Genomic DNA, 53,915 nt, shown 5'->3' on the forward strand with positions numbered 1-53,915 from the left:
CGCTCGTCACCTTGATCGCCGCCATGCCCATCGCGGCGGCGGGTTTGCAGTTGATGCCGAGGTCGTCGAGGTACACGCACGCCTCCGGCGCCACGCCCAGCGCGTCGCACATCATCTGGTAGATGCGCGGATCGGGCTTGCGCACGCCAACCTTCGCGCTTTCGATCACATGCTCGAACCGCGCCAAAATCGCTTCGACGGCGCGCGCCTTTTCGGGATCGGCCACCATGCCCGCCCCGCGCCCGACCTTGGCATTGTTGGTGATGCAGCCGATGCGAATACCCGCCGCCGTCAGCGTATCGAGCGCTGCCACCATCGCCGGGCGGATATCCCCCGCAAGCAGGCTCAGCACGTCGCGCCCCGCGATCCGATACCCCTGCGCCGCGGCCTCCTCGGCGAACAGCGCATCGAAGGCGTCTGCGTCAATCTCGCTGCGTTCGAGCCGCGCCCAGGCGTTTCGGTCGGGGTCCGCCGCGTTGATCCGCCGGATACTGTCCCGCGGCAAACCCCGAGACGCCTCGTATCGGTTGAATGCCTCGAACGGCGATGACGTGATCACCCCGCCGAAATCCCAGAGCACCGCCCTCACTTCAGGCCGCACGATACCAGTCCACCCCGTCCGTCCGTGCGCGCACGGCACGGCCCCGCCGCTCCAGATAATGCAGGTGCGCCAGCGTCTCGCCCGTCGCCATCATGATCTCGTCGTCGCCGACCGGACGGCGGAACAGCACCTCGAAGCAATCATGCGCGCGCTTCGGCACCGCGATGAACGCCTCCAGCGCATCGAGCTTTTGATGGTGATCGGCCTCAAGCTGGTTGAGCCTTGCGTGCAGCCCCCGGAACGGTTCGTTGTGCGCGGGCAGCACGTAAAGCTCCTGATCGAGGCCGCGCAGCTTCTCGATGCTCGCAAGCCAGTCGCCGAGCGGGTCGGCCTCGGGCTCGGTCGAATACACTGACACGTTCGATGTGATGCGCGGCAGCACCTGATCGCCGGCGATCATCAGTCCATCGTCATCAGCGACAAGGCAGGCGTGCTCGGGCGTATGCCCGCGCCCGACGACCACCCGCCAAGCCCGCTCCCCGATGCGCAGCACGTCGCCATCGGCGATCCGGATAAAGCTCGAGGGCAGGCGCGAAACGGCGCGGGCAAAGCGGCCCCACCCGCGTCCGCGGAACGTGTCCAGCGCCTCATCAGGCCACCCGGCGGCACGGTAGAAGTCGACAGCCTGTTCCGGCGGTGCATCGGCGATATCGAGCGTCAGCATCCGCGCCATCAGATACTCGGTGCGCGCCATCAGCAGCGGCGCCCCGCTCTTGTAGGTCAGCCAGCCCGCAAGCCCGAGATGGTCGGGGTGATAGTGCGTGACGATGACCCGCGTGATCGGCCGCCCCGCCAGCGGCCCAGCGAGCAGTTCGCGCCACACGCTCTTGCAGCCTTCGGTATTGAGCCCCGTGTCGACGATCGCCCAGCCCTCGCCGTCATCCAGCACCCAGAGGTTGATGTGGTCGAGGCTCATCGGCAGCGGCATACGCAGCCAGAACACGCCGGTCGCGACCTCGTGCAGCTTGCCCGAAGCCGGCACCCAGCGGCCGAGCGGATAGAAGAGGCCGCGCCGCTCCTCACCCTCGTCGGGCGGAAGCGCGTGGTCCGCGAGCGATGCGTCGCCGATGGAAGAGTCGGCCTTCATGTCGTCTTCGGCTTAGGCCGCACGGCACGCCGCATCGACCTCACGGAAACGTCAGCCCTGATCGGCGTCGTCCAGCGCTTCCTGCGCGGCGCGGGCCGCTTCGGCGCGCTCCTTGCGCAGCTCTTCCAGAAGTTCGTCGCGGTCGTGATCGAACGTCATGTCGACGCGCTCGATACCCGCCTTCTTCGCCGCCACCGCGACGAGCGCATCGAGTTCGCGCTGTGAGCAGAGGCCGAGCGTCACCGGGTCTTTCGGCGTGATGTTCTGGATGTTCCAGTGCGTCTTGTCGCGGATCGCGGAGATCGTCGTCTTCGTCGTGCCGATGATGCGCGAGATCTGCGCGTCGGTGATCTCGGGGTGGTTGCGCACGATCCAGGCGATGCCGTCCGGCTTGTCCTGCCGCTTCGATACCGGTGTGTAGCGCGGCCCCTTAGTGCGGCGCTGCTGCTCCGGCCCCTTCTGCAGCACGAGGCTGTGCGCAGGATTCGCCTGACCCTTGTCGAGCTCGGCCTGCGTCAGGTCGCCGGCCCGGATCGGATCGCGCGGGATATGCTTCGCGGACGCCGTCTCATCGGCGATCGCCTGCACTTCGAGCACATGCAACCCGCAGAAATCGGCGATCTGTGAGAAGGTGAGCGCCGTGTTGTCGACCAGCCATGCAGCGGTCGCGTGCGGCATCAGCGGGTAGTTCTGGGCCATGGCAGCTACGCCTTTTCTCGAAAGAGCGAAATAAAAGGGCCGCCCTTTGGGGGGCGGCCGGTACGCTTAAACTATAGGCACGGCTCAAGCCGCGATCAAGGGATTTAGCGGCACGAGCGCGCCGCAGAACTCCGCCGCGGCGCGTTCCCAGCTGAAACTGCGGCCATAAGCAGCGCACGCAGCGCGATCCTTGCCGAGCGCGCCGGTGATGGCGGCGTCGAGGTCTTCATCGAGACAGCCCGTCTCCGGCGTCACGATGTCGATCGGCCCCTGCACGGGATAGGCCGCCACGGGAACACCGGAGGCCAATGCCTCGATCAGCACCATACCGAACGTGTCAGTGCGGCTTGGGAACACGAACACATCAGCGCCTGCATAAGCCGAAGCGAGCGCCGCACCGCGAAGCGCGCCGAGGAAGATCGCATCGGGAAACTGCCGTTCGAGTGCCTTTCGCGCCGGGCCGTCACCCACCACAACGCGCGTGCCCGGATGACGCGTGGCGAGGAACGCCCCGATGTTCTTTTCCACCGCAACGCGCCCCACATAAAGCTGGATGGGCCGGGGCAGCGCCGCATAGGCCGCGTGCGGCGCGCTATCCGCCGAGAAGTTCGCAAGGTCGACACCGCGTCCGAACGGCGCCGTGGGGCCGATGCCCTGCGCGGCGAGCTGACGGCGCAGGCTCGGCGTCGCGGCGAGAACGCTCGCGGCGGGGCCGTGGAACCAGCGCTCGTACCGCCAGAACCATGCCGCCGGAAGCCCCGTGCGCGCCGATACATAGTCCGGGAAGTGCGTGTGATAGGCCGTCGTGAACGGAAAACCTGCGCGCAGACACCAGCGCCGCACAGCGAGCCCAAGCGGGCCTTCGGTGGCGATATGGATGGCGTCGGCGCCGAAGGTACGCAAACGCCGCCCGACCTGGCCGGTGGTGGCAAGCGCCAGCCGGATTTCGCCGTAGCCGGGGCAGGGCAGCGACGGCCACGCATTGGGCGAAAGCACCAGCACGTCGTGCCCGGCGCGCTCCAGCTCCCCACGTACCATCTGCAGCGTGCGCACCACGCCGTTCACCTGCGGCTCCCACGCATCCGTGACGATCGCGATGCGCATGGAAACGGGCTCAGGCCGCGTTTGCTTGCTGCATGGGAAGCACGCGCCCGTTCACCTCGTCGGCCCAGTGCAGAATCTCCATCTCGCCGTTGAAGTGCTCAACGAGCGCAGTGCATCCCTCCACCCAGTCGCCGTCGTTGTAGTAGACGACGTCGCCGAACATCCGCTCCTCGGCGGTGTGGATATGGCCGCAGACGACACCGTCGAGGCCGCGGTCCCCTGCCGCCTTGGCCACCGCCTCCTCGAAGCGGCTGATGAACTCCACAGCGTTCTTAACCTTGTGCTTGGCGTGCTTGGAAAGCGACCAGTAGGGCTTGCCAAGGCGCGCTCGCACCTTATTGACCAGCATGTTCAGCCGCATGAGCATCTCGTAGGCGGCGTCTCCGAGGAAGGCGAGCCAGCGCGCGTAGAGCACCACGGCGTCGAACTCGTCGCCGTGCAGCACCAGCAGGCGGCGGCCGTCGGCAGTCTCGTGGATCGCCTTCGACCGTATCTCAACGCCGCCGAAGCTGAGCCCGGTGAACTGGCGGAACACTTCATCGTGATTGCCGGGAATGTAGATGACGCGCGTGCCGCGCTTGGCGCGCTTCAGCAGGCGCCACACGATATCGTTGTGCTTCGCTGGCCAATACCAGCTCTTCTTCAGCCGCCAGCCGTCGATGATATCGCCCACGAGATAGAGCGTGTCGGAATCGACACTGTCGAGGAAATCGATGAGCAGTTCGGCGTTGCAGCCGCGCGTGCCGAGATGCACATCCGAAATCCAGATCGTGCGGTAACGGCGGCGATCGCTCTTGCGGACTTCTGGCTCACTCGGCCGAAGCGTCGCGACACGTTCGACGAATTCGCCGGGCGCAAACATATTCAAGTCGACCTCCACTGGCGGACGGCTGTTTGCGCGCCAGCGTATCGCGTCATTGCGTTACGGTTTGCAGGCCGAATTATGAAGGTTTTGCGCGAGTCGCGGCAAAGATGAGGGTCGGAATCGTATCAGGAATCGATGCGGATATGCCCCGGTAGACCGGCCACGCGCGCGAGCCATCCCTGCACGCGCGGATAGCCCGTAAGATCGAATCCGCCGCCTTCCTCGCATACGTGCGTGTAGGCGTAGAGCGCAATATCGGCGAGGCTGATGCTGCTCCCGACAAACCACTGGCGATGCGTCAGATGCTCATCCATCAGTTTAAGTGCGGCCTCGCCGGCTGCGCGCTTGCCGTCGATCTGTGCACGCTGTGCGTCCGAGAGGGCATCGCGCCCGACATATGCGAGCCAGAAGCGTAGCGTCGCGATGTTGGGCTCGTGGTTGTATTGCTCCCAGAACATCCAGCGCAGCATGTCCGCCTCGTCCCAGCGGTCCGCCGGGATCAGTGCCGAGCCTTTTGCGAGATAGAAGATTGCCGCGTTCGATTCCGGCAAATATCGGTCGCCGACCTGCAGCACGGGCACCCGGCCGTTCGCGTTCACCGTGGAAAGATAGGCGGGCGTTCGCGTCTCGCCCTTGCGGATGTCGTAGAGCCTGCGCTCCAGCGGGAAGCCAAGATGTGCGGCCGTCAGCCGGATCTTGTAGCAATTGCCCGAAACCGGGTCTTCATGCAGCGTCAGCCTGTCCATGCGCGATCTCCAGTACGACCTTGCCCACGTGTTCGCCGGATTCGAGATAACGGTGCGCGTCCGCTGCTGCCTCCAGCGGGAAGACACGGTCGACGACAGCCTTCAGCCCGCCGCTCGCGAACAGCGGCCACACATCGGCGGCGAGGCTGTCGGCAAGCAGCGATTTATATTCAACGCTGCGGGGGCGCAGCATCGATCCGGTAAGGATCAGCCCCTTGCGCATCACTGCGCCGAGATCGAGTTCGCCCGTGATCCCACGCTGGAATGCGATCGAGACGTGCCGTCCACTCTCGCCGAGGCATTTGACGTTGCGCGCGAGATAGTCACCGCCCACCATGTCGAGTACGAGATTGACGCCGCGCCCACCCGTGATCGCGGCGACCTCGGCAACGAAATCCTGCGCCTTGTAATCGATCGCGTGATCGGCGCCGAGCGCCAGCGCGGCCGCACATTTCTCCGCGCTGCCGCAGGTGACGATCGACGTGAGCCCGAACGCCTTGCAGAGCAGGATCGCGGTGACGCCGATGCCGCTGGTGCCGCCGTGGATGAGCGCGGTTTCGCCCGGCGCGCCGTAGCCGCGTTCGAAGAGGTTGGACCACACCGTGAAATAGGTCTCGGGCAGGCTCGCCGCTTCGACAAGCGACAGGCCATCGGGCACCGGCAGGCATTGGCCTTCGGGCACGATGCAATACTCCGCATAGCCGCCGCCCGCGACGAGCGCGCACACCTGCTGGCCGATCTGCAAACGGCCAGTGCCAGTGCCCACCGCGACGATTTCGCCCGCGATCTCCAGCCCCGGAATCGAGGGCGCGCCGGGCGGCATCGGATAGAGGCCGAGGCGCTGCAGCACGTCCGGCCGGTTCACCCCCGCGGCGGCGACCTTCACCAGCACCTCGCCGTCCTTCGGCAAGGGCACGGGGCGGCGGACGGGAACGAGCACTTCCGGGCCGCCGGGGCCTTCGGGATCGATCGCGATCATGTCCTTTGGAACCCCGGCCATGACGTCACCCTCCCCCTTGTTCGCGGCGCCCCTCTAGCGCAGATTGCGCGGCCATTCCAGACACGGGTTAACCCTATGGACGACGATTTTCTGCCGAAAACGAAAGACGATCCGCTGACCCTGCTCACGCGGCAGGATCTCGGGCCGCTGTCACAGGACGAACTCAGGGAACGCATCACCGCGCTCGAGGCGGAGATCGGGCGGACGCGCGCCAAGCTTACCGAAGCGGGAAGTGTGAAATCCGCCGCGGACGCGCTTTTCTCTCGGAAATAGCCGCCTCTCACAAGTCACGGGATGCGCACGCAGCCTCCGCGGCACATGCTTCGGGCAATAACCGTGGGAGGGTTTCTTGAATTTCGATTTCTCGGACGACGCGCGCGCGCTCAGCGAGTCCGCCCGGCGCATGTTGACGGAGCACGCAGGACCAGACGCGGCGCGGCGCATCATGGATTCGGATGCGCCCTACGACACGGCTCTGTGGCGGCGGGTCATCGACCTCGGCCTCACCGCCGCGCGCGTGCCGGAGGCGCACGGTGGTGTGGGTCTGTCGCCCGAGGAAAGCTGCGTGCTCGCCGAGGAATTCGGCCGCAGCCTCGCGCCCGTGCCATTCATCTCCACATTGCTTGCCACCGAGGCGCTCCTGCTCGCGGGCACCGAAGCGCAGCAGGCAAAATACCTGCCCGGCATCGCGGACGGCCGCACGATCGCCTGCTACGCGTGGGGCGAAGGCGCGAGTTCGCCAGCAGCGATCCCCGCGACCCGCGCCGAAGGCGGCAGGCTCACGGGCACCAAGTCGCCCGTCGCCGACGCGCTCGCCGCGAACCTCGCCGTGGTCACCGCCGCAGGCGAGGACGGCCCGGCGCTCTGGCTCGTCGACCTGAAAGACGCGAACATCGCCCCCGCTGCGACGCTCGATCTCGTCCGCAAGCACGGCACGGTCACGCTCGACGGCACGCCTGCCGAACCGCTCGGCACATCCGCCGACTACCAGCGCTTTATCGACCGGGCCGCTGTGATACTCGCCTTCGAGGCGATCGGCACCGCCGGGGCAGCGATGGAGATGGCGGTCGGCTATGCGAAGGATCGCGTCGCCTTCGGCCAGCGCATCGGGCGCTATCAGGGCGTGAAGCACAAGTGCGCGGATATGTACATCAAGCTGGAGCTTGCCCGCGCGCACGCGCTTTACGGCGCCTGGGCGTTCGCGGCAGACGCGGACGAGCTTCGTCACGCCGCCGCCGCCGCGCGCGCGGCGAGCCTCGACGCGGTGCGCTTCGCCGCCGAGGAGAACGTGCAGCTTCACGGCGGTATCGGCTTCACGTGGGAATCGAACTGCCAGTTCTATTACCGCCGCGCCCGGCAAATCAGCGCCGCGCTCGGCAGCCGCGCGTTCTGGGCGGACCGGCTGGTGCGCGCGCTCGAACAGCGCAACCGCGCCGCGGCCTGAAGGGAGAGAGACCATGGACTTCAACGACACCCCGCAGGAAGCCGAATATCGCGCCAAGGTCCGTGCGTGGATCGCGGAGGCCGCGCAGGAATACGAAGGCCTCCCCGAGCCGAAATCGCAGGACGAATACGTCGCGCGCCAGAAAAGCTGGCAGAGGAAGAAATACGAGGCAGGCTACGCGGGGCTCACCTGGCCGAAGGCGTTCGGCGGGCAGGGCCTGGGGCCGATGAACGCGATCATCTTCGGGCAGGAGGAGGCGAAATCCGCCGCGCCAACCGGCCTCTATTCGATCGGCCTCGGCATGTGCATCCCCACCGTGTTCACGCACGGCGCGAAAGAGGTGATCGAACGCTTCGTGCCGAAGGCGCTCGAAGGCAGCGAAATCTGGTGCCAGCTCTTTTCCGAGCCGATCGCGGGGTCGGACCTCGCGAGCATCCGAACCAAGGCGGTGCGTGACGGGGACGACTGGGTGATCACCGGCCAGAAGGTGTGGACGACGTTCGCCCATCTTTCCGATTACGGCATCATCGTCACCCGCACCGATCCGGCCGCGCCAAAGCACAAGGGCCTCACCATGTTCATCGTGGACATGCACGCGCCTGGCGTGGAGGCGCGGCCCTTGAAGCAGATGTCGGGCGGCGCGGACTTCAACGAAGTGTTCTTCGACGGCGTGCGCGTGCCCGACGCATGGCGCATCGGCGCGGTGGGGGACGGCTGGAAGGCCGGGCTCACCACGCTGATGAACGAGCGCCTCGCGGTGGGCGGCAAGCCGCGCAACTCGCCGGGCTGGCGCACGCTGATGGACCTCGCCCGGGGCATCGACACCGAGCAGGGCCCGGCGATCGAACGCATGGACGTGCGCGCCCGCATCGCAGACACCTACATCAACGACGAGGGCGTGAAGCTGACGCAGATGCGCGCGCTTTCCGCGCTGTCGCAGGGCAAGACGCCGGGCGCAGAGCAATCGATCTCCAAGGTCGTCGTCGCCAAGACGATGCAGGACATGGCGGCGTTCGCGCTCGAACTTTCCGAAAACGCAGGCTTCGCGGCGGGCGAAAAGGACAGCGAGCTCCAGCGCCTGCAGGGCGCCTACATGTGGTCGGCAGGCCTCCGCATCGCGGGCGGCACCGACGAGATTCTGCGCAACATCATCGCCGAACGCGTGCTCGGCCTGCCCGGCGACCTGCGCCCCGACAAGGACACACCGTTCAACGAGATCGTGCCCTTGTAGCACGCCTGCCCTTGGCAGCGGCCACCGCCGCTGCCACATGGGGTTCGATGGACATCAAGGCCGCCATTGCCGCAGCGCCCTATGGCGCAAGTGAGCGCGTCTCGCCGCTCGTCCGCCGCGTGCTGGCGCGGAACCCGAGCCCGTTCACCTTTCTCGGCACCGGCACCTATATCGTGGGGAACGACAAGGTCGCCGTGATCGACCCCGGTCCCGACGAAGACGACCATCTGGAAGCGATCCTCGCCGCGACAGCAGGCGAGACGATCAGCCACATCTTCGTGACGCACACGCACCGCGATCACAGCCCGCTCGCCGTGCGGCTGAAGGAAAAGACCGGCGCGCCCGTGCTCGGCTGCGCGCCGCTGGTGCTGGAAGACGACGGCCCCCGCACCGATGCCGCCTTCGATACGACCTATGCGCCCGACACGGTGCTGACGCACGGCGCGGTGGTGCCCGGCGGTACGTGGGCGGACGGCGGCTGGACCGTCGAGGCCGTGCACACGCCCGGCCACACATCGAACCACCTCTGTTTCGCGCTCCACGAGGAAAAGGCGCTGTTCACCGGCGATCACGTGATGGGCTGGTCGACAAGCGTGGTGACGCCGCCGGACGGCGATATGCGGGATTATATGGCGAGCCTGAAGCTGCTGCAGACGCGCGACGACCGCATCTATTACCCGACACACGGCGATCCCGTGACCGAGCCCCAGCGGCTGGTGCGCGGCTACATCGCGCATCGCCGCCAACGCGAAGGCCAGATCCTGCGTCTGCTGGACGGCGGACCGAAAACGATCCCGGCGCTTGTCGCCGCCATGTATGCAGCCGTTGATCCCCGGCTGCACCCGGCGGCGGGTCGATCGGTGCTCGCCCATCTCATCGACCTTCAGGCACGCGGCGTGGTAAGCGCGGACGGAGACGTGTGGGAGAAGGCCGCGTGAAGACTGTTCTGACGCTCCTCGCCGGGCTGCTGCTCGGCGCACTCGCCATGTGGTTCGTTGCCCGCGACGACGACAAGCCGGTGGACGCGCAGTCCATCGCCGCCGCCAGCCTCGACGCGGTCCGCGCGCAGAACAAGCTCACTGTGTTTGCCGGGCGCTTCACGGTCGCGGTTTCGACGCGCGTCGAGAAGCTCGGCCTCTCCGCGGAAAAGACGCTGATCGTGCCCGCCACCGTCCGCTACGACATCGATTATTCGAAGCTGCGCCGCGACGACATGGTCTGGGATGAAGGCGCGCGCGTGATGACCGTGCGCCTGCCCGACATCCAGCTCGACGAGCCGCAGGTCGACATGGCGAACATCCGCGAATACGGCGGCGGCACGATCCTGATGGCGCTCGGCAACGCCGAGGAGGTCATCGACGCCGCCAACCGCACCAAGATCAGGGCTGCCGTTCTCAAGGAAGCCGATACCGGCCTTCTGAGAGAACTCGCGCGAAGTTCGGCGCGCACAGCCGTGGAACGCGGATTTGCGCTCCCGCTTGCCGCCGCAGGGATAGACGCCCGCGTCATCGTCCGGTTCCCGGACGAGAGCGGCTACGGACTTTAGGAGTATCGACCACATGGATGCACGCCGCGCGGAGCTGCCGAAGGGCAAGGATTTGCTGAGCGAGATCGACCGGCTTAAGCGGGAACGCAACGCCGTGATCCTCGCGCATTATTACCAGGAGGCCGCGATCCAGGACATCGCGGACTTCGTGGGGGACAGCCTCGATCTCTCGCGCAAGGCTGCCGAAACGGATGCGGACGTCATCGCCTTCTGCGGCGTGCGCTTCATGGCGGAAACCGCGAAGATCCTCTCCCCGCAGAAGACCGTGATCCTGCCGGACATGGACGCGGGCTGCAGCCTTGAGGATTCCTGCCCGCCCGAGCAGTTCAGGCGCTTCCGCGAAGCGAACCCGGATCACATCGCGCTCACCTACATCAACTGCTCGGCGGCGGTGAAAGCGCTTTCAGACATCATCGTCACCTCGTCTTCGGCCGAAAAGATCATCAGCCAGTTGCCCAAGGACCAGAAGATCATCTTCGGGCCGGACCGGCACCTCGGCGGCTACCTTTCCCGCAAGTTCGGCCGCGAGATGCTGCTGTGGCCGGGCGCGTGCATCGTGCACGAGGCGTTCAGCGAGAAGGAACTGCTGAAACTGAAGGCGCAGCACCCCGATGCGCCCGTCGCCGCGCATCCGGAATGCCCCGGCAATATCCTCGACCATGCCGATCTCGTCGGCTCGACGAGCGCGATCCTGAAGTTTGCGCTCGAAAGCCCGGCGGAGACGATCATCGTCGTCACCGAGCCGCACATCATCCACCAGATGGAAAAGGCCGCGCCGCACAAGACCTTCATCGGCGCGCCGGGCGCGGACGGGAACTGCAGCTGCAACAACTGCCCCTTCATGGCGCTGAACACGATGGAAAAGCTCTACCTCGCGCTGCGCGACCTTTCGCCCGTCATCGAGATGGACGAGGAGATTCGCGTGAAGGCGCTGAAGCCGCTGGAACGGATGCTGGCGATGGCCTCCTCCACCGTCGGACAGGGCGACATTTCGAGCGTGCGCGTTACGGGGGACTAACAGCGTCTCTCGGTCGCCAACCGATTGACCCCGCAACGAATCCGTTTCACTTGATGGGTCCGGCAACAAACGTCTTGGGGACGAACCGAAGCCATGCGTTTTTCCACCCTGTTGATGGCGGCTTTCACTCTGGCGACTGCACCCGCCGCGCACGCGGCCGAAGACGACCCCAACCTGTGGCTGGAAGAGGTGGACGGCGCCCGCGCGCTGGATCAGGTGCGCGCATGGAATGCCGAGAGCGAAAAACGTCTGCAGACGGCGAGCCCGGCGTTCAAGGCGCTGCAGGCCGAAATGCAGGCGATCCTGGAGGACGACAGCCGCATTGCCGTGCCTGAGGCAATCCTCGGCGACAAGGTGACGAACCTTTGGACCGACGCGAAGAACCCGCAGGGCCTATGGCGCATCGCCGACCTCGATGCTTTCGCCGCCGGGAAGCCGGTGTGGCGCACGCTGATCGACCTCGACGCCATGTCGAAGGCGGACGGCAGGAAATGGGTGTGGAAGGGCGCGGCGTGCCTTGCGCCCGCTTATGCGCGGTGCATGGTCGGCCTTTCGAACGGCGGCTCCGACGCGCTCGTCTACCGCGAGTTCGACATGGAGGCCGGCGCGTTCGTGAGCGGCGGCTTCGAGACGCCGGAGGCGAAGGGCGATGTCGCGTGGGTCGATCTCGACCGGCTGATGATCGCCACGGCGCATGGCGGCGACGTGACCGAATCCGGCTATCCCCGGCAGGTGCGGCTGTGGACGCGCGGCACGCCCATGGCGGAAGCTGCGCTCCTCGCCGAGGGCAAGGCCACCGACATGGGCATGGACGCGAGCGCCAGCGCGGGCGCGGGCCGCATGTGGCCGCGCATCACGCGCCATCCCGATTTCTGGACTGCCGAGACCTTCCACCTGAACCCGGACGGCACGCTGATCCGATCACCGCTTCCTGATACGGCCACGATCGAGGACATGCTGGGCAGCCGCGTCGTCGCGCTGCTGCACAAGGACTGGGCCTACGGCGGCAAGGCGTACGCAGCGGGCTCGCTTGTCGCCTATGACGTGGCGACGCTCGTGGTGGGGCGACCAGCGGCGGTCGAACAGGTCTATGCGCCATCGGGCAAACAGGCGATCGAGGCGTTCGTCACAGGCAGCGGGCGTCTTTACGTTTCGCTGCTGGAGGATGTCGCGGGGCGGCTCATCGCGCTGGTGCCGACCGGAAAAGGCTGGCGCGCCGAAACCGTGCCCGTGCCGCCGAGCAGCGCCGTGACGCTCGCGGCGGCAGGGGGGAGCACGGACACGGCCTTCTATACGGTCGAGACGTTTGCCAGCCCCGAGACGCTGATGGCGGTGCGTGGGGACAGCGCGCCCACAGAGGTCGCCGCGCTTCGGGCGTTTTTCGATACCGCATCGATTTCCGTCGAGCAGCGTTTCGCGAAATCGAAGGATGGTACGCGCATCCCCTATTTCGTCGTGCGGCCGACGGGCGCGAAAGGCCCGCTGCCGACGATCATGCACGCCTACGGCGGCTTCCGGAGCGCGCAGAAGCCGACCTATCTCACCAAGAACCCGTACCAGATCGGGCCGGGCGGGCTGTTCTGGCTGAAAGATGGCGGCAGCTTCGTGATCGCGAATATCCGCGGCGGCGGCGAATACGGTCCTGCGTGGCACGAGGCGGCGCTGCGCGAGAAGCGGCAGAACAGCTTTGACGATCTCTATGCCGTCGCGGAGGATCTGAAGCGTGCGGGGCTTACATCGAAGCTTGCCGTTTCGGGGCGTTCGCAGGGCGGGATGCTCGTCGGCGTCGCGATGACGCAGCGGCCGGACCTGTTCGACGCTGTCATCATGGGCGTGCCGCTCGCGGACATGCTGCGTTACAACAAGCTGCTCGCGGGCGCATCATGGATGGGCGAGTACGGCAATCCCGATGTGGCGGAGGACCGTGCGTTCATCGCGAAGTATTCGCCTTACCAGAACCTGCGCGCGGACGCGAAGTATCCGCCCGTCATCATTTACACCTCGACGAAGGACGACCGCGTTCACCCCGGTCATGCGCGCAAGTTCGCGGCACGGCTCGCGCAGCAGGGCCACGCGTTCGGCTATTATGAAAACATCGAAGGTGGGCACGCCGGCACCGCCAACGCCGCCGAGCACGCCTACCGCGCCGCGCTGATGCTGGGCTTCGCGCGCCGGGAACTGATGGGGAAATGAGCATGGGGATCGCAGGGTTCGACGTGGATGCGTTCGTGCGCGGCACGCTCGCCGAGGATCTGGGCGCGACGGGGGACATCACCTCCGCGGCGGTGATTCCGGCGGATGCGCGTTTCCACGGCGTGATGGACAGCCGCGACGCCATCGTCGTTGCGGGGCTGGACATCGCCGCCGCCTTTTTCCGTACGCTCGATCCAGAGGTGGAGATCGAGGTGTTCGTAAAGGACGGGGACCGGGTGGCGGGGGGCACCGACCTGATGCACCTTTCCGGCCTTGCGCGTGCGATGCTGACCGCAGAGCGTTCGGCGCTCAACACGGTGCAGCATCTTTCGGGCATCGCGACGCTCACGCGCCGCTATGTCGACGCCATCGCGGGCACGGGGGCCATCCTGCTCGATACGCGCAAGACCATCCCGGGGCTCCGGCGCCTCGAAAAATACGCGACGCGCATGGGCGGGGCGCAGAACCACCGCATGGGGCTGTGGGACGCGGCGATGATCAAGGACAACCATGTCGCGGTGGCGGGCGGCGTCGGCGAGGCCGTGCGCCGCGCGAAGGACGCGGGCATCGCCAGCATCATCCTGGAGGTCGACCGGGTTGACCAGATCGAGGCGGGGCTTGCGGCGGGCGCGACACACCTGCTGCTCGACAACATGAGCGTGGCGGAGCTCCGCGCGGCGGTGAGCCTCGTTGCGGGGCGCGTGCCTACGGAGGCCTCGGGCGGGGTCAATCTCGACACGATCCGGGGCATCGCGGAAACCGGCGTCACCTATGTTTCGGTCGGGCGGATCACGCAGTCCGCCCCCGCTGCCGATATCGGACTCGACCTTGCGAGCGCCTGAGCGGCTGCTGCTGGCGCTGTGCCTCGCCGCCTGCGGATCGGCGGACGATTCCGGCGGGACGACGGCCGCGGAATGCAACATTCCCGCGAAGCTCAATCTGCCGCGCACGGCGAGCCTGCCGGACAGGACGCCCGACGCACCGGCGGCGGCCTATGTGCTCGCGATGTCGTGGTCGCCGGAATTCTGCCGATTCCGCAAGGATGCGGACGCCCATGAAGGCCAGTGTGCGGACAACGATTTCGATTTCATCCTGCACGGCCTGTGGGTGGACAGCGCCGCGGGCGCTGCGCCGCGCGCCTGCACGGTGGCGCCGCCGGTGGGCGAGGCGCTCGTGCGCCAGCATTATTGCATGATGCCCTCGGCGCAGCTGATGCAGCACCAGTGGGCCGCGCACGGCACCTGCGCCTTTTCAAGCGCGGAGGCCTATTTCGGCGCGGCGAAGTCGCTGTGGGACGGCGTGAAGCGCCCCGATCTCCGCCAGCTTCGCGGCGAAACGCTGACGGCGGGGATGGTGCGTGAAGCGTTCGTGAAGGCCAACATCGGCCTTCCCGCCGAAGCGATCGCGGTGACGCTGAACAACCGCGGCTGGCTGACCGAAGTGCGCCTGTGCATGGATCTCGACTACAACTACGCCGCCTGCCGCGTCCCGGGCGCAGCGGACCGCGCGCGCGTGCTTATCTGGCGCGGCGGGTGACGGTGCCTTCGAGCACCGCCGTTTTCGGGTGGTGCCGATCGAGATGCGCCTTGATGATGCGCAGGTTGCGCGTGTTCGAACGGAACAGCACGTCCATCGCGTCGCCGAGCAGCGGCACGAAACCGAGCGCGGTGTCGAACAGCGTGTTCCCGGCCATACGGGCGATGTGCCAGCGCGACATGCCGAGGTTGCGCGCTTCCCAGATGATGTAGGCGGACATTATCCCGGCGAGGATATCGCCGCCCACAGGCACGAGACCGAGCACGGCATCGAGGCCGATCTTGTAGTTGATGCCCGGAATCGTGATCGACCGCTCCAGCAGCTTTTCGAGCACCTCGACGCGCGCACGCACAACGTGCGGATCGCGCGAGTCGAGCCCGGCGCTGGCCATCACCTCTTCGAATGCACGCGGATTCACGCTCACCTTCAGCCTCCAAAGCCTGTGGCTGCGCTATTTGGTGACGACGGCCCCACATGCAAGACGCGCGCCCGCATTTCCCGCAGGATCGGTGACGCCGTCGTCCGGCTTTGCGTGAACGACGACCGCCGCGCCGTCCGTATCGAGTACCGGCGTTTCGCCGCTGTAAAGCGTCGCGCCTTCGATGCGCGCCTCGATACGCCCGGTGCCGTCCGCCCCGACAGTGACGTTCGGCAGATCGCCCTTGTGGTGACCGTGCTTCTGGCCGGTCGGATTGAAATGCGGCCCCGCGGACGTGAAGTCCGTCGGCGTGCAGAGGCCGATGCCATGCACGTGGAAGGCATAGGTGCCGGAGGGCCAGCCTTCGAGCACGAGGCCGACATCGACGTCGCCCTTCGCCTCGGTGAGCACGGCGCGGCCTTTGGTGGCGCCATCCTTGTCGAGAAGCTGCGCATAGGCCGCAGGCGGCGGTGCAGCGGGCGCGGCGGCGGGCTGCTCGGCCTTGCTGGCGCACGCAGTTGCAAGAATGGCGGCCAAAGGCACGAAGCTCGTGGAAAGGCGCATGATCGGTCTGTCCCCTGTAATGGTCTGGCAGATCAACGCATTGTGCCGTTTAAGGTTTCCCGCGCAACCTCAATCCATGGCCTTGACGATTTCCTCGACCATCTTCTTGGCGTCGGCAAGGAGCATCATGGTGTTGTCGCGGTAGAAGAGCTCGTTATCGACGCCGGCATAGCCGACACCGCCCATCGAGCGCTTAATGAACAGCACGGTCTTCGCCTTTTCGACATCGAGCACGGGCATACCGTAGATCGGCGAGGACTTGTCGGTCTTCGCCGCCGGATTGGTGACGTCGTTGGCGCCGATGACGAACGCGACGTCGGCCTGGCCGAAATCGGTGTTGATGTCTTCGAGCTCGAACACCTCGTCGTAGGGCACGTTCGCCTCGGCGAGCAGCACGTTCATGTGCCCGGGCATACGGCCCGCGACCGGGTGGATCGCATAGCGCACATCGACGCCCTGATGCTTCAGCTTGTCGCCCATTTCGCGCAGCACGTGCTGCGCCTGCGCCACCGCCATGCCGTAGCCCGGCACGATGATGACCTTCTCGGCATTCTGCATCAGGAACGCGGCGTCCTCGGCGGAGCCGCGCTTCCACGGGCGGTCGATCGCCGCCGCTGCACCGGCCGGTCCGGCCTCGGCGCCGAAGCCGCCGGCGATGACGCTGATGAAGCTGCGGTTCATCGCGCGGCACATGATGTAGCTGAGAATCGCGCCCGACGAGCCGACGAGCGCACCGGTGATGATCATCGCGGTGTTCTGCAGCGTGAAGCCCATCGCCGCCGCCGCCCAGCCCGAATAGCTGTTCAGCATCGAGACGACGACGGGCATGTCCGCGCCGCCGATCGGGATGATGAGCAGGAAGCCGATCAGGAACGAAAGCCCGACGACGATCCAGAAATCCATCGCCGACTGCGAGTGCCAGAAGCCGAACGTGAAGAAGGCAATCGCGAGCAGCAGCACAAGATTGATGATGTGCCGCGCCGGCAGCAGGATCGGCGTGCCCGACATGTTGCCGTTGAGCTTCGCAAACGCGATCACCGATCCCGAGAAGGTGATCGCGCCGATCGCGATGCCAAGGACCATCTCAACCCGGCTCGCGCCGAAGATCGCGCCCGACGCATCGGTAATGCCGAACGCCTGCGGATTGAGGAATGCCGCCGCCGCAACGAGCACGGCGGCAAGGCCGACGAGGCTGTGGAACGCCGCGACGAGCTGCGGCATCGCGGTCATGGCGATACGCCGCGCGACGATGAAGCCGACGCCGCCGCCAAGGATGATCGCGGCAGCGATTTCGGGCAGCGACGCGATCTCGTGCGTGGCGAGCGTCGTCGCCACGGCGAGCCCCATGCCGATCATGCCGTTGCGGTTGCCCGCACGGCTGGTCTCAGGCGAGGACAGGCCCCGGAGCGCAAGGATGAAAAGAACCCCGGAGACGAGGTAGGCGAGAAGTGCCCACGCGGGCACGGCGGAAGCGACGTGTTCCATCGGCGCTTAGCCCTTCTTCTCTTTTTTCTTGTACATGGCGAGCATTCGCTGCGTCACCGCGAAACCGCCGAAGATGTTGACGCTGGCGAGCGCCACGGCAACGAGGCCGAGCCACTTGGCGACGCCCGAACCCGCGGCGAGGCTGGCGATCAGCGCGCCGACGATGATCACCGAGGAGATCGCGTTCGTCACCGCCATCAGCGGCGTGTGCAGCGCCGGCGTGACCGACCAGACCACGTAGTAGCCCACGAAACAGGCCAGCACGAAGATCGACAGGATCGAGATGAAGTCCATGGCCTATGCTCCCCCCAGCACCGGATGGACGGCCTTGCCGCCCTGTGTCAGCCGCACGCCCTTCACGATCTCGTCGTCGTCCGGCAGCACAGGCGCCTTCGTGTCCTTGTCCCAGAAGGCGGACAGGAAGTTGAACAGGTTGCGCGCGTAGAGCAGCGAGGCGTCCGCCGCGAGGCGCGAGGGCACGTTCCTGTGCCCGACGATCTTGACGCCGTGCTTCACGACGATCTCGCCCGCCACCGCACCTTCGACGTTGCCGCCGGCCTCGACCGCGAGATCGACGAGCACGCTGCCCGGCCGCATCGTGGCGATCTGCGCGTCGCTGACGAGGCGCGGCGCGGCCCGGCCGGGGATGAGCGCGGTGGTGATGACGATATCCTGCTTGGCGATGTGCGACGACACCAGCTCGGCCTGCGCCGCCTTGTATTCATCGGACATCTCGGTCGCGTAGCCGCCCGAGCCTTCGCCCTCGATGCCCTTCACGGCTTCGACGAAGATCGGCTTCGCGCCGAGCGAGAGGATCTGCTCCTTCGTCGCCGAGCGCACGTCCGTCGCCGAGACCTGCGCGCCGAGGCGCCGCGCGGTGGCGATCGCCTGGAGCCCTGCGACGCCGACGCCCATGATGAACACCTTCGCGGCCGAGACCGTGCCCGCCGCCGTCATCATCATCGGGAAGGCGCGGTTGTATTCCGCCGCCGCATCGAGCACCGCCTTGTAGCCGGCGAGGTTCGACTGCGAGGAGAGCACGTCCATCGACTGCGCGCGCGTGATGCGCGGCATCAGCTCCATGGCGAGCGCCTCGTAACCCGCCGCGGCATAGGCTTTCGCCCGCTCCGGGTTCGCCGCAGGCGCGTGCATCGCGACCACGCGGGCTCCGGTCGCAGCGCCGGCGAGCGTCGTCGGCTCCGGCGCCTGCACGCCGAGCACGATCCCCGCGCCCGCAAGCACGGCAGCGCGAGGGCCGACCTCCGCGCCCGCCGCCGCATAATCGGCGTCTGCAATCCCCGACGCGAGACCCGCGCCCGATTCCACGGCGACCACAGCCCCAAGGCCGATGAATTTCTTCACCGTCTCCGGGCTTGCAGCGACGCGGCGCTCAAAATCGGCGGTCTCCCCAAGGACCGCGATCCGAACCGGCTGTGTCACAAGGATGCTAGTTGTAGAGGAAGAGGAGCATGGCGAGCAGCACGAGCACGATGAAGCCCGTGCCGTACTTCATCATCGCAAGGAAACCCGCGTAGGTCTTCGCGTGATCCTTCATCGCCTTGTCGGTGTAAGTGCTGTTCTGCGCCATCTCAAACGTCCCCCATCCGGACCTGATTCCGCCCGTTCATAGCAAGCCTTGCCCCGGTGTGAAGCGAAAAACGGGTCAAAATCTTAACCAGACGGCAAGGCGCTGTGCCGTATCGAGACAGGCGGGTCATTTTTGGGAAGCAGAGATTCGGCATTTGGCGAAGCAGACCGTCCTTGTTGTCGACGACGAGTCGGGCCAGCGGCGCATCACGGAGACCGTGGCGGCGCGCGCCGGCTATGCGACCGTGGAAGCCGAGCACGGTCAGGCCGCGCTCGATCTGCTGACGGGTCCGCGCGGCCAATCCATCGATGCCGTGATCCTCGACTACAACATGCCGGGCAAGACCGGCATCGAAGTGCTGCGCGAACTGCGCCCGCAATTCCCGCAGCTTCCCGTCATCATGCTGACCGCGCATTCCAGCGTTTCCACCGCTGTCGAAGCGATGCGCGCGGGGGCGAGCGACTTCCTGCTGAAACCGGCGAGCGCGGACCGCATCACGCGCGCGCTCGCAGGCGTGCTCGACCACAAGGCGCCGGGCGGTGAACTGCGCCCGCTGACCGAGAAGCTGCCCGGCTCGCTGGGGTTTGCCGAGGTTGTCGGCAGCGAAGCGGGCTTCCGCGCCGCGCTCGCGGTGGCGGAAAAGGCCGCGCAGAAGAACGTGCCGATCCTCATCGAAGGCGAAAGTGGCGTCGGCAAGGAGGTGGTCGCGCAGGCGGTGCACGCTGCTTCGCCGCGCGCAGCAAAGCCGCTCGTGATCGTCAACTGCGGCGCGATCCCCGCAAATCTCGTCGAATCGGTGCTGTTCGGCCACGAAAAGGGCGCCTTCACCGGTGCCATCGAAAAGCACGTCGGCCGCTTCGGCGAGGCGGACGGCGGCACGCTCTTCCTCGACGAGATCGGCGAACTGCCGCTCGACGCGCAGGTGAAGCTGCTGCGCGCGCTGCAGACCGGACAGATCGAGCCTGTCGGCAGCCGGGGTCACGTAACCGTCGATGTGCGCCTGATCGCCGCGACCAACCGCGACCTTGCCGAGGAGGTTCGCGAGGGCCGCTTCCGCGAGGACCTGTTCTACCGGCTCGGCGTCGTGCCCGTCACGATTCCGCCGCTACGTGCGCGGCGGGGCGACATCGCGGCGCTCGCACGCCATTTCGTCCGCCGCCTTGGCGCCGAGGAAGGCGTCAGCGCCCGCGACCTTTCAGACGACGCGCTCGCGCTCCTCGAAGCGTACGACTGGCCCGGCAACGTCCGGCAGCTCCAGAACGCATTGTTCCGCGCCGCCGTGCTCTGCGAGGGTACGCGGCTCACTGCGCTCGATTTCCCGCAGCTCGCGGGCGTCGCCGTACCCCGGCGCACGGCGCAGCCGGCACCGGCACGCGCGGCTTCGGCCGATCTTTCGGCCGAGGTCTCGCTGTTCGGCGACGACGGCAAGCTCCGCCGCCTGGAGGACCTCGAAGCGGAGATCATCCGCAAGGCGATCCACCACTGCCGCGGCCGCATGAGCGAGGTGGCGCGCCGGCTCGGCATCGGGCGCTCGACGCTCTACCGCAAGCTTGGCGAAATGGCCGTCACCGACGATTTCGGCGGTCACGACGACGATGTCAGGAATGTCGCCTGAGCCGCGGAAAACGTGGTTTCCGCGGGCCTACCCGCACATTGCCCCCTTGATGTTTTGCCAATCGTCCCTGATCTTCACATCAGGCGGCGGATGTTTCGCCGCATCGCAGGAGTGACGAATGCCGGCCTTTGCCCGCGAGCTCGAGCACACGCTTCACAACGCCCTCGCCGAAGCGAGCCGGCGGCGGCATGAATATGCCACGCTCGAACATCTGTTGTTTGCGCTGATCGGCGACAGCCACGCCTCTGCGGTGATGAAGGCCTGCGGCGTCGATCTCGACCAGCTCGGCGAGGAGCTGACCGGCTACCTCGACAAGGAGCTGGAGCCTCTGCGCGCCACCGATCAGGTCGATCCCAACCCCACCGCCGGGTTCCAGCGCGTCGTGCAGCGCGCGATCCTGCACGTGCAGTCTTCAGGCCGGGACGAGGTGACGGGCGCCAACGTGCTCGTGGCGCTGTTCTCCGAGCGCGAGAGCCACGCCGTCTATTTCCTCCAGCAGCAGGACATGACGCGGCTCGACGCGGTTTCGTACCTCAGTCACGGCATCGCCAAGTCGCCCTCGCTTTCGGAGCCGCGTGCGGTGCGCGGGGCAGATGAGCCCGCCGAGGAGGCGAAGGACAAAGACAAGGCGAAGAAGCCCGCGGATTCGCCGCTGAAGCAGTTCTGCGTGAATCTCAACGACAAGGCGCTTTCCGGCAAGGTCGATCCCCTCATCGGCCGCGCCGCCGAGGTCGATCGCACGATCCAGATCCTGTGCCGCCGTTCGAAGAACAACCCGCTCTATGTGGGCGATCCGGGCGTCGGCAAGACCGCGATCGCCGAAGGGTTGGCGCGCAAGATCGTCGAGGGCGACGTGCCCGACGTGCTGAAAGACGCGGTGATCTATGCGCTCGACATGGGCGCGCTGCTTGCTGGCACCCGCTATCGCGGCGATTTCGAGGAGCGGCTGAAGGGCGTCGTCAACGAGCTCGAGAAGATGCCCGAGGCAATCCTCTTCATTGACGAGATCCACACGGTGATCGGCGCGGGCGCGACATCCGGCGGCGCAATGGACGCGTCGAACCTGTTGAAACCGGCGCTTTCGGGCGGCGCGATCCGCTGCATCGGCTCGACGACCTACAAGGAATTCCGCAACCACTTCGAGAAGGACCGCGCATTGCTGCGCCGGTTCCAGAAGATCGACGTGAAGGAACCCTCGATCGAGGACACGGTTCGCATCCTCCTCGGCCTCAAGACGTATTTCGAGGAGCACCACAAGGTCCGCTACACCAACGAAGCCGTGAAAACGGCCGTGGAGTTGTCGGCGCGCTACATCAACGACCGCAAGCTTCCCGACAAGGCGATCGACGTGATCGACGAGGTCGGCGCCTCGCAGATGCTGCTGCCACCCGCCAAGCGCAAGAAGGTGATCGGCGTGAAGGACGTGGAAGCCGTGGTCGCCACGATCGCGCGCATCCCGCCGAAATCGGTCTCGTCCGACGACAAGAAGGTGCTGGCGACGCTGGAGCAGGACCTGAAGCGCGTCGTCTTCGGACAGGACAAGGCGATCGAGACGCTGTCGTCAGCGATCAAGCTGTCACGCGCGGGTCTTCGCGAGCCGAACAAGCCGATCGGCAACTACCTCTTCTCCGGCCCCACCGGCGTCGGCAAGACCGAGGTCGCGCGTCAGCTCGCCGCGATCCTCGGCATTCCGCTGCAACGCTTTGACATGTCGGAATATATGGAGCGCCACTCGGTGAGCCGCCTGATCGGCGCGCCTCCGGGCTATGTCGGCTTCGATCAGGGCGGGCTCTTGACCGACGCCGTCGACCAGAATCCGCACAGTGTGTTGCTGCTCGACGAAATCGAGAAGGCGCACCCGGACCTGTTCAACATCCTCCTCCAGGTGATGGACGCCGGAAAGCTCACCGATCATCACGGCAAGACCGTCGATTTCCGCAACGTCATCCTCATCATGACGACGAACGCGGGCGCGTCGGACATGGCGAAGGAAGGTATCGGCTTCGGCTCCACGGTCCGCGTCGGCGAGGACGAGGAAGCCATCAAGCGCATGTTCACGCCCGAGTTCCGCAACCGCCTCGATGCCACGGTGCCGTTCGGCTACCTGCCGACGCCGGTCGTCGCGATGGTCGTCGACAAGTTCATCCTCGAACTCGAGCTGCAGCTCGCCGACCGCGACGTTCATATCAAGCTTTCGGACGGAGCCAAGGCGTGGCTGATCGAACGCGGCTACGACAAGATGTACGGGGCGCGGCCGCTCGCGCGGCTCATCCAGTCCACGATCAAGCAGCCGCTCGCCGAAGAACTGCTGTTCGGCAAGCTGGTGAACGGCGGCGAGGTGGTCGTCCACATCAAGGACGACAGGCCGACGTTCGAGATCATCGCGGCCGCGCCGAAGCCGCGCGCCGCCAAAAAGGGCAAGACGGGCGAGGCGAAGGGCGGTAAGAAAACCGTCGATGCGTGATGAGCCTCAGCCGGGCGAAGACAAGCCGATCAACCGCCGGAACCTGATGATCGTTCTCGGCGGTCTCGGCGCGCTGTTGCTGCTTTCCAACATCGACGGACCAGGCTTCAGCCTCATTTCTGACGACGACGATGCAGCGATCGAGATCGAGTCGAAGGCAGACGAGATCGACGCCAAGGTCGAGCGCATCGAGGCTGCCGTCGAGAAGCGCCTGGAGGGCGCCGCCGAACGCCTCGAAGCCGCCGAATCGGGCACCAGCGTCGATGAGGACGAGCTTGATGCCGCCATCGAAGACCTGCGCGACGGCGATCCGGAGCGCTTCCTGAAGGCGATCGAAACGCTCTAGCCGGATCGGTACGGCACCGCTGGCCCACCGCCCGCAACTCGTCTTGAAAACAGCGCGTTACGGCGTGCAGGCCGATTGTCCGCCGCATATCTCGTACGCACACTTCGCGGATGAAAGCGCAGGGACCATGGCACGATTACCCGCGCGCGCTGCGCGAGCTGCTGCGCCGCGAGCCACAGAGCCTGCCGATGGTCGCCGCGAAGCTCGGCTGGTGCCGCGCGCGGCATGGCCTTGGGCCGCGCGACTTCTTCGATTTCGAGCTGAGGCGCCGCCCGCCTTCGACATGGCGCGACTATCTGAGCGATGTGCCGCACATGCGGCGAATTATGCGCGCACTCCACCCGGAGCCGCTCGTCCGGCTTGCGAACGACAAGGTGCTGAGCACCGAGCGGCTAATGGAACGGGACGTACCCGTGGCGCCGGTCTACGTGGTCGCCGGACGTGACACCGACCGCCACCCGACGGGCGGACGCATCGCAGTCGTCAATGATGATGCTGCACTGAGGCAGTGGCTCACCAACGCGCCGGATCGCCTGTTCTGCAAGCCGGCGACCGGCACGTTTGGCAGTGGCGTGTTTCGGGCACACCGCGCCGGCGCGGACTGGCGTGTCGGCGACACTCTGATGTCTCCCGCGACGCTCGCAAGGCACCTGCTAGCGCAGGACGACCGGTCAGGAACGCTGGTCAGCCCAGAGCTTCGCAATCATCCGGCGCTGGCACCGATCACGGCCGATCTCGGGCTATCCGCAACGCGCGTCTATACGGCGCGCACCACGACCGGAATCGAGATCTTCTGCACGATCCAGAAGGTGATGACGGCGCCGGCGCTCGCCGACAACTTCCACGACGGCACCACGGGCCATCTGCTCTGCTTCGTCGATCCCAAAAGCGGCTGCATCACCCGCGCCTACGGCCGCGATCCGGACGATCAAATCCGGCTCAGCACCTATGAGACCCACGCCTTGACCGGCGCGCATTTCGCCGGCTTTTCCATTCCGTTCTGGCACGAGATACTGGAGGTCGCCCGCACCGCGACCGAAGCCATGCCCGAACTGCCCCTGCCCGGCCTCGATATCGCGATGACGGAGACGGGGCCGGTGGTGCTGGAATCGAACGCCTATTGCTTCGCCCTCGCGCCGCAGCTGCAGTTCGGCGGGTTACGTCCGATCCTTGAAAACCTGCTGCCCCGGCTCGCCATCGATTCCAAACGGCGCAACGAGGCACTCTCGGCGCTCCGCAGCGGCCGGAGCGTGCACTGAGGACTCAGGCGCGCCAGCTGCCATCGAGCAGCTTGATGATGCCCGAGAAGTCCTTCGCCGCGCCCCCGAGGTTCGAAAAGGTCTGGTAGAGTGCTTCGGCCTGCGCACCCATCGGTGTCGCAGCGTTCGACGCGGCAGCGGCCTCCATCGCGAGCTTCAGGTCCTTCAACATCAGCGCAGCCGCGAAGCCGCCTTCATAGTCGCGGTTCGAGGGCGCGGCAGGTACGGGCCCCGGCACCGGGCAATAGCTCGTCATCGACCAGCACTGGCCGCTCGCCTTCGAGGAGATGTCGAAGAAGACCTGGGGGTCGAGGCCGAGCTTCTCGGCGAGCGCGAACGCTTCGCACGTGCCGATCATCGAGATGCCGAGCAGCATGTTGTTGCAGATCTTCGCGGCCTGCCCCGCGCCCGCGCCGCCCGCGTGGATCACGGCCTTGCCCATGCGCGCGAGGATCGGCTCGGTGCGTGCGAACGCTTCCGCCTCACCGCCGACCATGAAGGTGAGCGTGCCGCCGGAGGCCGCCGCGACGCCGCCGGAGACCGGGGCGTCGACCATCGCGAAGCCCTTCGCGGTTGCAGCCTCGACGACCTTGCGCGCGGTCACCACGTCGATCGTCGAGCAATCCATGAACAACGCGCCCGGCTTCGCCGCACCGAACACCTCACCGTTGTAGACGGCCTCGACGTGCTTGCCCGCCGGGAGCATCGTGACGACGGCGTCGGCGCCCGAAACAGCCTCCGCAGCCCCGGCGGCAACAGTGCAGCCGTCGCCCTTGGCGCGGGCGAGCGCATCGGCGCTGAGATCGAAGGCGCGCACCGCGTATCCCGCCTTCGCGAGGTTCGCCGCCATGCCCGAGCCCATGTTGCCGAGCCCGATGAATGCGATTGTCTGCGCCATGTCGATCTCCCCTGCGTGTCTTTTCAGGGGCAAGGTCTAGCCATGCGGAGCGTCAAAAGAAAAGGCCCGGCACGCCGAAACGTACCGGGCCTTTTTGCAGTCCGTAGCTGCGAAAATGCTATTCGCGGTTTCCGAACAGCTGCAGCATGAACATGAACATGTTGATGAAGTCGAGGTAGAGCGACAGCGCGCCCATCACCACGGCCTTGCCAACGAAGTCGCTGCCCGCGACCTGGAAGTACATGTTCTTGATGCGCTGCGTGTCATACGCCGTCAGCCCCGCGAAGATCAGCACGCCGATCACCGAGATGGCGAACTGCAGCACCGAAGAGCCGAGGAAGATGTTCACGACGCTCGCGATGATGAGACCGATGAGGCCCATCACCAGGAACGTGCCGAAGCCCGACAGATCCTTCTTCGTCGTGTAGCCGAACAGGCTGAGGCCCGCGAAGGCGCCCGCCGTGATGAAGAACATGCGCGCGATCGACGTGCCCGTGTAGGTCAGGAAGATCGTGGACATGGACAGGCCCATCACGGCAGCGAAGGCCCAGAAAATGCCCTGTGCAGCCGGGGTGGACAGCTTGTTGATGCCGAAGCTCAGCACCATCACGAAGCCGAGCGGCGCGAGCATCAGCACCCACGCGAGCAGCCCGCCCTGCGCGAAGACCTGCGCGGCCATGCCGCTGTTCGCGAACAGCAGTGCGACGATGCCGGAAAGAAGCACGCCGGAGGCCATGTAATTGTAGACCGACAGCATGTATTTGCGAAGGCCGGCGTCGAAAACGACACCTTCGGCCGTTGTCGCCGGGCGACCGTAAGCCAGGCGAGGATCCGTCTGGTTCACCATTTTTTCCACTCTCCCATTTGCCGGGTCATCCGGCTTACCCCCGCAATATCGTGTGGATCGGCCGCAGCTTCAAGGAAAACCGGACAGATTCACTATAGATTTCTGAGCGCACGTGCCGGACGCGCGCCGAGCGCGCTCCATGAACCGACGAGACTGAGCAGCAAAATCGCCGCCGCACCGAGCACGACAGTGAGGATCACGGGCCTCCAGACGGGCAGCCATTCCAGCTCGAAAACCTGCGTCACCACGTACCAGCCGCCCGCGGTGCCGAGCGCGAAGGCGATGGCGGAGAGGACGATCGCGAGCAGTGCATATTCGGCAAGCAGGCTGAGCAAAACCTGGCCCCGCGTGGCGCCGAGCACCTTCAGCATCACCGAATCATAGATGCGCGCACGCCGCGCCGCCGCGATCGCGCCGACGAGAACGGCGATCCCGGCCGCGATTGCCACAGATGCCGCCGCGCGCACGGCGGTCGACATCTGGCCGAGCAGCGCGCCTGCATTTTCGATGACATCGCCGACACGGATGACAGAGGCCGACGAGAACGCCCGCACAACGGCGCGCGAGACGGCAGGCACCTCGGCCGGGGATACCGTAACGGTCGCCATATAGCTGTGCGGCGCGCTTTCGATGAGACCGGGCGAATAGACGAGCGCAAAATTGAAGCCGAGCGAATCCCAATTGATCTCGCGGAAGCTCGCAATGGTCGCGGGGAGATCGACACCGAGCACCGAGACGGTGATCGTGTCGCCGACCTTGAGGCCGAGCGCCTCGCCCACCTCGGCATCCATCGAGACGAGCTGCGGCCCGCTGTAATCCTCCGGCCACCATTTGCCCGAGACGATGCGGTTCCCATCGGGCAGCGCCGCCGAATAGGTGAGGCCCCGATCACCGCGCAGGATCCACGCGCCTTCGGGCACGTCCTTCATTTCCGAAACGAGCGTGCCATTCACGGCGACGACCGGTCCGCGCAGCGACGGCACGATACGGATCGAAGCGCCGGGCGCTGCATCCAGAACGGTTTTGCGGAAAGACTCGGCCTCGCCCGCAGGAATATCGACCACGAACAGGCTCGGCGCCTCGCGCGGCAGCGCCTCGTCGATCTGGCGCGAAAGATTGGTTTCGATGACGGCGAGCGTCGCGAACAGCGTGAGCCCGAGCCCGAGCGCGACGACGAGCTGGCGCGTCATCGATCCGGGCCTGTGCAGATTGCCGAGCGCAAGCCGCAGGAGCGGCTGCTTCGGGCGCGGCAGGCGCGCGGCGAGCGCCCGGATGCCGAGCGCGAGAACTGCGAGGAGCGCCATGAGGCCGAGCGCGGCGGCAATGAACGCAGCGGCGAAGAGCGGCTCGCGCGCCTGCAGGACGGCAATGGCGGCGATGACGAGCGCGGCCCCGAAGCTGAGCACCACCACATCGAGCGGTGGGCGGCGGATACGCTCGACACCGGCACGGAACAGACGGGCGGCGGGAACGTCGCGCGCCTTCGCCAGCGGCCAGATCGCGAACGCCGCCGCCGCAAGCAAACCGTAGAGGATCGCGGTGATAAGGGGCACGGGATAGACGCCGAGTTCGGGCGGCACCGGCAGCGCATCGCCCGCGAAGGCCACGACGATCGCAGGCACGAATGCGCCCGCAACCGCGCCGAGGATGACCGCGACGAGCGCGATCAGCCCCACCTCGATCATGTAGACGCGGAAGATCGTGCGCGAATCCGCGCCGACGCTTTTCAGCGCCGCGATCGAACGTGTCTTGCCGTCGAGATAGGAACCGACGCCGTTGCCGACGCCGACACCCGCGACGAGCAGCGCCGTGAGGCCCACGAGCGTCAGGAACTGGCCGAGCCGTTCGATGAAGCGCCGTGTGCCGGGGGCGCCGTTCGAACGGTCCTGTATGCGCCATGCCGCGTCCGGGAAGCGCGCGTTGAGCGACTCCGTTACCGATTCGGGGGAGGCGCTCGATGGCAATTTCAAACGATAGTGCGTGCGATAAAGGCTTCCCGGCTGGCGGAGGCCGGTTTTGTCGAGCGTTTCGAGCGACATCAGCAGCGTCGGTCCGAGCGTGAAGCCTTCGCCGACCTTGTCGGGCTCCTCGGCGAGCACGCCGGTGATGCGCACGCGCGTGTCACCGATCGTAACGCTGTCGCCGACGCGCGCGCCGAGCCGGTCGAGCGCAGCCTGATCGACGACAAGACCGCTCGCCTTCAAGGCATCGGCGAGGGGCAGGCCGCCTTCGAGGCGCACGCTGCCATAGAAGGGATAGGTGCCGTCGACGGCCTTGAGTTCGCCGAGCACGCTTTCGGCACCGTCCGGCCGGCTCGCCATCGCACGCATCCGCACCACTTCGCCCACATCGCCGAAGCCGCGGAACGCCGCCAGCTCGGCATCGCTCGCCTGCCGCTGCGTCAGCATCACCTCGACATCGCCGCCAAGGATCGACTGGCCCTTTTCGGAAAGCGACGTGACGATGGCGGTGGAGAGGCTGCCGACGCCCGCGAGCGCGGCGACGCCAAGTAACAGGCACACCGCGAGCAGGCGGAGACCCGCAAGGCCGCCGCGCAGGTCACGCAGGGCCAGTTTGAGAGGAAGGTTCAAGCGACGGTCTCGCGCACGATCTGCCCGTCGCGCATTTCGACGATGCGGCCGCAGCGCGCCGCAAGCTCGGTGTCGTGGGTGATGAGAACGAGCGTCGTGCCCTGCGCGCGCTGCCGCTCGAACAGCAGCTCGACAATCTCGTGGCCGGTCGCGGCATCGAGGTTGCCCGTGGGCTCGTCGGCGAAGAGGATGCCGGGACGCGGCGCCGTGGCGCGCGCAATGGCGACGCGCTGCTGCTCGCCACCCGAAAGCTGCGATGGGTAGTGCGTCAGCCGGTGGCCGAGGCCGACCGCTTCGAGTTCGGCGCGCGCGCGCGTTTCCGCATCGGGAACGCCCGCAAGCTCCAGCGGCACCGACACATTTTCGAGGGCGGTCATCGTCGGGAGCAGGTGAAAAGCTTGCAGCACGATGCCGATGCGGCCGCGCCGCGCGCGGGCGAGCCCGTCTTCGTCGAGAGCGCCGAAATCCTGCTCCGCGACGCCGATGCGGCCGCCATTCGCGCGTTCGAGGCCGGACAGCACCGCCATGAGCGAGGACTTGCCCGACCCGGAAGGCCCAAGGATCGCAACACTTTCGCCGCGCGCCACGGAGAGGCTGACACCGCGCAGGATTTCGACTGCGCCCGCACCTTCGCCGAGCGTGAGGGTGACATCGCGCGCATCAATCACAATATTGGAGGGCGCCGAGGAGATATCGTTCAAGGGGATCCGCTTTGTCCGGTTCGTGCAGGTTTCGTATTTATGGGGATGCGTCGCGCTTTGTCCAAGCCGCGATTGCCGCTTTTCTGCTGTTCGTCGGCGCGAGTCCGTCGCTCGCCGAAACGCGCCTCGTAGTCGCTTACGGGGATTCGTTGATGGCGGGGTATCAGCTGAAGCCCGGCGAGGGCTTTGCGCCGCAGCTTGAGAAGGCCCTGAAAGCGAAGGGCCATTCGGTGCGCGTCGTGAGCGGCGCGGTTTCGGGCGACACCACGGCGGCGGGGAAAGCCCGCATGGCGTGGGTGCTCGGCGGGCTCAAGACGAAGCCCGATCTCGTGATCCTGGGACTCGGCGCCAACGACATGCTGCGCGGTCTGCCTCCAGCGCAGGCACGCGCCAATCTCGATGCGATGATCGCCGAATTCAAGAAACGCGGCAGCAAGGTGCTCGTCGCCGGGATGCTCGCCGCACCCAACCTGGGGAAGGCTTATGCGGCGGAGTTCAACGGCATGTATCCGGCGCTCGCGAAGAAGCATGCCGTGCCGCTCTACCCGTTCTTCATGAAGGGCGTCGTCGCGAACAAGGCGCTGCTGCTCGGCGACGGTATGCACCCCAATCCGAAGGGCGTTTCCGTGATCGTGCAGGGCATCCTGCCGAGCGTCGAGGCGGCACTCCGCTAGTGCACAGGCTGTTCGTCGGGATCGATCTGCCGCACATGGTGAAGGACGCGCTCGTGGCGCGGATGGGCGGCGTGCTCGGGGCACGCTGGCAAAGCGAGGACCAGCTTCACCTGACGCTGCGCTTCGTGGGCACGGTCGACACGCACACCGCCAATGCCGTTGCAGAGGCGCTGGCGACGATCCGTGCGCGGGCGTTCGATCTCTCCACGGCGCGCGCAGGCATCTTCGAGCGCAAGGCCCGCATCGAAACCCTGTGGGTCGGCGTCGAGCCGCAGGAGCCGGTGAAGGCGCTGCACAACAAGGTGGACCGCGCACTGCAGCTTGTCGGCATCGCGCCCGAAACGCGAAGCTACCTGCCGCACATCACGCTGGCGCGCTTCTCCGGCACGGCGGGTCCGCTCGATGCGTTCCTGCGCGAGGGCTTCCCGCCGGTATCGTTCGGCGTGGACGCGATCAGCCTGTTCGAAAGCCGCCTCACCACCGAGGGCGCGGACTACACCGTCGTCGCGCGCTGGCCGCTGATCGCCTGAAGCAGACCGCGCGCGCCGTCCTCCACGAGCCGGAACGTCTCGGCGAACCCTTCGTCGCCGCCATAATAGGGATCGGGCACATCGCCACCCGCGGCATGATCGAGCAGCAGCGATAGCGCCGCCCGCGCGCCGTCCGGCTGCATGGCGAGCAGGTCGGCAAGGTTCTTCGCATCCATCGCCACGATGTGATCGAAGCGGTGGAAGTCGCCCTCCGTCACCTGCCGCGCGCGCAACATCGAGATGTCGAGGCCGCGCCGCAGCGCCTCGGCCTGCGCGCGCGGATCGGGAGCGTGGCCGATGTGCCAGTCCCCGGTTCCTGCGCTGTCGATCTCCACCGCCGCGCCTTCCACCTCCACAAGCCGCCGCATTGCGCCCTCCGCGAGCGGCGAGCGGCAGATGTTGCCTAGGCAAACGAACAGGACCGAGATCGTCATCGCGATTTCCATGCTTTCGATTTCAAAGCCCTGTGTTAGCCACGGGACAACCGGGCGGACAAGGGCCGGTATCTCGAAACTGGGGAGGGTCGAGAGCATGAACGACGCAGCCGCAATTTTGGAAGCGCGCAAGGGCGAGGTCGGCGGGCCATACGCCTGGTACGTGCTCGGCGTGCTCGTGCTCGTCTATGTGCTGAATTTCATCGACCGCCAGATCATCTCGATCCTTGCGGAGGACATCAAGGCCGACCTCGGCGTTACCGATGCCGACATGGGTTTCCTCTACGGCACGGCCTTCGGCGTCTTCTACTCGCTGTTCGGCATCCCGCTCGGGCGGCTTGCAGACATGTGGTACCGGGGCCGCCTGATGACGATCGGCCTTTCGGTCTGGTCGGCGATGACGGCGCTGTCCGGCTTCGCGCAGAGTTTCGGGCAGCTCGCCGCTGCGCGCATCGGCGTCGGCATCGGCGAGGCGACAGCAAGCCCCTGCGCCTTCTCGATCATCTCGGACTATTTCCCGCGTGAGAAGCGCGCCACCGCGCTCGCGATCTATTCGAGCGGGCTCTACCTCGGCGGCGGCCTGTCGCTGTTCATCGGCGGGGTCATCGTGCAGGGCTGGAACAGCGCGTTTCCGGGCGGCGGCCCGCTCGGCCTCGCCGGCTGGCAGGCAGCGTTCCTTGCCGTCGGCCTCCCCGGGCTGCTTCTGGCGCTGTGGGTGCTCACCCTGCGCGAGCCGCTGCGCGGCATGTCCGAAGGAATCCTCAGCCCGCCAGAGCCCTCGCCGTGGCCGAAGTTCTTCACCGAACTGTCGAGCGTCATCCCGCCGTTCACGCTCGTGCAGGCTGCGCGCGTCGGCGGACGGGCGTTCGCGGTCAACCTCTCGGGGCTCGTCGTCGTCGTGCTCGGCGCGACCGCTATGATCATGCTCACCGGCGACACGCTGCAATGGGGCGCGATCGGCATCGGCTGCTATTCGGTGTTCTCGTGGTCGCAGTCGCTGAAGCGCCGCGACCCGCCGACCTACCAGCTCATCTGGGGCACGCCGACGTTCCTGCTCGCGATCCTCGGCTTTGGATCGATCGCGTTCGTCACCTATGCGGTCAGCTTCTGGTCCGCGCCCTATGCGATTCGCACGTTCGGCGCCGACCCCGCGATCGTCGGCCTCATCATCGGCGGCGTCGGCGCGGCCGGCGGCTTCATCGGCGTCATCGCGGGCGGGCGCCTTGCGGACTGGGCGAAATCGCGCTGGCCGGCGGGCGACATTCTCGTGGCGACGCTCGGCGTCCTTATCCCCGCACCGCTGATGCTCATCGTCTACACGACGGAAAGCCTGACGATCTTCTATCTGGCGTTCACCCCGATGGCGATCATCAACAGCTGCTGGGTCGGCATCGCCGCGGCGACGAGCCAGAACCTCGTGCTGCCCCGGATGCGCGGCGCCGCGACCGCGACCTATTTCCTCGGCACCACGCTCGTGGGGCTCGGCCTCGGGCCGTATTTCGCAGGCAAGATGTCGCTCGTCACCGGCAGCCTCGGCATGGGCATCCTCAGCCTGCTCGTCGCCGCGCCGGTGACGCTCGTCTGTCTCTGGGTCGTGTGGCGCCAGCTTCCGCAGGCCGAGGCGACGCGCTTGGAACGCGCCGCCGCAGCCGGTGAAGGCCGCGCCGCGCAAGCCTGACGCTTTATCCAGAATTGCGCAGGCGCCCAAACAGCGCCACTCTTGCGGCTGTTTGCAGGACTCGGGGGAGATTCACATGTCGGAATACGACTATATCGTCGTCGGTGCGGGTTCGGCAGGCTGCGTGCTTGCGAATCGCCTTTCCGCGAACCCCGATACGCGCGTGCTCCTCGTCGAGGCGGGGGGCAAGGACAGCTCCTTCCTCATCCACATGCCGGGCGGGCTTTCCAAGATCATCCCGCCCGAAAACGAGCACGCCACCAACTGGTGTTTCTGGACCGAACCGCAGAAGCATCTGGACGGCCGGCGCCTCTATTGGCCGCGCGGGCGTGTGATCGGCGGCTCCTCCTCGATCAACGGCATGGTCTATATTCGCGGCCACGCCAGCGATTACGACCGCTGGGCGCAGATGGGCTGCACCGGCTGGAGCTGGGACGACATCCTGCCGTACTTCCGTCGTTCCGAAACGAGCGAACGCGGTGCCGATGACTTTCACGGTGGCGACGGCCCGCTTCACACCGGGCGGCGCGGTCTGCCGAGCCCGCTCGTCGACGCCTTTATCAAGGCCGCGGCGGAAGCAGGCCATCCCGTTACCGAGGATTTCAACGGGCCACAGTTCGAAGGCGCGGGCCGGTACGATTCCACGATCAAGGACGGCGAGCGCTGGTCTGCGGCGAAGGGCTATCTGAAACCGATCCTCGATCGCCCCAATCTCGAAGTGCTCACCGATGTGCTTGTCCAGCGCGTGACGTTCAATGGGCGTCAGGCGACCGGCATCGCCTATCTGAAAGGCGGCAAGGCGGAGACGGCGACCGCACGCGAGACGATCGTCTGCGGCGGCGCGGTGAATTCGCCGCAACTGCTGATGCTCTCCGGTATCGGCCCCGCCGCGCATCTTGCCCAGCACGGCATCGCAGTCGTTCACGATGCACCGGATGTCGGCGGCAATCTGCAGGATCATCTCGACATCCTGATGCAGTGGACCTGCACGCAGCCGATCACGCTCAACAAGAATGCCGGCTTCCACAACAAGCTGCTCGCGCTCGGCAATTGGGTGCTGCGGCGCGACGGTTCCGGTGCCTACATGCCGACCCCGGCCGGCGCTTTCCTCTCCACCCGGCCGGGCCTCGCCGCGCCGGATATCCAGATCCACTTCATGCCTGTGCTCGGGGAGCCGCACGGGCGCGGCACGCTCGGAAAGCAGCACGGCTATGCGATGCACATGTGCCAGCTTCGCCCCGAAAGCCGCGGCACGATCCGGCTCCAGTCCCCCGACCCCACCGCGCATCCGGCGATCGATCCCAATTATCTCTCCGCGCCCGGCGACCTCGAAACGCTGCTCGCGGGCATCGAGATCACGCGGAACATCGGCCGAATGCCCGCACTAGCGCCATTTCGCGGCAAGGAGGTCTGGCCCGGCGAAGGCGTCACCACGCGCGAAGATATCGTGAAGGCGCTGAAGGCATGGGGTGAGACGATCTATCACCCGATCGGCACCTGTCGCATGGGCGCAGACGAGCGGGCGGTCGTCGATGCGCGGCTTGCCGTGCGCGGCGTTTCGGGGCTGCGCGTCGTCGACGCCTCGGTGATGCCGGCGCTCATTTCCGGGAACACCAACGCGCCCACGATCGCGATCGCTGAAAAGGCGGCGGACATGATCATCGTAGACGCGAAGCAAGCGCTCGCGGCATGATCACGCCGTTCGAGATCCCGGTCGAGGCGGAGGAGGCGGAATGGGTCCGCCGCCGTGTCGAGGCCTTCCGCTTCTTCGAGGAACCCGAGGAGGCCGGCTGGCGCTACGGCGCGAACCGCGCCTATCTCGAACGCCTGCGCGACTACTGGCTCACCGCGTTCGATTGGCCCGGCGCGGTCGCCCGTCTCAATCGGCATCCGCATGTGCGTGCCGAGGTGCTGCCCGGTTTCCACCTGCACTGCATCCACAAGCGTTCGTCGCGCCCCGATGCGAAGCCGCTGCTCATCGCGCACGGCTGGCCGGGATCGATTCTCGAATTCGACGCGATCATCGAACGGCTCGCCGAGCCCGAGGATGGCTCGCCGGCCTTTCACGTGGTCGCCCCTTCGCTCCCCGGCTATGCGTGGTCGGACAAGCCGAAATCACCGATCGGCCCGCGCGCGGTCGCGAAGCTTTATGATAGCCTGATGGGTGTGCTCGGCTACGACCGCTACATCTATCAGGGGGGAGATTGGGGCAGCGTCATCGGCGGCTGGATCGGTCTCGATTCCGCGCGCGTCACGGCGGTTCACCTGAACGGCTTCGGCCTCCGCCCTGCAAACATGCAGCCGACGACCGAAGAGGAAGCGCTCTGGCTGAAATGGGCGCTGCAGATTCGCGCCACCGAAACCGCCTATCTCCAGCTTCAGGGCACCAAGCCTCAGAGCCTCGCCTATGCGATGATGGATTCGCCGATGGGCGTCGCCGCGTGGCTCGCCGAGAAATTCTGCGGGTGGAGCGATGTGGGCACGCACAACCCGGAGCCGCCGTTCAGCATGGATCAGATGCTCACCAACATCATGATCTATCTTTCGACGCGCAGCTTCCACACCGCGACGTGGATTTATCGCGGCCTGTTCGACGAGGGCGGTTTCACAATTCCGGACGGTCGGCGCATCGAGGTGCCGACGGGCGTCGCCGCCTTCCCGCACGACCTCCTCGCCTTCCCGCCGCGCGCAATGGCCGAGCGTGGCTACAATATCGTGCACTGGACGAAGATGCCGCGCGGCGGCCACTTCGCAAGCCTGGAGGAACCCGAACTGTTCCTCGCCGATCTCAGGAAATTCGTCGCAGCACTGTAAAATCTCTCCCTTGATGGGAGAGGATATGTAGCCTTGCCAGCCTGCTGGCTAGGCGAAGTTGGTGAGGGTGGCAGAGCGCCGTACGCGCTCGGAAATCGAAACCCCGATCCGATCCCCCAGCAACACGATCTCGCCGCGCGCGATGAGTTCGTCGTTCGCATAGATCCACACGGGGTCGTCGCGGCGCGCATCGAGATTGATCACGGCGCCGCGCCCCATCTTCAGGAGCTGGCGGATCGGCATCTGCTTGCTGCCGATGACGACCGAAATCTCGACCTTGATCCTTTCGATAACGCTCATGACCGCCTATCTGCGTTTCGGATTTCGGGCATGATGCACCGGATAGGGTTAGAACGGGGTAAAGAGATGCCCGAGTGGCGGGTGGAAAGCGGCTTGGCCGATTATGCCGAAACGCTGGCGGCGATGGAGCAGCGTGCGGCGGACATCAGGGCGGGCGAAGCAGGCGAGCTGATCTGGCTCGTCGAGCACCCGCCGGTCTACACCGCGGGCACCAGCGCGGACGTAGCGGAGCTGCTCGCGCCCGCGCGCTTCCCAGTGTTTTCGACCGGTCGTGGCGGGCGCTACACCTATCACGGGCCGGGACAGCGTGTCGGCTACCTGATGCTCGATCTCGAGCAGCGCGGCCGCGACCTCAGGGGGTTCATCTGTTCGGTCGAGCGCTGGCTGATCGCGGCGCTCGCCGATTTCGGCGTCTCCGCGCGCGCGATACGCGGCCGGGTCGGCGTTTGGACGGATACGCCCGCGGGCGAGGCGAAGATCGGCGCGATCGGCGTGCGCGTGCGCCGCTGGGTCAGTTTTCACGGCTTTTCGCTGAACGTCACGCCCGATCTCGAGCACTTCTCGGGCATCGTGCCCTGCGGGCTTGCCGAATATCCCGTCACCAGCCTCTCAGGCCTCGGCATCGAGGCGACGATGGCGGACGTCGATGCCGCCTTACAGCGGCACTGCCCCTTTCTGTAGGTCTCAGGCCGCGCGGCGGCGTGCGTTATCGTCCATGCGTGCCGGGCGCGGCTTGCCGAACAGGAAGCCCTGCCCGAGCTCGACGCCCACGCGGCGCACCGAGGTGGCCTGCTCCTCAGTCTCGACATGCGTCGCGATCACCTGCGTGCCGCCCCGCGCGAACGCCTTCAGCACATTCGGGTCAGCTTTCTCCAGCATCGCGGCGTCGAGCTTCAGGAAGCCCGGACGGCGGAATACACCTTGCAGGCGCGGCAGGTCGCCGAGCGAAGCCTTGTCGACCGAAAAGGCAAAGCCCATCGCCTCGATGCCGCGCAGGTCGGCAGCGACCTCGGGGTTGAGCGTGACGGCGGTCGCCGCGTCGATCTCGAACACAATGCGCTGCGACAGGGCCTTCTGCTCCCGCGCGAACGCGGTGAGCGTAGCGCGGAAGCCGTCACTGTGCAGCGAATCGCCCGAGAGGTTGCAGAAAAGCCGCGTTTCCATGTGCCGGTCGCCGATGCGGTGGCAGAGGCCGACGATACTGGCGAGCTGCCGTGTATCGAGATCGGCAGCGCGTCCGGTGGCCCGGGCGGCCGGCAGGAACTCGGCAGGCATCATAAGCGTGCCGGTATGCGACCGCAGGCGCGAGAGCACCTCATAATGCTGCACGCGGCGATCCGGAATGCCAACGATCGGCTGCAGATGCAGCTCGATCTGCGCCTCAGCGATTGGATCGCCGGCGCTGTCCGCCCCGATATCCGGGGTCATTTGCCGTCCGCAACGCGCGCTGACATGCGCCGCGAATTGCAGCAGGTTGTTTGCCGTCTCCAGCGAGGCGTCATGCGTTTCGGACACGGTCACTGCCAGAGGCGCGGCCGGGCGCAACCTTTCAAGCGCGTCCACGCGGGCGCCCAGCGCCTCGACTTCGGCTTTGTGGTACGCAGCCATCACGAATGCACGCCGTGCGAGGCGATGCGTGGAGAAGAGAACGTCGGCGATGGCAAAGCACAGCGCCGTGGCTACCGAGGCTGCCGCCGCGATGAATGCCGGTACGGTCCAGAGCGTGGGACCGACGATTGAAAGCGCTGCAGCGCCCGCCGCATAGCAAACGAGCCGCAACGGCAATCCGGCATACACAGACATTCTGGTCCCCCGTACGATGTTCGTAGAGCGCAGACTGCAGGTCTGCGGTATAAAAATGGTTAACGCGCCATCAACCAAGGAACGGTTCGCGCCCAACTCGCCTTGAGCCGGTGGCGGAATGCGGTTAGGTTGCGGGCGAAGCGGTGAAAAAATACCGCAGCAACAAGAAAATGCCGGGGTAAAACGATGGGAAGCATGTCGAAACGCGCGGTTTTGGGGTTTTCGGTGGCGATCGCCTTGGCGGCAACCGCCTGCGGAAAAAGCGATGATGCCGGGAAGGAAGGCGAGAAGGCAGCCGTTGAAGGCGCGGCCGACGCGTCCATGTCGGATCTCGGCGCGGACGCATCGACGGCGGATGCCATGTCTGTCGACGTGGCGGCGGGCGGCGTCGAGCCGATGACCGATCCGGCGTTGGTGGATGTCGCGCCGATCCCGGACAAGGCGTCCGAACAGGCTCCCGCGCAGCAGTGACCTGACGGCCTTCGCGGCCATTTCTTGTGGGAGGATTTGCATGAGCCTTGCCGAAATCACCGAAACGATGCGCAGCCGTGTCGGCGCAGGCGCCGGTCTCGGAAAAAGCGTGAAGTTCGATTTTGGCGACGATGGTGTTGTGCGCATCGACGACAAGGCTTCACCCGCGGTCGTCGACAACGACGACCTTCCGGTCGATTGCACGGTCAAAGTATCGATGTCCGACTTTATTGACATCGCGGAGGGCAAGACCAACCCGCAGATGGCGTTCATGATGGGCAAGCTCAAGGTGGAGGGCGACATGTCGGTCGCCATGCAGCTGGGCAAGGTGCTCGGCTGATCCGGTGCCTGTTATGAGGAAGCGTATCCGGTCTGCAACTCTGACGCTCGGCATCTGTCTTGCCGCAGCGCCCTCTGCATATGCCGCCGTCGATCTCGGCGGCCCGCCGGTTCGTGCCATGACGGCGGAGGAAAGCGCGGCACACGCCATTTGGCTGCTGCGCGCGGGCCTCAACGTCTCGGCGTTGCAGTGCCAGTTCTCGCCCTATCTTGCGACCGTCAGAAACTACAACCAGATGCTGAAGCAGCATCAACCCGAGCTCGCCCGCGCCTATCAGACGCTGGAGAAGCATTTCCGTCGTCTCGATGGAAAGGCCGGCCCCCGCACGTTCGATAGCTTCACGACGCGCGTCTACAACAGCTTCTCGGCGCTGGAAGCGCAGCGCAGCTTCTGCGCTGCCGCCGGCGAAGTGGGCCGCGAAGTCCTCTCGTGGAGTCCGGGCAATCTGAGCGGTCAGGCCGTGACCGCGGTTCAGCGCCTCCGCGGCGCTCTCATCGCACCGCCCGATCCTTATCGGCAGTATCAGCTCGGCTACGTCGTTCTGCCGCGAATTCCGGATCCATGCATCGACAAGCGCGGCAAGCCGATCAAGCGCTGCAACGTCTGATCACGTTGCGGATCGACCCCGCGGCACCTCTCCACCTCACGAAATCAGCGCATAGAAAAAGGGCCGCCTCGAAGAGGCGGCCCTTTCCGGTTGCGGGGCACCGCCATTGGCGATGCCCCGTATTCCGTCGAGCTTACATCGAAGCTCCGCCGAAGTTGATTTCCACGCGGCGGTTCTGCGGTTCACGCACACCGTCGGCGGTTTCAACGAGCAGGCGGGTTTCGCCAAAGGCCTCGCTGGTGACGGCCGTTTCCGGCACGCCCTGACCCGCGAGGTACTTCCGAACCGCGTCAGCACGGCGCTGCGAGAGACCGACGTTGTAGTCGGCCGGGCCCGCGGCGTCGGCGTGACCGGCAAGCGTAACGCTGGCCTGGCCCGTTTCCTTGTACGCCTGCGCGGCGCGATTGAGGATGTCTGCCGCATCCGTCGTGATGTCCGACTTGTCGAAGTCGAAGAACACGATGAACGGCCCCGGCGTCACCGGCGGGGGAGGCGGCGGGGGCGGAGGCGGCGGGGGCGGCGGAGCCGGTTCCGCGACCGGAGGCGGCGGAGGCGGCGGCGCTTCCGCACCGAAGTTGAAGATCACGCTCGCGAGCAGCGAGTGGCTGCGGAAGCGACCGTCATATGCCGATCCGTCCACGCCGACGAGGTCCACCGAAGGCGCATTGAAGAAGCGATACTTCAGACCCAGATCGACATTGTCGCTGATCGCCTTGCGGACGCCCGCGATGACCTGCCAAGCAAAGCCCGTATCGCTGTCGTTGGCAAAATCAGAGGCCTGATCGATCACCTGATAGATGTCGGCCTTGACGCGCGCGATACCGACGCCGCCGCCTACGTAGCCGTTCCAGCCAGCGTCGTCGCCGAAATCAAGCAGACCGTTCAGCATGAAGCTGAGCGCGCTCGTCGTGCCACCAGCATCCGAGAATGTGCCGGTTGCGACACCGCTGCTGCCCGGAACACCAACGCCAGCCAGTGTCACCTTATCGAGCGAGGCCTTCTTGTAGCCAAGCTCGAATTCGGTACGGAAGCCGCCGAAGTCGTAACCAACGATGCCATCGACGTCATAGCCCATCTTGTGCTTGACGCTGACGCCGTTGTTCGTTTCGGCGCCCTGCGTACCAGTCACGTCGAAATCGATATTTTCGATGAGCAGCGCACCGCCCTCGATACCTGCATACCAGGCCTTGTCGCGCGCGAGCGCCGGGCCCGCAAGAGCGGTGCCGGCCAGCGCCATGACTACGGCGAGTCTACGCATTGAAATCCCCTTTCTCAGTCTCCACGAACTTCCATGGAAGTCGCCTGAACGATCTATATCACCGAAGTATCCCGCGCAACCGAATATAACCCCGAAATGTTGCATAAATACCGCACATTGCGGCAGATTTCGGCGTTTTGAATGGGGTCATGACGTCAGCAAACCCTGTTCGCGAAGGTAGCCGAGCAGGCCCGCCAGCACGGCCCGCGCCTCGATATCGATCACGCTTCCACCTTCCGGCGCATCGATCGCAACCGGTGGTTCCGTCAGCATTATGGCAGTGCCGATTTTGAGGCCCGCAACCGGCAGAGCGGTATTCCAGACCCCGCCGCTGAACACGGCGACGATGGCTTCATCCGCGATCCAGCACAGCATTCCCTCCGCCGGCGCCGCGATCACCCACGCGCCATCCCAGTGCGCAAGGGTGCCGGTGTAACCCTCCCATGCGCCCGTCGCGCCCTCACCGACGATCCATGTCGCGCCGGGAGCCGGCAGTTCGGGCGGCCCCGAAAGCGCGCGACTTGCCACGCACAGATGAACAAGGCGATCGAGGCCGTGAATCGCGGTGTTGTGCGTGAGTTCCTTCTGGGCCTGCCCGGTAGGCGTGGCTGTGCTGCGCGCCGCGCATCGCATCGGGGTCGTCCGCCGAATACAGAAAGCCCTTGGCGCCCGTCGGCCACGAAAGCCGCCGCAGCGAAGGCTCGAAGCTTGGACGCAGGCTCTGCCTGCCCGCGCGCAGCAGTCCGGATTCGCCTTCCACCATCACGGCGCGCGCCTCGTGCAGCGTGGCGCCCACAATGGCGATGCGCGCCGTGCCCTTCATCGCCGCGCGCTGCACCCATTCGGCGCCCGTGCGCGTCTTTCCGAAACCGCGCCCCGCCATCACCAGCCAGGTGTGCCAATCGCCATCCGGCACGACCTGCGACGTGCGCGCCTTGCTATACCAGCCGCGCAGCAGCTTCTTCCGCTCCGGCATATCCCACGGACGCAACGCTTCGCGATGTTCGTCATCCGTCAACGCCGCAAGGCGCTCGTGCAGGTTCAGCGCGCTCACTCGGCGGCGCCTTCGCGTCGCGCCTCGATCATCGCCACGCGCGCCTCCACGGCGCGATAGAGCGTCAGTTCTTCGTCCTCCTCGTCCACGGCGAGCGCGGCATAGGCCTCCGGCCGGCGGCGACTCAGCATGAACATCAGCAGCCGGTCCGAATATTCGCGGATCGTCACCGGCGTGCCGCCCGCCCTCACGACCACTTTCTCCACGCCGTCGCGCGCGCGTTCGAAGGCGACCGCTTCCAGTTCGTCCATCGCGCTCGTCAGCGCCTCTTCCCATGCCCGGGCGAAATGGGGGTCGCGGCGGCGCAGCGTATAGGCCGTGCACTTGCCCTTGCCCGCGGCTTCCGCCGCCGCGCGCACGTTTGCGGTGCGCGCCAGCACGTCCAGGAACTTGCCGCGACGTTTCGGTGTCCAGCCATCGTGCCGCTGGGACACGCGGCGCGCCGATATCGTTTTCGTCATCGGGGTCTTTCACACGAGAAGAAGCCGCGCCGAGCCCCGATACGAAAACGGCCCCGAGGGCGGTGAAGCCCCGGAGCCGCAATTCCTCAGCGTGTCTGATGTCTAGCAAAGAGCGGTTCGCTCGTCAAGCATTATTTTGCCTATTTGGTTCTTTTTGATCCTTTTGGTCGCAACCGGGTTGCAAACCGCCGCCGGCTGGGCCACTTCGCGCGTCGATCCGCGTATGTCGTTCATCGGATCGTAATTTTATGTGGTGTAAGAGGCGCTTACCGGGGCCGGGCAAAAGAGGATAAAATGAAAACGATCATCGTCTGCGCCTGCCTCCTGTTCATCGCCGCCGTCGGCGCCATCGCGATTCCGCCGCACGCGGGCGCGATCGCCTCGACGCCCGTTTCGGCCGATCACACGCGGTAATAGTCCGCCACGCGATCCAGCCCCAGGCACAGCACCACCTTTCCGGCGCGCGCCGGCCAGCCCATCGCCCGTTCCGCCGTTTCCAGCCCTTCGCCGAGGCACACGGTTCGCGTCAGCACGTCGGCAAGGCCTTGCCCGGCGTGTGTAAGCGCCGCGTCCACGCGCGTTTTCGCGCCGATCTGCGTCGTCGTCGGGTCGGGCGCGTCCGGCGCGGCGCGGCTTCCTTTCGCGACTGGGCCTGCGTCCCACGCCATCGTCACGCGCGGGCCTCGCGCGGCGATCAGGAAGTCGCGGCGCAGGCGCACGCCCGCTTCGAACTGGCGGTCGCTGATCTTGCCGCGCGCGTGCAGCCACGCAATCGGTTCCTCCGCGCGGTTGGCGTGGCGCGCGCCCAAGGTGGCGGCGCGGCGGTGCGCCGGGCTGTCGATGCTGTTCACGATCAGGCGGTTACGGGTTTCGGGCATGGGCATCTCCCTCGCTTGCAGTTGCGAATCGCCCTTGCCATCGCGCTTCGGCTGTAGGACAGTGAAAAATAACCCAATAGGATAATTCGATGCTCACACGCATCCGCGAGGTCCGCAAGGGCAAGGGTCTCACTCTGGCGGACGTTGCCGAACGCTGCCGCCCTGCCACCACCCCCCAAACCATCGGCCGCCTCGAAACCGGCACCCGCACCGTCTCGGTCGGCTGGCTCAACCGCATCGCCGCCGCGCTCGGGGTCGAAGCCGCCGAACTCGTCACCCACCCCGAACGCCCCGACGTCCCCGTCGCCGCCCTCCTCGGCGCAGATGGCGCCCGCGCGCCCACCATGCCGCAGACCCTGCTGCCGCCCCGCCCCTCCGGTGCGATGATCGCCGTGCAGGTGGTCTCCGGCATCGGCGACTACCGCACCGGCGATTCGATCTGGTGCGAGCGCCTTTCCCCCGTCGAGTTCGAGCGCGCGCGCAACCGCGATGTCCTCGTCCCCCGACCGGCCGGCCGCTTCGTCTTCGGCCGCCTCGTCGACCTCGACGGCCAGCGTCTCGCCATCCTGCCGCTCGTCCCCGGCGCGCGGCAGCTCGTCGTCTCGGAAACGCCTTGGCTCGCGGTCGCGGTCACGCTGGTACGGCCACTTTAGGGAGTATGCACTGAAATCCGCCGCCGCTAACCGCGGCGGCGAAAGGAACCCTTCATGCTCGACACCGCCAGCCGCACCGCGTTCGACGAGGACCACGCGCTCTTCCGCGACAGCGTCCGCAAGTTCTTCGACCGCGAACTTTATCCCAACCTCGACAGGTGGGAGCACGAGGGCATCGTCGACCGTGCGTTCTGGCGCGCCTGCGGTGAGGCAGGGCTGCTCTGCCCGCAGGTACCCGAGGAATACGGCGGCCTCGGCCTCGACTATCGCTACAATGCCGTCATCGGCGAAGAGCTATGCTACGCTGGTTCCTCCGCGGGCATCACGCTCCACTCCGACATCGTAGTCGACTACATCATCAATTACGGATCTGAGGAGCAGAAGCGCCGCTGGCTCCCCGGCATGGTTTCGGGCGAGGTCATCACGGCGATCGCGATGACGGAACCGGGCGCAGGTTCCGATCTTCAAGGCGTGAAGACAACCGCGAAGCGCGACGGCAATCACTATGTCGTGAACGGCTCCAAGACCTACATCACCAACGGTCAGAATGCTGACCTCATCATCGTCGTCGCGAAGACAGATCCGGCGCTCGGCGCGAAAGGCACCTCGCTCATCCTCGTCGAAGCCGACCGCGATGGCTTCGCCCGCGGCCGCAACCTCGACAAGATCGGCCAGCACTCCGCCGACACATCCGAGCTGTTCTTCAACGATGTTAGCGTCCCCATCACCAACTGCATCGGCGAGGAGAACATGGGCTTCATCTACCTGATGAAGCAACTCCCGCAGGAGCGCCTGCAGATCGCGCTCTCCGGCCAGGCAGTCGCGCAGCGCGCCTTCGACGAAGCGGTCAAGTTCACCAAGGAGCGCAAGGCGTTCGGCAAGACCGTGTTCGATTTCCAGAACACCAAGTTCACACTCGCCGATCTCGCGACCAAACTGCAGATCGGCTGGGCACATCTCGACTGGGCGCTGAATCGCCACGTAGAAGGCAAGCTCACGGCCGCCGAAGCCTCAGCCGCCAAGCTCTGGCACACCGAACTGCAATGGGACGCCTGCGATGTCTCGCTCCAGCTTCACGGCGGCGCGGGCTACATGAACGAATATCCGATTGCCCGCCTGTGGCGCGATGCGCGCGTGCAGCGTATCTACGGCGGCACGTCGGAAATCATGAAAGAAGTCGTCAGCCGCGCCATCTAGGCGCGGCTAGAAACTCTCTTCTGCATAGACCTGCGATAGATCGCCCGCCCAGCGGCCGTGATAGGCGTCGAGCAATCGCTCGGCGGGCGTCTTGCCACTTTCGACGATCTCGAACAGCGGTGCGAGGAAGATCGCTTCGTTGTCGCCCGAGCTGTTGAGCCGTGCCCGCCGCGTCAGCCCCGCCTCGGCGATCGCGAGAATTTCCTTGCCGAGTTGCTGGAATGTGCGACCGCGCGGCCCCTTCGCTTGAAGGCCCAGCCTCGGCACCTCTTCGCGGATGCGATGATGATCCGCGATCGTCCAGTGCTTCACCATATCCCATGCCGCGTCGAGCGCCGTATCGTCGTAGAGCAGCCCCACCCAGAAGGCGGGCAGCGCGCAGATACGGTTCCAAGGGCCGCCGTCCGCCCCGCGCATTTCGAGGTAGGACTTGAGACGCACTTCCGGGAAAGCGGTCGAGATATGATCGTTCCAGTCGCCGAGCGTCGCGCGCTCGCCCGGCAGCGCCGCGAGCTTGCCGTCCATGAAGGCGCGGAAATCCTGTCCTGCGAGATCGACATATTTCCCATCGCGCACGGCGAAATACATCGGCACGTCGAGGATATAGTCTGCCCAGCGATCGAAGCCGAAACCGTCCTCGAACACGAATGGCAACATACCCGTGCGCGCAGCATCGGTGTCGGTCCAGATATGGCTGCGATAGCTGAGGAAGCCGTTGGGCTTTCCTTCGGTGAAGGGCGAGTTCGCGAACAGCGCCGTCGCGAGCGGCTGCAGCGCAAGACTGACGCGGAACTTCTTCACCATGTCCGCCTCGCTTGCATAATCGAGGTTGGTCTGGATGGTGCAGGTGCGCAGCATCATGTCGAGGCCGAGCGAACCCACGCGCGGCATGTGGCGCAGCATGATCGCGTAGCGCCCCTTGGGCATGATCGGCAGTTCGTCGCGGCGCTTGTCGGGCCACATGCCGAGGCCGAGGAAACCGAGGCCGAGCTCCTTGCCAACCTCCTGCACCTGCCGCAGATGCCGACCGGTCTCAGCGCAGGTCTGGTGCAGATTTTCGAGCGGCGCACCCGACAGCTCGAACTGGCCGGCGGGTTCGAGGCTGACGTTGCCGTCGTCACCCGCCAGGGCGATCACATACCCGTTCTCTTCGACCGGTTCCCAGCCGAAGCGCGTCATCGCCATCAGGAGGTCGCGGATGCCGCCTTCCTCGTCATAGGAAGGCGCGCGGTGATCGCTGGTGCGATACACGAACTTTTCGTGTTCGGTACCGATTCGCCAACGCTCCGCAGGCTTGCTTCCGCGTTCGAAAACGCTCAGCAAATCGTCTTTTGACTCGATGGGAAGGTCGTCCCCTTCACCGGCCTTGCGCGTGCTCATGGCGAGCGCTTAGCCGTCCTCGCGGCTGCGCGCCAGAGAGGAAATGAGCGAGGCTCAATCCCCCCGCCAATCTCCCGCAAGCGCCTGCCAGATCGAAACCGCCGCCGCCGCCGCCGTGTCGGCACGCAGGATGCGTGGGCCGAGTGAAACGCGCACGCACTGTGGCAGCGCCCGGATGGCTGCGCGCTCTGTGTCATCGAAACCACCTTCGGGGCCGATGAGGATCGCGGCCGGCGCCGCAATCCCCGGCAGGACTTTCGCGACCGGTTCGTCGCCCTCCTCGTCGCAGAAGATCAAGGCGCGCTCCGAAGGCCAATCGGCAAGCAGCGCTTTGAGCGGCGTGGGTTCACCAAGCTCCGGCAGGGCCGTGCGTTCGCACTGTTCGGCCGCCTCGATCATGTGCGCGCGCAGCCGGTCGAGCTTCAGATTGCCCACGACGGTGCGCCGCGTCACCGTCGGCACCAGACGTGCGACGCCCAGTTCGCAGGCCTTTTCCGCGAGCCAATCGATGCGACCCGCCTTGAGCGGCGCCGCGCAGAGCCAGAGATCGGGTACTACCTCGCGCGGCTTCAGCAGCGCCTCCGCACGCACCACCACCTCGCGCTTGCCGATGGCGGCGACCACCGCCTGCCATTCGCCGGTGCGGTCGTCGAAAAGGCGTGCGCCATCGCCTTCCCGCAGGCGCATCACGCGGGTGAGATAGTGCCCCGCAGCCGAAGGCAGCGGCAGCGTCTTCCCCGGCGCGAGCGGCGTATCCACGAACAGGCGGGGGCCCGGCTTGCTTGACAATGATCGATCACCCATGCTGACCCGCTAGCATGGAGACCCCGCCCCTGACCACGCCGGAACCTGTCGACCGCGCGACGCCCGATGCGATCTCGGGAAGCTGGGTCGAAATACTGCCCCGGTCGTGGAAGCCATACGCCCGGCTGGCACGCGCCGACCGGCCGATCGGTGCGTGGCTGCTGTTCTGGCCCTGCGCGTGGGGCACGGCGCTCGCAGGGGGCCTTCCGCAGGAAACCTACCTCGTCTTGTTGTTCCTCATTGGCTCTTTCGCGATGCGATCAGCAGGCTGTGTCTACAACGACATCGTCGACCGCGATCTCGATGCCAGCGTGGCACGCACGCGCGACCGTCCGCTGGCGAGTGGCGCCGTATCGCTGAAGGCTGCGTGGGCGCTGCTCGTCGGCCTGTCGCTGCTCGGCCTTGTCGTCCTGCTGCAACTGGGCGGCTTCGCGCAGGTAGTCGCGCTCGGCTCGCTGCTGCTGGTCGCCGGCTACCCGTTCATGAAGCGCATCACATGGTGGCCGCAGGCATGGCTCGGCCTCACCTTCAACTGGGGAGCGCTCGTCGGCTTCGCGGCTATCGCCGACAGCCTGCCGCCTGCGGCGCTCGCGCTTTATGCGGCGGGTCTGTTCTGGACGCTCGGCTACGACACGATTTACGCGCTTCAGGACATCGAGGACGATGCGCTCGCGGGCATCAAGTCCTCCGCGCGGCGGCTTGGCGGCAATGTGCGCGTGGGGGTCTCGGTCTTCTATACCATTGCGGTCCTCCTCCTTGCCGCCGCGCTTTGGTTCGCCGCACCGGGGCGGCCGCTTGTGCTCGCGGCGCTGCTTCCCGCCGCGTTCCATCTGCTGTGGCAGGTTCGCGCGCTGCGCAGCGCCGACACGGCGGGTGCGCTCCGCCTGTTCCGCGCGAACACGGTGACAGGGGCGCTGGTGTTCGCGGCCTGTCTCGCGACCGGACTTTGACGGACGCGCGCCGAGCGCTTATGCGCGGCAGCCATGCTTGATCCGAACGCCGCGCTCGACCGCCTCGACCACGCCATTGCCCGCGCGAAGGCGCTCGGCGCCGACGCCGCGGATGGGGTCTATTTCGGCGACATGTCGTCGAGCGTGCATGTGCGGCTCGGCGCGCTTGAAGACATCGGCCGTTCGGAGGCTGAGGAAATCGGCATCCGTGTCTTCATCGGCCACCAAAGCGCCAACGTCTCCTCGTCCGACCTCTCCGCCGCCGCGCTCGCCGCCGCCGCCGAGCGCGCAGTCGCAATGGCGCGTGAGGCGCCCGAGGATCGCTATGCGGGCCTCGCCCCGGCCGAGCGACTGACGAAAGGGCCGTGGGCCGCGCTCGATATCGATGACGGCGCGGACATTGCGGTCGAGGCGCTGCGTGCCCGTGCCCTCGCGGCCGAGGATGCCGCGCGCGCCGTGGAGGGCGTCAGCAATTCGCAGGGCGCTTCGGCCAGCAGCGGACGCGCGGTTTATGCGCTCGCCACCTCGCACGGATTTGCGGGCGCCTATTCGGGCAGTTCGTATGGCGTTTCCGCCTCGATCATCGCGGGGACCGGCGACGCGATGCAGCGTGACTACGCCTATCACAGCGCGCGGCACGATGCCGATCTGGAAGCGCCCGAGGCCGTCGGCCGGCTTGCCGGCGAGCGCGCCGTCTCCCGCCTGTCGCCCGCGAAGCTTGCAACGGGCGCGATGCCTGTGGTGTTTGATCCGCGCGTCACGGGTTCCCTCATCGGCCATTTCGCGGGAGCGATCAGCGGATCGGCGATCACGCGGGGCACCAGTTTCCTGAAGGACGCGCTGGGGGAGGATATCTTCCCGCAGGGCGTATCGATCATTGACGACCCGCTGCGCGTGCGCGGGCTCCGTTCTCGCCCGTTCGACGGCGAAGGCCTGGCGACGGCGCGCACGCGGCTCGTCGATGGGGGTCGCCTTACCGGGTGGCTGCTTGACAGCGCCTCGGCGCGGCAGCTCGGCAGCAGTCCATCCGGCCATGCCTCGCGCGGCGTCTCGGGCCCGCCGGGCGTTTCTACGTCCAACCTTTACATGGAGGCGGGCGCGCAGAGCCGCAGGGCGCTCATCGCGGATATCCGCCGCGGCGTACTCGTGACCGAGCTGATCGGCCAGGGCGTCAACGGCGTGACCGGCGACTACAGCCGGGGCGCGGCGGGGTTTCTGATCGAGGACGGCGAGATCGCGGGGCCGGTCGCCGAGATCACCGTGGCGGGCAATCTCAAATCCATGTTCCTGAACCTGACGCCGGCGGACGACCTCGTGTTCCGCTATGCGGTAAATGCTCCGACGCTGCGGATCGAGGGCATGACGGTCGCGGGAGCCTAAGTAGACGAAGTAGTCGGGCGGCGGTTGGGTTGCGCCCGGATTTCAAAGTATACGTCAGGCGACCTTCGGCACGCCGAGGCGGGGAATCGCGCGGGCGGGGCAATCGTCCATCACCACCTTGAGGCCGGCGGCTTCGGCCTTCGCGGCGGCTTCATCGTTGATGACGCCGAGCTGCATCCACACGGCTTTGGCGCCGATCGCGATGGCTTCGTCGACGACCGGTCCGACCGCATCGGAGCGGCGGAAGATATCGACCATGTCGACGGACCCGGGAACGTCGGGCAGCGAAGCGTAGACGGTTTCGCCGTGAAGCGTGGAGCCCGCGAGCGTCGGGTTCACGGGGATCACGCGGTAGCCGCGCCCCTGCAGATAGGCCATCACGCCGTGGCTCGGGCGGTCCGGGCGATCGGACGCGCCGACCATCGCGATGGTGCGGGTGGTCGTCAGCAGGTCGCGAATATCGTCAGCGGCGGTCAGCGGCACGTTCGGTCTCCTTCAATGTATCCAGCACCCGAACGGCGATGCGGCGGAAGGCGTTCCCTGCCGGGTCATCGCGAAGTGCAACGGGGGTGCCGGCGTCGCTCGCCTCGCGGATACCGATTTCAAGCGGGATGCCGCCGAGGAAAGCGAGGCCCATCGCCGCTGCCGCCGCCTCCGCGCCGCCGTGGCCGAAGATGTGGCTTTCGTGGCCGCACGCCGGGCAGTGGAAGGTCGACATGTTCTCGATCATGCCGAGGATCGGCACGCCGACCTTGCCGAACATCGCGACCGCTTTCTTCGCATCGATGAGCGCAAGATCCTGCGGCGTCGAGACGATCACCGCACCGGCGAGCGGCACCTTCTGCGCCATCGTGAGCTGGATATCGCCCGTGCCCGGCGGCAGATCGACGACGAGCACGTCGAGCGGGCCCCACTGCGTCTGCGTCAGCATCTGCATCAGCGCGCTCGACGCCATCGGTCCGCGCCAGACGACGGCGCGGTCGGGATCGGTCATCGCGCCCATCGAGACGGCCTTCAAACCGTGCACCTCGGCGGGCTGGATGAGCTTGTCGCGGAGCGTCAGCCGCTCCTGCCGCCCCATCAGCATCGGCACCGACGGGCCATAGATATCGGCATCGAGCAGCCCGACCCTGAGCCCCTGCGACGCCAGCGCGACGGCGAGGTTCGCCGCGACGGTCGACTTGCCGACACCGCCCTTGCCCGAGCCGACGGCGATGATGTGGCGGATTTCGGGAAGCGGCGCCGGTGCGGTCGGGTGCGGCCCCTGCGGCGCATCGCCGCGTTCGGCGGTGGTGATGATCCGCGCGCCCTCGACACCCGGCACGGACCGAAGCGCGGCGTCGACGCGCGCTTCCAGCGTCTTCGCGTCGTGCGGCGAAAGCCCGTCCACGGCGAGCACCAGCCCGGCCTGAGCGCTTCGGAGCACGATGCCCGAAACGCGCCCCGCGCTGACGATATCCTTGCCGGATACCGGGTCCGCCAGCCGCTCAAGCGCCGCGCGCAACAGGTCTTCGCCCGCCATTTTCACTCCTTGCTGGTCAGCATGTCTCGCAAATGCGCGGAGGCGTCCGTATATAGGCTGCTCATCGGAAGCAATCGACGGGTAGCGAATGCCTTGGGAGAACAACAGTAACAATTCCGGGCCCTGGGGCAGCGGCAACGGCAATGGGCCGCGCAACCCCTGGGGTGGCGGCTCGGGCGGCGGCTCCGGCGCCGGCGGCGGCAATCGCGGCGGCGGCGGACCCGATTTCGACGAGTTCATCCGCCGCAGCCAGGAACGGCTGCGTTCCGGCCTGCCCGGCGGCCCCAAAGGCGGTTCGATGCCATGGGGCTACGTGATCCTCGGCATCGTGCTCGTCTGGATTGCGTTCACATCCTTCTATCGCGTGGTGCCCGAGGAGCGCGGCGTCGTGCAGCGCTTCGGCGCCTATTCGCGCACGACGGGACCGGGCATGCACTTCAAGCTGCCCGCACCGTTCGAAACCGTGACCAAACCCGCGGTCGAAACCGTCGCCACGATCGACATTGGCACGACGGACGCCGCGACCGAAAACCTGATGCTGACCGGCGACCAGAACATCATCGACATCGCCTATGCGGTGCGCTGGAAGATCAAGGACCCGGTGCAGTTCCTGTTCCAGCTCGCCGAGCCCGAAACCACGATCCGCGAGGTCGCCGAATCGGCGATGCGCGCGGAAGTGGCACGTGTTCCGCTCAACGCCGCCATCGGTCCGCAGCGCGCGCAGATCGCCGAGCAGGTGCGGGTCCGCACACAGGAGATGCTCGACAGTTACAAGGCGGGCATCGACATCGTGGGCGTCGACATCAAGCAGGCCGACCCGCCCGCCGCCGTCGATACGGCGTTCAAGGACGTGTCTGCCGCGCAGCAGAATGCCGAGCAGTATCTGAACGAGGCGCGCCGCTATTCGCAGCAGCTCCTCGCGCTGGCGCAGGGACAGGCCGCCGCCTTCGATGCGGTGTACGAACAATATCGGCTGGCGCCGGAAGTGACGCGCAAGCGCATGTATCTGGAAACGATGGAAGAGGTGCTCGGCAAGGTGGACAAGACGATCATCGAGGCTGACGGCATCGTGCCTTATCTGCCGCTGCCCGAGGTCCGCAAACGCGCCGCCCCGGCGGGAGACGCGCAATGACCCTGCTCCGCAATCCCATCGCGCTCGTCGGCCTTGCCTTCCTTGCGCTGATCCTGATCACGACGTCGCTGTTCACCGTTTCCGAATCGCAGCAGGCGATCATCGTGCGACTCGGCAAGCCCGACAGGATCGTCAACCGGTACAACCCGAACGATCCCTTCGGCGCCACGGGCGCCGGGCTGACGCTCAAGGCGCCGTTCATCGAAAACGTCGTGTGGGTCGACAAGCGCATCCGCGATCTCGACATGCCGCAGCAGGTGGTGCTTTCCACCGATCAGCTTCGCCTTGTCGTGGATGCCTTCGCACGCTTCCGCATCGTCGATCCGCTGCGCATGTACCAGACCGTGCGATCGGAAGACCGCGTGGCCGACGAACTTTCGCGCATTCTCGGCTCGCGCCTGCGCAACGAGCTGGGCCGGCAGACCTTTGCAACGCTGCTCAGCCCCGAGCGCGGCCAGCTGATGGATACGATCCAGGAAGCCGTGAACCGCGAGGCGAGCCGCTATGGCGCCGAGATCGTCGATGTGCGCATCAAGCGTGCCGACCTGCCGCCGGGCGATCCGCTGCAGTCCGCATTCCTGCGGATGCAGACCGCGCGCCAGCAGGAAGCCGAATCGATCCGCGCGCAGGGGCGCAAGCAGGCGCAGATCATTCGCGCCGAAGCCGACGCCGAAGCGTCGCGCGTATATGCGCAGTCCTTTGGCAAGGATAAGGACTTCTACGCCTTCTACCGCGCGATGCAGGCGTATCGGACGACGTTCAACAACGGTAATGCCAGCGTGGTGCTGTCGCCCGACAATGAATTCCTGCGCGAGTTCCAAGGGGTCCGCGGCCGCTGATCCGTATGGGAAGCGATCTCCTTGCGGCGATCGGCCTCGCGCTCGTTCTGGAGGGCGCGGCCTATGCGCTGTTCCCCGATGCGATGCGAAGGGCGGCCGCGATGCTGTTTGCGCAGGGAGAAAGCACGGTGCGTATCGCCGGGCTCGGCGCGGTGCTCGCGGGTGTCGCGATCGTCGCGGCGGTGCGGTTGCAGGGATGAAGACATAAGGGGCAGATTGTATTGACGCCGGGCGGTGCTTACATGGCGTCAAGTTGAGGAGACGAGATACGTGCGTATCGCATTAGCCATGACCGGCGCGGCGGTTCTGTTTGCCAGCGCCGCGACACTTGCCCTTCAGGAACCGGGCCATGCCCAGCAAACGGCGCAGGAATCGCTGAGCGCGCAGCCGCAGGTGTCCGCCCCCGGCGGCGCGCCCGGCAGCTTCGCCGACCTGACCGCGCGGCTTCAACCCGCGGTGGTCAACGTTTCGACCACGCAGGAGATCGAAGTCGGCCGCCTACGCGGCATCCCGCGCCTGGCGCCCGGCACGCCGCTCGACGAACTGTTCCGCCGCTTCCAAGAACAGCAGCAGGACGGGCAGGAACCCGAGACGCGCGAGGCGCAGTCGCTCGGCTCCGGCTTCATCATTTCGCCTGACGGCTATGTCGTCACCAACAACCACGTCGTTACCGGACGTGGCGGCACCGAGCCTGTCGACAAGATCACCGTGACGCTTTCGGACCGCACCGAATATTCGGCGCGTATCATCGGCCGCGATCCGCTTTCGGACCTCGCGCTGCTCAAGATCGAAGGCAAGGACCTGCCCTACGTGCGCTTCGGCCAGTCCGAGCGCGTGCGCGTCGGCGACTGGGTGATCGCGATCGGCAACCCCTTCGGCCTTGGCGGCACGGTGACGGCGGGTATCGTCT

The 53,915-nt window shown here is 66.4% G+C and carries 60 protein-coding genes (2 of these 60 cut by a window edge); 30 read left to right on the forward strand and 30 right to left on the reverse strand.

Annotated elements, in window-relative coordinates; genetic code table 11:
* The 7 genes from ACE3TJ_RS09185 to ACE3TJ_RS09215 form a co-directional block, all read right to left on the reverse strand.
* Positions 1 to 589 carry the 5' portion of an HAD-IA family hydrolase gene (locus ACE3TJ_RS09185; protein WP_374599366.1) on the reverse strand. The gene continues 86 nt to the left of window position 1, outside the view, so only the first 589 of its 675 coding nucleotides appear in the window; its start codon is at positions 587 to 589; its stop codon lies off the left edge, out of view.
* Position 590: 1 nt separating this feature from the next.
* Positions 591 to 1,688, reverse strand: coding sequence for an MBL fold metallo-hydrolase (locus ACE3TJ_RS09190; protein WP_374595804.1), 1,098 nt, complete (start codon positions 1,686 to 1,688; stop codon positions 591 to 593).
* Positions 1,689 to 1,739: 51 nt separating this feature from the next.
* Entirely contained in the window at positions 1,740 to 2,366 is a 627-nt protein-coding gene (locus ACE3TJ_RS09195) for a cell cycle transcriptional regulator TrcR (RefSeq protein ID WP_374599368.1), read from the reverse strand.
* Between the two features lie 105 nt (positions 2,367 to 2,471).
* Complete coding sequence (locus tag ACE3TJ_RS09200) at positions 2,472 to 3,491, reverse strand: glycosyltransferase family 4 protein (protein ID WP_374595805.1); 1,020 nt, start codon at positions 3,489 to 3,491, stop codon at positions 2,472 to 2,474.
* 10 nt (positions 3,492 to 3,501) lie between these two features.
* Positions 3,502 to 4,353 (reverse strand): UDP-2,3-diacylglucosamine diphosphatase, encoded by an 852-nt coding sequence (locus ACE3TJ_RS09205; RefSeq protein WP_374599370.1) that lies wholly within the window; start codon positions 4,351 to 4,353, stop codon positions 3,502 to 3,504.
* Between the two features lie 128 nt (positions 4,354 to 4,481).
* Positions 4,482 to 5,102: a glutathione S-transferase family protein gene (locus tag ACE3TJ_RS09210; protein ID WP_374595806.1), complete on the reverse strand. Its 621-nt coding sequence runs from the start codon at positions 5,100 to 5,102 to the stop codon at positions 4,482 to 4,484.
* Positions 5,080 to 6,102: an NAD(P)H-quinone oxidoreductase gene (locus ACE3TJ_RS09215; protein ID WP_374595807.1), complete on the reverse strand. Its 1,023-nt coding sequence runs from the start codon at positions 6,100 to 6,102 to the stop codon at positions 5,080 to 5,082. Before ACE3TJ_RS09215 ends, ACE3TJ_RS09210 begins: the two co-directional genes overlap by 23 nt.
* Before the next feature lie 75 nt (positions 6,103 to 6,177).
* On the opposite strand from ACE3TJ_RS09215, the gene ACE3TJ_RS09220 reads away from it, so the two are divergent.
* The 9 genes from ACE3TJ_RS09220 (at position 6,178) to ACE3TJ_RS09260 (ending at position 15,070) form a co-directional block, all read left to right on the forward strand.
* Positions 6,178 to 6,375 carry a DUF1192 domain-containing protein gene (locus ACE3TJ_RS09220; protein WP_374595808.1) on the forward strand — a complete coding sequence of 66 codons (198 nt, stop codon included), beginning with the start codon at positions 6,178 to 6,180 and terminating at the stop codon, positions 6,373 to 6,375.
* A 76-nt stretch (positions 6,376 to 6,451) separates the two neighbouring features.
* On the forward strand, positions 6,452 to 7,546 hold the full coding sequence (locus ACE3TJ_RS09225) for an acyl-CoA dehydrogenase family protein (protein WP_374595809.1): 1,095 nt from the start codon (positions 6,452 to 6,454) through the stop codon (positions 7,544 to 7,546).
* A 13-nt stretch (positions 7,547 to 7,559) separates the two neighbouring features.
* Positions 7,560 to 8,777 (forward strand): acyl-CoA dehydrogenase family protein, encoded by a 1,218-nt coding sequence (locus tag ACE3TJ_RS09230; protein ID WP_374595810.1) that lies wholly within the window; start codon positions 7,560 to 7,562, stop codon positions 8,775 to 8,777.
* 47 nt (positions 8,778 to 8,824) lie between these two features.
* Entirely contained in the window at positions 8,825 to 9,715 is an 891-nt protein-coding gene (locus ACE3TJ_RS09235; RefSeq protein ID WP_374599372.1) for an MBL fold metallo-hydrolase, read from the forward strand.
* The gene (locus ACE3TJ_RS09240; protein ID WP_374595811.1) at positions 9,712 to 10,323 is read left to right on the forward strand and encodes a DUF4230 domain-containing protein; all 612 of its coding nucleotides are present in this window, start codon (positions 9,712 to 9,714) and stop codon (positions 10,321 to 10,323) included. The genes ACE3TJ_RS09235 and ACE3TJ_RS09240 overlap by 4 nt, the downstream gene beginning before the upstream one ends.
* 13 nt (positions 10,324 to 10,336) lie before the next feature.
* Positions 10,337 to 11,341: a quinolinate synthase NadA gene (nadA, locus tag ACE3TJ_RS09245; RefSeq protein ID WP_374595812.1), complete on the forward strand. Its 1,005-nt coding sequence runs from the start codon at positions 10,337 to 10,339 to the stop codon at positions 11,339 to 11,341.
* Positions 11,342 to 11,434: 93 nt separating this feature from the next.
* Positions 11,435 to 13,534: a prolyl oligopeptidase family protein gene (locus ACE3TJ_RS09250; RefSeq protein WP_374595813.1), complete on the forward strand. Its 2,100-nt coding sequence runs from the start codon at positions 11,435 to 11,437 to the stop codon at positions 13,532 to 13,534.
* Entirely contained in the window at positions 13,531 to 14,376 is an 846-nt protein-coding gene (gene nadC, locus ACE3TJ_RS09255; protein ID WP_374595814.1) for a carboxylating nicotinate-nucleotide diphosphorylase, read from the forward strand. The genes ACE3TJ_RS09250 and nadC overlap by 4 nt, the downstream gene beginning before the upstream one ends.
* Positions 14,363 to 15,070, forward strand: a complete 708-nt coding sequence (locus tag ACE3TJ_RS09260) for a ribonuclease T (RefSeq protein ID WP_374595815.1) — start codon at positions 14,363 to 14,365, stop codon at positions 15,068 to 15,070. Before nadC ends, ACE3TJ_RS09260 begins: the two co-directional genes overlap by 14 nt.
* Here ACE3TJ_RS09260 and ACE3TJ_RS09265 read toward each other — a convergent pair.
* The 6 genes from ACE3TJ_RS09265 to ACE3TJ_RS09290 form a co-directional block, all read right to left on the reverse strand.
* Positions 15,051 to 15,461, reverse strand: coding sequence for a DUF4112 domain-containing protein (locus tag ACE3TJ_RS09265; RefSeq protein ID WP_374599374.1), 411 nt, complete (start codon positions 15,459 to 15,461; stop codon positions 15,051 to 15,053). The genes ACE3TJ_RS09260 and ACE3TJ_RS09265 overlap by 20 nt on opposite strands.
* 60 nt (positions 15,462 to 15,521) lie before the next feature.
* A complete protein-coding gene (locus ACE3TJ_RS09270) occupies positions 15,522 to 16,052 on the reverse strand; it encodes a superoxide dismutase family protein (RefSeq protein WP_374595816.1) in 531 nt (176 codons plus the stop codon).
* 69 nt (positions 16,053 to 16,121) lie between these two features.
* Positions 16,122 to 17,537 (reverse strand): NAD(P)(+) transhydrogenase (Re/Si-specific) subunit beta, encoded by a 1,416-nt coding sequence (locus ACE3TJ_RS09275; protein ID WP_374595817.1) that lies wholly within the window; start codon positions 17,535 to 17,537, stop codon positions 16,122 to 16,124.
* A gap of 6 nt (positions 17,538 to 17,543) precedes the next feature.
* A complete protein-coding gene (locus ACE3TJ_RS09280; RefSeq protein ID WP_374595818.1) occupies positions 17,544 to 17,831 on the reverse strand; it encodes a proton-translocating transhydrogenase family protein in 288 nt (95 codons plus the stop codon).
* A gap of 3 nt (positions 17,832 to 17,834) precedes the next feature.
* Positions 17,835 to 18,977 (reverse strand): NAD(P) transhydrogenase subunit alpha, encoded by a 1,143-nt coding sequence (locus tag ACE3TJ_RS09285; protein WP_374595819.1) that lies wholly within the window; start codon positions 18,975 to 18,977, stop codon positions 17,835 to 17,837.
* A 7-nt stretch (positions 18,978 to 18,984) separates the two neighbouring features.
* The gene (locus ACE3TJ_RS09290; protein ID WP_374595820.1) at positions 18,985 to 19,125 is read right to left on the reverse strand and encodes an aa3-type cytochrome c oxidase subunit IV; all 141 of its coding nucleotides are present in this window, start codon (positions 19,123 to 19,125) and stop codon (positions 18,985 to 18,987) included.
* A 154-nt stretch (positions 19,126 to 19,279) separates the two neighbouring features.
* Here ACE3TJ_RS09290 and ACE3TJ_RS09295 point away from each other — a divergent pair, with 154 nt between their 5' ends.
* From ACE3TJ_RS09295 to ACE3TJ_RS09310, 4 genes are all read left to right on the forward strand, one after another.
* On the forward strand, positions 19,280 to 20,740 hold the full coding sequence (locus ACE3TJ_RS09295) for a sigma-54-dependent transcriptional regulator (protein WP_374595821.1): 1,461 nt from the start codon (positions 19,280 to 19,282) through the stop codon (positions 20,738 to 20,740).
* A 118-nt stretch (positions 20,741 to 20,858) separates the two neighbouring features.
* Complete coding sequence (gene clpA, locus ACE3TJ_RS09300; protein WP_374595822.1) at positions 20,859 to 23,204, forward strand: ATP-dependent Clp protease ATP-binding subunit ClpA; 2,346 nt, start codon at positions 20,859 to 20,861, stop codon at positions 23,202 to 23,204.
* Positions 23,197 to 23,550, forward strand: a complete 354-nt coding sequence (locus ACE3TJ_RS09305) for a hypothetical protein (protein WP_374595823.1) — start codon at positions 23,197 to 23,199, stop codon at positions 23,548 to 23,550. Before clpA ends, ACE3TJ_RS09305 begins: the two co-directional genes overlap by 8 nt.
* 110 nt (positions 23,551 to 23,660) lie before the next feature.
* The gene (locus ACE3TJ_RS09310) at positions 23,661 to 24,809 is read left to right on the forward strand and encodes a sugar-transfer associated ATP-grasp domain-containing protein (protein WP_374595824.1); all 1,149 of its coding nucleotides are present in this window, start codon (positions 23,661 to 23,663) and stop codon (positions 24,807 to 24,809) included.
* A gap of 4 nt (positions 24,810 to 24,813) precedes the next feature.
* On the opposite strand, the gene mmsB is transcribed toward ACE3TJ_RS09310, so the two are convergent.
* The 4 genes from mmsB to ACE3TJ_RS09330 all read right to left on the reverse strand — a co-directional run bounded on the left by mmsB (position 24,814) and on the right by ACE3TJ_RS09330 (position 29,846).
* Positions 24,814 to 25,707: a 3-hydroxyisobutyrate dehydrogenase gene (gene mmsB / locus ACE3TJ_RS09315; RefSeq protein WP_374595825.1), complete on the reverse strand. Its 894-nt coding sequence runs from the start codon at positions 25,705 to 25,707 to the stop codon at positions 24,814 to 24,816.
* Between the two features lie 118 nt (positions 25,708 to 25,825).
* Entirely contained in the window at positions 25,826 to 26,554 is a 729-nt protein-coding gene (locus ACE3TJ_RS09320) for a Bax inhibitor-1 family protein (protein ID WP_374595826.1), read from the reverse strand.
* 92 nt (positions 26,555 to 26,646) lie between these two features.
* A complete protein-coding gene (locus tag ACE3TJ_RS09325) occupies positions 26,647 to 29,145 on the reverse strand; it encodes an ABC transporter permease (RefSeq protein WP_374595827.1) in 2,499 nt (832 codons plus the stop codon).
* Positions 29,142 to 29,846, reverse strand: a complete 705-nt coding sequence (locus ACE3TJ_RS09330; protein ID WP_374595828.1) for an ABC transporter ATP-binding protein — start codon at positions 29,844 to 29,846, stop codon at positions 29,142 to 29,144. The genes ACE3TJ_RS09325 and ACE3TJ_RS09330 overlap by 4 nt, the downstream gene beginning before the upstream one ends.
* 11 nt (positions 29,847 to 29,857) lie before the next feature.
* Here ACE3TJ_RS09330 and ACE3TJ_RS09335 point away from each other — a divergent pair, with 11 nt between their 5' ends.
* Both ACE3TJ_RS09335 and thpR read left to right on the forward strand, forming a co-directional pair.
* A complete protein-coding gene (locus ACE3TJ_RS09335) occupies positions 29,858 to 30,520 on the forward strand; it encodes an arylesterase (RefSeq protein ID WP_374595829.1) in 663 nt (220 codons plus the stop codon).
* Positions 30,520 to 31,050, forward strand: a complete 531-nt coding sequence (gene thpR, locus ACE3TJ_RS09340; RefSeq protein ID WP_374595830.1) for an RNA 2',3'-cyclic phosphodiesterase — start codon at positions 30,520 to 30,522, stop codon at positions 31,048 to 31,050. Before ACE3TJ_RS09335 ends, thpR begins: the two co-directional genes overlap by 1 nt.
* On the opposite strand, the gene ACE3TJ_RS09345 is transcribed toward thpR, so the two are convergent.
* A complete protein-coding gene (locus ACE3TJ_RS09345; RefSeq protein WP_374595831.1) occupies positions 31,014 to 31,484 on the reverse strand; it encodes a low molecular weight protein-tyrosine-phosphatase in 471 nt (156 codons plus the stop codon). The genes thpR and ACE3TJ_RS09345 overlap by 37 nt on opposite strands.
* A gap of 97 nt (positions 31,485 to 31,581) precedes the next feature.
* Here ACE3TJ_RS09345 and ACE3TJ_RS09350 point away from each other — a divergent pair, with 97 nt between their 5' ends.
* The 3 genes from ACE3TJ_RS09350 to ACE3TJ_RS09360 all read left to right on the forward strand — a co-directional run bounded on the left by ACE3TJ_RS09350 (position 31,582) and on the right by ACE3TJ_RS09360 (position 35,976).
* Positions 31,582 to 33,162 carry an MFS transporter gene (locus ACE3TJ_RS09350; RefSeq protein WP_374595832.1) on the forward strand — a complete coding sequence of 527 codons (1,581 nt, stop codon included), beginning with the start codon at positions 31,582 to 31,584 and terminating at the stop codon, positions 33,160 to 33,162.
* Between the two features lie 76 nt (positions 33,163 to 33,238).
* Positions 33,239 to 34,855, forward strand: coding sequence for a GMC family oxidoreductase (locus ACE3TJ_RS09355; protein ID WP_374595833.1), 1,617 nt, complete (start codon positions 33,239 to 33,241; stop codon positions 34,853 to 34,855).
* Positions 34,852 to 35,976: an epoxide hydrolase family protein gene (locus ACE3TJ_RS09360; protein ID WP_374595834.1), complete on the forward strand. Its 1,125-nt coding sequence runs from the start codon at positions 34,852 to 34,854 to the stop codon at positions 35,974 to 35,976. Before ACE3TJ_RS09355 ends, ACE3TJ_RS09360 begins: the two co-directional genes overlap by 4 nt.
* A 48-nt stretch (positions 35,977 to 36,024) precedes the next feature.
* Here ACE3TJ_RS09360 and ACE3TJ_RS09365 read toward each other — a convergent pair whose 3' ends face one another.
* Positions 36,025 to 36,276: a FliM/FliN family flagellar motor switch protein gene (locus ACE3TJ_RS09365; protein ID WP_374595835.1), complete on the reverse strand. Its 252-nt coding sequence runs from the start codon at positions 36,274 to 36,276 to the stop codon at positions 36,025 to 36,027.
* Positions 36,277 to 36,342: 66 nt separating this feature from the next.
* On the opposite strand from ACE3TJ_RS09365, the gene lipB reads away from it, so the two are divergent.
* A complete protein-coding gene (gene lipB, locus ACE3TJ_RS09370) occupies positions 36,343 to 36,957 on the forward strand; it encodes a lipoyl(octanoyl) transferase LipB (RefSeq protein ID WP_374595836.1) in 615 nt (204 codons plus the stop codon).
* Between the two features lie 3 nt (positions 36,958 to 36,960).
* On the opposite strand, the gene ACE3TJ_RS09375 is transcribed toward lipB, so the two are convergent.
* Together ACE3TJ_RS09375 and ACE3TJ_RS09380 are read right to left on the reverse strand one after the other, a co-directional pair.
* Positions 36,961 to 38,079, reverse strand: coding sequence for an EAL domain-containing protein (locus ACE3TJ_RS09375; RefSeq protein ID WP_374595837.1), 1,119 nt, complete (start codon positions 38,077 to 38,079; stop codon positions 36,961 to 36,963).
* 59 nt (positions 38,080 to 38,138) lie between these two features.
* Entirely contained in the window at positions 38,139 to 38,402 is a 264-nt protein-coding gene (locus ACE3TJ_RS09380; RefSeq protein WP_374595838.1) for a hypothetical protein, read from the reverse strand.
* Here ACE3TJ_RS09380 and ACE3TJ_RS09385 point away from each other — a divergent pair.
* The 3 genes from ACE3TJ_RS09385 to ACE3TJ_RS09395 are packed head-to-tail and all read left to right on the forward strand — an operon-like array spanning position 38,401 to position 39,497.
* The gene (locus tag ACE3TJ_RS09385) at positions 38,401 to 38,550 is read left to right on the forward strand and encodes a hypothetical protein (protein ID WP_374595839.1); all 150 of its coding nucleotides are present in this window, start codon (positions 38,401 to 38,403) and stop codon (positions 38,548 to 38,550) included. The two genes, ACE3TJ_RS09380 and ACE3TJ_RS09385, sit on opposite strands and share 2 nt — an antisense overlap.
* Positions 38,551 to 38,590: 40 nt before the next feature.
* Positions 38,591 to 38,890, forward strand: coding sequence for an SCP2 sterol-binding domain-containing protein (locus tag ACE3TJ_RS09390; RefSeq protein ID WP_374595840.1), 300 nt, complete (start codon positions 38,591 to 38,593; stop codon positions 38,888 to 38,890).
* A gap of 13 nt (positions 38,891 to 38,903) precedes the next feature.
* Positions 38,904 to 39,497: a hypothetical protein gene (locus ACE3TJ_RS09395; protein ID WP_374595841.1), complete on the forward strand. Its 594-nt coding sequence runs from the start codon at positions 38,904 to 38,906 to the stop codon at positions 39,495 to 39,497.
* A 133-nt stretch (positions 39,498 to 39,630) separates the two neighbouring features.
* On the opposite strand, the gene ACE3TJ_RS09400 is transcribed toward ACE3TJ_RS09395, so the two are convergent.
* The 5 genes from ACE3TJ_RS09400 to ACE3TJ_RS09420 form a co-directional block, all read right to left on the reverse strand.
* The gene (locus ACE3TJ_RS09400) at positions 39,631 to 40,755 is read right to left on the reverse strand and encodes an OmpA family protein (RefSeq protein ID WP_374595842.1); all 1,125 of its coding nucleotides are present in this window, start codon (positions 40,753 to 40,755) and stop codon (positions 39,631 to 39,633) included.
* Between the two features lie 147 nt (positions 40,756 to 40,902).
* Positions 40,903 to 41,283, reverse strand: coding sequence for a DUF2793 domain-containing protein (locus ACE3TJ_RS09405; protein ID WP_374595843.1), 381 nt, complete (start codon positions 41,281 to 41,283; stop codon positions 40,903 to 40,905).
* Positions 41,216 to 41,809, reverse strand: a complete 594-nt coding sequence (locus ACE3TJ_RS09410; RefSeq protein ID WP_374595844.1) for a terminase large subunit domain-containing protein — start codon at positions 41,807 to 41,809, stop codon at positions 41,216 to 41,218. Before ACE3TJ_RS09410 ends, ACE3TJ_RS09405 begins: the two co-directional genes overlap by 68 nt.
* A complete protein-coding gene (locus tag ACE3TJ_RS09415) occupies positions 41,806 to 42,270 on the reverse strand; it encodes a hypothetical protein (RefSeq protein ID WP_374595845.1) in 465 nt (154 codons plus the stop codon). Before ACE3TJ_RS09415 ends, ACE3TJ_RS09410 begins: the two co-directional genes overlap by 4 nt.
* Before the next feature lie 401 nt (positions 42,271 to 42,671).
* Positions 42,672 to 43,148 (reverse strand): DUF6456 domain-containing protein, encoded by a 477-nt coding sequence (locus tag ACE3TJ_RS09420; protein WP_374595846.1) that lies wholly within the window; start codon positions 43,146 to 43,148, stop codon positions 42,672 to 42,674.
* 89 nt (positions 43,149 to 43,237) lie between these two features.
* Here ACE3TJ_RS09420 and ACE3TJ_RS09425 point away from each other — a divergent pair, with 89 nt between their 5' ends.
* Complete coding sequence (locus tag ACE3TJ_RS09425) at positions 43,238 to 43,801, forward strand: helix-turn-helix domain-containing protein (protein WP_374595847.1); 564 nt, start codon at positions 43,238 to 43,240, stop codon at positions 43,799 to 43,801.
* Between the two features lie 54 nt (positions 43,802 to 43,855).
* Entirely contained in the window at positions 43,856 to 44,998 is a 1,143-nt protein-coding gene (locus tag ACE3TJ_RS09430) for an acyl-CoA dehydrogenase family protein (RefSeq protein ID WP_374595848.1), read from the forward strand.
* 6 nt (positions 44,999 to 45,004) lie between these two features.
* On the opposite strand, the gene ACE3TJ_RS09435 is transcribed toward ACE3TJ_RS09430, so the two are convergent.
* Both ACE3TJ_RS09435 and ACE3TJ_RS09440 read right to left on the reverse strand, forming a co-directional pair.
* A complete protein-coding gene (locus ACE3TJ_RS09435) occupies positions 45,005 to 46,378 on the reverse strand; it encodes a glutamate--cysteine ligase (protein WP_374595849.1) in 1,374 nt (457 codons plus the stop codon).
* A 54-nt stretch (positions 46,379 to 46,432) separates the two neighbouring features.
* The gene (locus tag ACE3TJ_RS09440) at positions 46,433 to 47,167 is read right to left on the reverse strand and encodes a 16S rRNA (uracil(1498)-N(3))-methyltransferase (RefSeq protein WP_374595850.1); all 735 of its coding nucleotides are present in this window, start codon (positions 47,165 to 47,167) and stop codon (positions 46,433 to 46,435) included.
* Between the two features lie 29 nt (positions 47,168 to 47,196).
* Here ACE3TJ_RS09440 and ubiA point away from each other — a divergent pair, with 29 nt between their 5' ends.
* Together ubiA and ACE3TJ_RS09450 are read left to right on the forward strand one after the other, a co-directional pair.
* A complete protein-coding gene (gene ubiA / locus ACE3TJ_RS09445; protein WP_374595851.1) occupies positions 47,197 to 48,132 on the forward strand; it encodes a 4-hydroxybenzoate octaprenyltransferase in 936 nt (311 codons plus the stop codon).
* Between the two features lie 33 nt (positions 48,133 to 48,165).
* The gene (locus ACE3TJ_RS09450; RefSeq protein WP_374595852.1) at positions 48,166 to 49,512 is read left to right on the forward strand and encodes a TldD/PmbA family protein; all 1,347 of its coding nucleotides are present in this window, start codon (positions 48,166 to 48,168) and stop codon (positions 49,510 to 49,512) included.
* Positions 49,513 to 49,566: 54 nt separating this feature from the next.
* Here the strand turns inward: ACE3TJ_RS09450 and ACE3TJ_RS09455 are convergent, their stop codons facing one another.
* Positions 49,567 to 49,995: a CoA-binding protein gene (locus tag ACE3TJ_RS09455; RefSeq protein WP_374595853.1), complete on the reverse strand. Its 429-nt coding sequence runs from the start codon at positions 49,993 to 49,995 to the stop codon at positions 49,567 to 49,569.
* Entirely contained in the window at positions 49,976 to 51,034 is a 1,059-nt protein-coding gene (locus ACE3TJ_RS09460) for a P-loop NTPase (RefSeq protein WP_374595854.1), read from the reverse strand. Before ACE3TJ_RS09460 ends, ACE3TJ_RS09455 begins: the two co-directional genes overlap by 20 nt.
* Before the next feature lie 88 nt (positions 51,035 to 51,122).
* Between ACE3TJ_RS09460 and hflK the strand changes: the two genes are divergently transcribed.
* The 4 genes from hflK to ACE3TJ_RS09480 form a co-directional block, all read left to right on the forward strand.
* On the forward strand, positions 51,123 to 52,166 hold the full coding sequence (gene hflK, locus ACE3TJ_RS09465) for an FtsH protease activity modulator HflK (RefSeq protein WP_374595855.1): 1,044 nt from the start codon (positions 51,123 to 51,125) through the stop codon (positions 52,164 to 52,166).
* Positions 52,163 to 53,005, forward strand: coding sequence for a protease modulator HflC (gene hflC / locus ACE3TJ_RS09470; protein WP_374595856.1), 843 nt, complete (start codon positions 52,163 to 52,165; stop codon positions 53,003 to 53,005). The genes hflK and hflC overlap by 4 nt, the downstream gene beginning before the upstream one ends.
* A 5-nt stretch (positions 53,006 to 53,010) precedes the next feature.
* Positions 53,011 to 53,205, forward strand: a complete 195-nt coding sequence (locus tag ACE3TJ_RS09475) for a DUF2065 domain-containing protein (protein ID WP_374595857.1) — start codon at positions 53,011 to 53,013, stop codon at positions 53,203 to 53,205.
* A 70-nt stretch (positions 53,206 to 53,275) separates the two neighbouring features.
* Positions 53,276 to 53,915: the 5' end (the start) of a Do family serine endopeptidase gene (locus tag ACE3TJ_RS09480; RefSeq protein ID WP_374595858.1), read on the forward strand. It continues 914 nt past the right edge of the window; only the first 640 of its 1,554 coding nucleotides appear in the window; it begins with the start codon at positions 53,276 to 53,278; its stop codon lies off the right edge, out of view.

It is taken from the genome of Sphingosinicella sp. (assembly GCF_041916975.1).
In the GTDB taxonomy this organism is placed as follows: domain Bacteria; phylum Pseudomonadota; class Alphaproteobacteria; order Sphingomonadales; family Sphingomonadaceae; genus Sphingosinicella.

Coding starts and splice junctions, on each gene's coding strand:
- ACE3TJ_RS09190 (WP_374595804.1), bottom strand. CDS start 1,688: ATGAAGGCCGACTCTTCCATCGGCGACGCATCGCTCGCGGACCACGCG.
- ACE3TJ_RS09195 (WP_374599368.1), bottom strand. CDS start 2,366: ATGCCGCACGCGACCGCTGCATGGCTGGTCGACAACACGGCGCTCACC.
- ACE3TJ_RS09200 (WP_374595805.1), bottom strand. CDS start 3,491: ATGCGCATCGCGATCGTCACGGATGCGTGGGAGCCGCAGGTGAACGGC.
- ACE3TJ_RS09205 (WP_374599370.1), bottom strand. CDS start 4,353: ATGTTTGCGCCCGGCGAATTCGTCGAACGTGTCGCGACGCTTCGGCCG.
- ACE3TJ_RS09210 (WP_374595806.1), bottom strand. CDS start 5,102: ATGGACAGGCTGACGCTGCATGAAGACCCGGTTTCGGGCAATTGCTAC.
- ACE3TJ_RS09215 (WP_374595807.1), bottom strand. CDS start 6,102: ATGGCCGGGGTTCCAAAGGACATGATCGCGATCGATCCCGAAGGCCCC.
- ACE3TJ_RS09220 (WP_374595808.1), top strand. CDS start 6,178: ATGGACGACGATTTTCTGCCGAAAACGAAAGACGATCCGCTGACCCTG.
- ACE3TJ_RS09230 (WP_374595810.1), top strand. CDS start 7,560: ATGGACTTCAACGACACCCCGCAGGAAGCCGAATATCGCGCCAAGGTC.
- ACE3TJ_RS09235 (WP_374599372.1), top strand. CDS start 8,825: ATGGACATCAAGGCCGCCATTGCCGCAGCGCCCTATGGCGCAAGTGAG.
- nadA (WP_374595812.1), top strand. CDS start 10,337: ATGGATGCACGCCGCGCGGAGCTGCCGAAGGGCAAGGATTTGCTGAGC.
- ACE3TJ_RS09250 (WP_374595813.1), top strand. CDS start 11,435: ATGCGTTTTTCCACCCTGTTGATGGCGGCTTTCACTCTGGCGACTGCA.
- nadC (WP_374595814.1), top strand. CDS start 13,531: ATGAGCATGGGGATCGCAGGGTTCGACGTGGATGCGTTCGTGCGCGGC.
- ACE3TJ_RS09265 (WP_374599374.1), bottom strand. CDS start 15,461: ATGGCCAGCGCCGGGCTCGACTCGCGCGATCCGCACGTTGTGCGTGCG.
- ACE3TJ_RS09270 (WP_374595816.1), bottom strand. CDS start 16,052: ATGCGCCTTTCCACGAGCTTCGTGCCTTTGGCCGCCATTCTTGCAACT.
- ACE3TJ_RS09275 (WP_374595817.1), bottom strand. CDS start 17,537: ATGGAACACGTCGCTTCCGCCGTGCCCGCGTGGGCACTTCTCGCCTAC.
- ACE3TJ_RS09280 (WP_374595818.1), bottom strand. CDS start 17,831: ATGGACTTCATCTCGATCCTGTCGATCTTCGTGCTGGCCTGTTTCGTG.
- ACE3TJ_RS09290 (WP_374595820.1), bottom strand. CDS start 19,125: ATGGCGCAGAACAGCACTTACACCGACAAGGCGATGAAGGATCACGCG.
- clpA (WP_374595822.1), top strand. CDS start 20,859: ATGCCGGCCTTTGCCCGCGAGCTCGAGCACACGCTTCACAACGCCCTC.
- ACE3TJ_RS09305 (WP_374595823.1), top strand. CDS start 23,197: ATGCGTGATGAGCCTCAGCCGGGCGAAGACAAGCCGATCAACCGCCGG.
- ACE3TJ_RS09310 (WP_374595824.1), top strand. CDS start 23,661: ATGAAAGCGCAGGGACCATGGCACGATTACCCGCGCGCGCTGCGCGAG.
- mmsB (WP_374595825.1), bottom strand. CDS start 25,707: ATGGCGCAGACAATCGCATTCATCGGGCTCGGCAACATGGGCTCGGGC.
- ACE3TJ_RS09320 (WP_374595826.1), bottom strand. CDS start 26,554: ATGGTGAACCAGACGGATCCTCGCCTGGCTTACGGTCGCCCGGCGACA.
- ACE3TJ_RS09345 (WP_374595831.1), bottom strand. CDS start 31,484: ATGACGATCTCGGTCCTGTTCGTTTGCCTAGGCAACATCTGCCGCTCG.
- ACE3TJ_RS09350 (WP_374595832.1), top strand. CDS start 31,582: ATGAACGACGCAGCCGCAATTTTGGAAGCGCGCAAGGGCGAGGTCGGC.
- ACE3TJ_RS09355 (WP_374595833.1), top strand. CDS start 33,239: ATGTCGGAATACGACTATATCGTCGTCGGTGCGGGTTCGGCAGGCTGC.
- ACE3TJ_RS09360 (WP_374595834.1), top strand. CDS start 34,852: ATGATCACGCCGTTCGAGATCCCGGTCGAGGCGGAGGAGGCGGAATGG.
- ACE3TJ_RS09365 (WP_374595835.1), bottom strand. CDS start 36,276: ATGAGCGTTATCGAAAGGATCAAGGTCGAGATTTCGGTCGTCATCGGC.
- lipB (WP_374595836.1), top strand. CDS start 36,343: ATGCCCGAGTGGCGGGTGGAAAGCGGCTTGGCCGATTATGCCGAAACG.
- ACE3TJ_RS09375 (WP_374595837.1), bottom strand. CDS start 38,079: ATGTCTGTGTATGCCGGATTGCCGTTGCGGCTCGTTTGCTATGCGGCG.
- ACE3TJ_RS09385 (WP_374595839.1), top strand. CDS start 38,401: ATGTCGGATCTCGGCGCGGACGCATCGACGGCGGATGCCATGTCTGTC.
- ACE3TJ_RS09380 (WP_374595838.1), bottom strand. CDS start 38,402: ATGGACGCGTCGGCCGCGCCTTCAACGGCTGCCTTCTCGCCTTCCTTC.
- ACE3TJ_RS09390 (WP_374595840.1), top strand. CDS start 38,591: ATGAGCCTTGCCGAAATCACCGAAACGATGCGCAGCCGTGTCGGCGCA.
- ACE3TJ_RS09395 (WP_374595841.1), top strand. CDS start 38,904: ATGAGGAAGCGTATCCGGTCTGCAACTCTGACGCTCGGCATCTGTCTT.
- ACE3TJ_RS09400 (WP_374595842.1), bottom strand. CDS start 40,755: ATGCGTAGACTCGCCGTAGTCATGGCGCTGGCCGGCACCGCTCTTGCG.
- ACE3TJ_RS09415 (WP_374595845.1), bottom strand. CDS start 42,270: ATGACGAAAACGATATCGGCGCGCCGCGTGTCCCAGCGGCACGATGGC.
- ACE3TJ_RS09420 (WP_374595846.1), bottom strand. CDS start 43,148: ATGCCCGAAACCCGTAACCGCCTGATCGTGAACAGCATCGACAGCCCG.
- ACE3TJ_RS09425 (WP_374595847.1), top strand. CDS start 43,238: ATGCTCACACGCATCCGCGAGGTCCGCAAGGGCAAGGGTCTCACTCTG.
- ACE3TJ_RS09430 (WP_374595848.1), top strand. CDS start 43,856: ATGCTCGACACCGCCAGCCGCACCGCGTTCGACGAGGACCACGCGCTC.
- ACE3TJ_RS09435 (WP_374595849.1), bottom strand. CDS start 46,378: ATGAGCACGCGCAAGGCCGGTGAAGGGGACGACCTTCCCATCGAGTCA.
- ubiA (WP_374595851.1), top strand. CDS start 47,197: ATGGAGACCCCGCCCCTGACCACGCCGGAACCTGTCGACCGCGCGACG.
- ACE3TJ_RS09450 (WP_374595852.1), top strand. CDS start 48,166: ATGCTTGATCCGAACGCCGCGCTCGACCGCCTCGACCACGCCATTGCC.
- ACE3TJ_RS09460 (WP_374595854.1), bottom strand. CDS start 51,034: ATGGCGGGCGAAGACCTGTTGCGCGCGGCGCTTGAGCGGCTGGCGGAC.
- hflK (WP_374595855.1), top strand. CDS start 51,123: ATGCCTTGGGAGAACAACAGTAACAATTCCGGGCCCTGGGGCAGCGGC.
- hflC (WP_374595856.1), top strand. CDS start 52,163: ATGACCCTGCTCCGCAATCCCATCGCGCTCGTCGGCCTTGCCTTCCTT.
- ACE3TJ_RS09475 (WP_374595857.1), top strand. CDS start 53,011: ATGGGAAGCGATCTCCTTGCGGCGATCGGCCTCGCGCTCGTTCTGGAG.